Genomic DNA, 57,671 nt, shown 5'->3' with positions numbered 1-57,671 from the left:
GCGGATTACTCCGGCACTTTGGTCAATTCATCAGTGATGAGCGTTTGTTGCCCAAATACACATACGCTTCTCCCGGTGCTTTATATGCTGTGCAGCTATACATTGAAATTCATGGTCTGTTTGGCTGGCCTTCAGGAATTTATTATTACCACCCGGTACAACATTGTCTGGTGCAAATAGAAGCGTGTCAGCCGAATTCACAGCCAACTCTGAAATTACATTTTATTGGAAAACATGACGCGATTGAGCCCGTTTATAAGAACAATATTTTAGAAGTTCTGGAGATGGAAACGGGCCATATGCTGGGTCTTTTTGATGAACAATTGCCGGAATTCGGACTGGCAATCGGGGCGCATCAGCTCACGGAACAACTGCCGGCCTGGTATGACGGTGCAACGGATGATTACAACCTGGGCACATTTGAGATTTGCCCGAATGATGTGGCACCAGCAATTGATTTGCCTGAGCTGTTTGTACAGGCCCACGGCAGTCACGTCGCTGGCCTGGAAGAAGGGCTGTATCGATTCACTGCGCAAGATTTTGAGTATATGAGCGATCAACAGATTCTGAAACGTGATGTGATTGCGATCAACCAGCAAGTGTATGACAGAGCAAGCTTTGGCATCTCGATGGTGGAAAATTGCCGGGAATCGGCAATGCGCTATATCAGCCTGGGCAGAACACTCCACAAGCTTCAGAGTAATCCACTGTCTTTGGGAATGATGTCATCGGGTTACAGCTCTAAATCCGGAAATGACTTACCTTCGGCCAAGCGAATGCGTCATATCTTAAATGCGCATGGGTTGGAGATGGCAGCATTTTATTTCTGTATCGGTGGCGGGATCAGCCAAGCGCAATATTTGAGCATTGGGATGAAAGAAGACAGTGTTCATATGCGTGGGCCGACAGAGATGATTAAAGACGATCTGATGACTCAGCTCCCGCAATATATGATTCCGAATAAAGTTGTCATGATTGATAAACTGCCACAGACCGCGAATGGCAAGGTGGATTATCAAGCCCTGAAAGCACTGGATGTGGTCGCAAATAGCCACTCGGAGAAAGAATTCATTCCGTTATCTACGGAAACGGAACACCAGTTAGGGGAGATTTGGTGCCGAATCATGAAGTGGGATTCCGTGTCTGCACAGGATGATTTTTTCGAGTGCGGCGGAAACTCCTTGACGGCTGTCGCGATGATTAACCGGATTAACCAGGCATTCGGGATCAAAGTACCGCTTCAGGTTCTGTTTCAGTCCCCAACGATTCAACAGCTTTCCGCATGGATTGACAGTCAGGGTGAGCAAGTCCAACAGGCTTCCCGGCTGATTGAGCTGAATGGTCAGCAACAGAACCCGATTTTCTGTTGGCCGGGTTTGGGTGGATACCCAATGAACCTGAAACTCATGGCGAATCAGGTTGCTCCCCATCGTCAGTTCTTTGGTGTGCAGGCATTGGGGCTTCATGAAGGTGAGGTGCCGTTGCCGAATGTTCAGGAAATGGCAAAAGCGGATATCGAATTAATTCGGTCGGTTCAACCCAAAGGGCCTTATACACTCTGGGGATATTCATTCGGTGCTCGTGTGGCTTTTGAAACCGCTTACCAGTTGGAACAAATGGGCGAAACCGTTGAAGCACTGCATTTGATTGCGCCGGGTTCACCCCAGACACATTACGATTTAGAGCAAACGAATCAAGGCAATGCGTCATTTTCGAATCCAGTGTTTGTGACCATCCTGTTCTCGGTGTTCGCACATTCGATTGATGGTGCCTTGCTGCAAAGCTGTCTGAACCAGTGTCATGACGAGGAAAGCTTTATTGAGTTCATGTGCCAAAGGTTCCCGATGTTACAACCGGATCTGATTCAGCGTATCACGCGTATCGTGCTGGTTTCTTACGACTTCAGTTACACCTTTGAAGAGTTGGTTGGTCGCAGGATTCATGCCCCGGTCACGATTTTTAAAGCGCAGCAGGATAACTACTCTTTCATTGAAAATGTCTCCGACTTTTCGGTGGAACCTCCCAGAACGATTCATCTGGAGGCAGACCATTATCAGGTTTTGAAAGCGCAGGGTGTCGCAGAGTTACAAACGCATCTTATTTAATGGAAAACGTTTTGGCGTGGGGGCCACGCCAAAAAATACTTAAGGAATTAGTCACATGTTTCAACAAAATATCCCTTTAGAATTTCATCCTGAAGTGAAACAAGCGCTGGAAGAAGGTAAGGCTGTCGTTGCCCTGGAATCTAACGTGATTACTCATGGGCTGGATTATCCTGATAACGTGAACACAGCACTGGCCGTTGAAGAAGCGGTGCGTAAGAGTGGCGCAGTACCGGCGACGATTGGCATTGATCATGGCACAGTCCTGGTCGGGATGAACAGAGAACAAATTGAACGTTTTGCTTCTGCATCCGATGTCCCCAAGGTGTCCAGCCGTGATTTGCCGATGATTTTGGCAAGCGGAAAAATGGGCGCAACGACCGTCGCCTCCTCTTTGGTGATTGCAGAACTGGCGGGCATCTCGTTTTTCAGTTCTGCGGGGATTGGGGGTGTTCACCGTGGCGCACAAGAAACAATGGATGTTTCTTCAGACTTAATTCAGTTTACACGCTCAAAAGTTGCGGTGGTTTGTGCGGGGGCGAAGAATATCCTCGATATTGGCCTGACGCTTGAATTCCTAGAAACACAATGTGTTCCTTTGATCTCCTATCAATCGGATGATTTCCCTGCTTTCTACTGTCGTTCCAGTGGCCATAAAAGCCCGATGAGAATGGATGATGCCAGCACAATTGCGAAAGCAATTGAGATGAACTGGGCATTACCGGGCGGAAAAGGGTTTGTGATTACAACACCGACAAAAGAGGAAGACGCGATTGATAGCAAAGAAATTGAGCTGGTGGTTCAGGCGGCGGTCCGTCACGCCGAAGAAGAAAAAGTGACAGGCAATGCCATCACCAAACACATTATGAAAGCGATAGAACAAGCGACGCAGGGACGCTCGGCGACTGCGAACATGGCTGTTCTGATTCATACAGCAGAAGTCGCAGGTCAGCTTGCGGTGGCCCATCATCGCTATAAATCATCGTTATAAATCATTGCGATAAACACCAGCCACAGCGCTTGTCGTCAGATGCGGATGAACACCTCAAGGTGTGATCCGCTCTGTTGATTGAAAGTGCTCCGTTCTGAAGCCCATGTATGTGATTGAGGAATCTGGTATATTCCGCAACCTATTACGATAAAATTGAGAAGATTGTCTGGCGGGTGTCGAGATAGCGCTAATTTCATAACCTGTTGGTTTACATCTGTAAAGTGCGGGTGAACACAATGACAGCACGTCAAACTGATTTTTGCGAAACAGCGTTTTCATCTCTCTTTGTTGACGAATAAAAAATATTCATTTTATGTTGAGCAAAGAAAAATGATTAGCACTGAAGCTTTCATTCAAGTATCTTCCTTAAAAGAAAACAAATGAAGAGGAATTCTTTTGAAATACGATCATGTAGATAAATTGTTGGCACAATGGAGGGAGTGTCGCCCAGATCTAGACTGTTCGCCAATGGGGGTGATTGGCCGGATCAGTCGCACAAGCAGAATTGTGGATAAGCAACTGCTGAAGGCGTTTAAGAAACACGATCTCAGTGCCATTGAATTCGATATACTGGCGACCTTGCGCCGCACCCAGTCGGCACTTACACCGACCGAGTTGTATCAAACCTTGATGCTATCGTCTGGCGCGATGAGTACGCGAATTGATGCCTTGGTGAAGCGTGGCCTGATTGAAAGGATCGCCAGCGCACAGGATAGACGCAGTTGCAGCGTGGAGCTTACCGCTGCCGGTGTCGCACTTGTCGATCAAGCTTTAGAAGATCACGTTGAAAACGAAAGAAATATTCTTGAGCCATTAACGGCTGATGAGCAGAATGAGCTGGCAGTGTTGCTACGAAAATGGCTGCTTCATCATGAAGTCTCTAATTAAGTCTGGCGATTTTCAGATTTAAGGCGGTCACCGCGACCAGCCTGACTTCACATGCGATTGCCTATTCTTCGATGTCAGTCATGACTGAGAATAGGCATGGCTTGTGCCAGCGTGAAAATGTCGAAGCCTGAGAGTGCACGGAAGGCTCGGCGCGACAAACGCTTGATACGAACAAGCGCGATACAAAAAAGCTCGGCACGAAAACGCTCGTCACGAAAAGTAGATAGATGAATAGTAGATAGATGAATCATCGCTTCTTGAAATCTCCCCGAGTCTCCCTCAATCCCCCCAGCGCTCCCCATGCAAAAAAACAGAATTCTTATTTTGATGTAAATGACGTTTGCATTTTTTAAGCCCCTGTTTTGAAAAGAATAAATAACTTTATCCACAAAAACAGTGGGTAACTTTGGGGATGGCGGATGACATGTTGATGAAAAAATAATCTGCTCAAGGTTTTGCGGCGGCCTGCTTGCTATGTATGTATCTGTTGCTGGTTGATTCTTGGTGTGTCCTACACTTGTTGTCAGAAGATGATGAGGAAGCATGCATGAATAATACGAAGAAGACTCAGATAAAGATGAAGCTGTCTGCTGCGATGAAAGTGGTTGTCCTGCTGTCGGGAGTGCTGGTGTCGGTGCAGGTTGTGGCGAATGAAGGCAAGGCGATTCACTATCAGGTGAATGGTGCGGATTATGAGGGATATTACATTGCTCCGAAGAAAGATGCGCCACTGGTGCTGATGGTCCATGACTGGGATGGTCTGACTGATTATGAGAAAAAACGGGCGCAGATGCTGGCTGAAAAAGGGTATGCGGTTTTCGCTGTTGATATGTTTGGCGCTGGAATTCGCCCAGCGAAAGTCGAAGACAGGCGCAAGCTGACCGGAGCGCTGTATCAGGATCGCAACAAGATGCGCAGCTTAATGCAGGGCGCGCTCGCAGCAGCGAAACAGGCGGGTGGAAACACGTCGGATGCGGTGGCAATGGGGTACTGCTTCGGCGGTACGGTTGTTCTGGAATTTGCCCGATCGGGTGCAGATTTGAAGGGATTTGTGACCTTTCATGGTGGATTGGCAACCCCGGAAGGGCAAAATTACAGCCAGACAAAAGGCAACATTCTGGTCTTTCATGGTGCGGCAGATACCTCAGTGACGATGGATGATTTTGTGACGCTGAACCAGACTCTGGAAGCCGCTGAGATACCCAATGAAATGGTGGTTTATAGCGGTGCGCCACATGCTTTCACCGTGTTTGGCTCTGAGCGGTATCGCGAAGATGCTGATCGGAAATCCTGGCAGCGTTTTCTGGCATATTTGAGTGAAGCGCTATAATTCAACATGCTGATAATCATTAAAAATTGACTGGAGAAGCCGATGCTTCGTCATTTTGATGCCAAGGAGAATGTATGCTCTGTGTAACGACACCGGATGTAGCGCATCGTCCGATTAAAGAGGTGCTGGGCACCGTAAGTGGCAGTGTTGTACAGTCCAAGCATGTGGGACGCGATATTATGGCCGGCTTCAAATCGATCTTTGGCGGCGAGATTCGCGGGTACACCCAAATGCTGGTCGAAGCGCGCGAAGAAGCGATGCACCGCGCTATCGCGGAAGCCGAGCATATGGGGGCGGACGCCATCGTCAATATGCGCTTTACAACCAGTACCATTATGCAGGGCGCCTCTGAAATTCTGGTGTATGGAACGGCGGTGAAGCTGAGCTGAACCCTGTTATTTCTCCTTCCTATTCAGTTCCGATTCTGGCTAGTTTTATGTCGCCAGCGGGGTACACTAAGCACATGGATGACGTTCGGCGTGATATTGAATCACGCCATCACACAGGCTGAGTGTATGCATTTATCACCTTCACAGTGCCAACAGGCCAGACTGGCCAAAGATCCCCGCTATGACGGACTCTTCTTTACCGCTGTGAAAACCACAGGGATTTATTGCCGGCCTATCTGCCCTGCACCGGCGCCAAAAGAAGCAAATGTGGAATACTTCCCGACGGCTGTGGAAGCGGCCCAGGCGGGGTATCGTCCCTGTTTACGTTGCCGGCCAGACAGTGCGCCGGGCTCTCCAGCATGGCTGGGTACCGGCGCAACGGTAAAAAGAGCACTGACCCTGTTGGACGAAGGTGCGCTGATGACTCAGTCACTGGCGTCACTGGCGGACCGTCTGGGCGTAACGGATCGTTATTTGCGGCAACTGGTCACGGAAGCCACCGGTTTATCACCGAAGGCTTACAGTCTGTATCAACAGTGTCTGATGGCGAAAAAGCTGCTGCATGAAACACAATTACCCGTCACTCAGATTGCCTACGCGAGTGGTTTTCACAGCGTGCGGCGGTTTAACGATTGTTTTCAAAAACGGTTCTCCTTGTCGCCGTCTCAATTGCGCAAGCAGGGCAAAGCTGAGCAGTCGCTGGGTCAGGGGATTCAGCTTCAGTTAGCGTATCGTCCGCCGTATGACTGGAAGCAGGTTCATGGTTTCTATGCCGCCCGATTGATTCCCGGTCTGGAATGGCAAACGGACAACAGCTATGGGCGAACATTTTCGCATCGATCCGGAGCGCCGGATCAGCATTATCAGGGATATTTCACGGCGACACACCGCCCTGAAAAATGTTGTTTTGAGGTGATGATTCAGATTGATCGCTTGTGTGGCCTGATTCCTGTCATCCAGAATATCCGGCGTTGCCTGGATCTGGATGCGGATAGCGATCGAATTGCATATGCCATTCGGCATGCCATGCCAGCGACGGATGCGCATCACGTCCTGACCGGGATTCGCTTACCCGGCATCTGGAGTCCGTTTGAAGCCGGAATCCGTGCGATTCTGGGTCAGCAGGTCTCTGTGAAGGCTGCCCGGAACCTCGTGGAGAAACTGGTGCAACTGAATCCAGACAGTGGAGATGTGCGTCAGTTCTTCCCTTCGCCTCAGCAAGTCTTGGACACCGATTTACAACAGCTCGGCATGCCGCAGAAACGTCGGGAAACGCTACAACATTTTGCCCGTTTCGCGCAGTCGCATCCGGCTGGATTAGACGCACCGGAAAAAGACGTGCTGGCACTGCCGGGCATCGGCCCCTGGACACTTCATTACATGCGCATGCGTGGTTTGAGTGATCCGGATATTTTTCTGTCCGGGGATTTAGGCGTGAAGAAAGCGCTGGCGCAATGGGATCACCCCGTTCATGAATCAGCCGCTTCACCGTGGCGTAGTTACCTCACTTTGTATTTATGGAGTATGTTATGACTTCTCGTTCTTCCACTGAGACACCGCGGTTTCGCCAGTTAGTGGACACCCCAATTGGTTGGCTGGCGGTGGTGGCAGATGCAACAGCCATTGTCACAATTGAGTTTGATGCACAAACGAAACCTGATGATGTCAGTAACACTGTGACGCAAGCTGGTGTGCAACAGTTGCAGGAATACTTTCAGGGCCTGCGGACAACATTTGATTTGCCGCTAAAGATGCCGGGAACGCAATTTCAGCAGCAAGTCTGGCGAACACTCATTGCTGTTCCATTTGGTGTGACTTGCTCCTATTCAGATATTGCGACTCGCATTGATCGGCCGAAAGCGGTCCGGGCAGTTGGAGCCGCTAACGGCAAGAATCCGATTCCTATTGTGGTGCCTTGCCACCGGATTATTGGCAGTTCAGGAACCTTAACCGGTTATGCTGGCGGCCTGGATAAAAAGCAGTGGTTACTGGCGCACGAAGGCTTGACGGTGAAACGCTAAATACGATTTACATTGTAAATAGAGCAGGCAAACTGCTCTATGCCATCCAATAAACTGATTCCCTGCTTCAAAAAATTAGAAATTTTTCTCATTTCTTGGAAAGGAATAGCGAGTAATCCTTGTAACATACTGATTTATAAGCTCAGCTCAAATGGCGCGAATTTTGCTGTATTGCCAGATTTGAATAAAACCAAGAACGTGAGTAATCAGTATGGCCGATGACAATTTCCCTTATCCTCCTGAACATTCTATGTACTGGGAAGATAATCAGTTCACTTATGAACAAGCAAAAGCCTTATATGAACAAGGCGAAGTTCCTTTTTCACATTCCCACGATCTGAACGCGAACGGTGGTGAAGCGCTGACTCAGCCGCCCAAAAATTCCATGATGTGGGAAGATGAAAAAGTTGAACATACGGTCTTTGAGCAAAGAGCGCCTCTGAAGAAACGCAAGAAACGTCAGAAAAAGCCAGTGTTCCGTTGCCACCTGTTCCCTGTGCGCTATGCATTGGATGAAAACGACGACGCAGGCCAGCCAAAACATGGTTTACCGGAAGGCTGGCGCGGCAAAGGCTTTTTCTTTGGTCAGTCGATTGAACCTTATGCCTACACCCTCCGTCAGTTGCGCGATGGCTGGCTGTATGTCTATAACGAAACTGATAAAAAGCTGGATGAGTATGAGCTTTCCGGCGTGACGCTCACGCCGTATGCGCTGGAAGATTACGATTTTCCTTTATTATCCCCAAAGGATGGCCCGACTGAACGGGGTAAACCTGGGGCCAGCCAGCCATTTCTGACCTGCAACAGCGATGCATCCCTTCGCATTGTCTGGAGCAAACAGCGTTGGTCCTGGCCAATGTTTTACCAATTCGCGACTGATCCGAGTTTACGTTTTAACGCACGGCATTTGCAGATCTCTCGGTTAGTAACCCACTCCAGTCCGCACATTGCTGATATCGAGATGCTCGATCAGGTTGCAGATATTGATTATAAAGGGGGCGGGGAAATTGAGCGCTTTTCTGGGTTAGTGCATACTAAGATGCCAGCAGTAGATGATAAAGAAAAAGAAGTTCTAGAAGTTAAGCCGATAGCCTCCGCAGCAGAGATCATCAATGCAATTCCAGAAAATGAAACTGGTTATTTTGTTGCTATTAATGATCCGCTTAGTGATTTAAATGAAATGGGTGTACGCTTCAGTGTTGCGACAGCAATTTGGCACGATTTCCTTGAAGATCAAGGAATCAAAAACCAGATGATGGAGTCTGCTTTACAGATGACAGCAACAGGAATCCCTGAGGGATTGAATATTAGGTATCCTGTGCTGATTGACGATATGCCTAAAGATGAACAACTAGAGATATATCAGGAAATCTGTAAATTATATGAATTGAGGAAAAATTATGAAGATACACTACGTGTTGGGACAGAGAAAAGTGAGAATTTAGCGAGACAACTAGCGATAGACTTGTGGAAATCTGAGGAGTGTTTTAGAGAAAAGCACGGCAGTATTTCTTATTCTAAATATTATGCTGATTGGGAGAAATTAAGTAAAAATCGTAGAATGATCCATGTCGATAAACTGATTAAAGACAAATGTAAATATCTTCAAGAAGAAGACATACTGATAAATCTAGTTGAAACCCATCGTAATACTGCTATTGCAATGGCTAAAGCGTTTGGGAAATATCCTATTAAAGGATATGCTGATATTTACTCACAAGAAGGGCAGCGATATCTTCTTGGAGTTCACCGTGAGCTATATATACCTTTGGTTCATAGTAGACTTACTGAATCACAAGTCGAGTGGCTCGCAAATGAGTTTAAAAAACCAACAACAATTTTTCCTTTATTTGTTTCCGCTTTTAGTAGTGATATTTATGATATTTATGCACTCTATGATGAAAGTTGCGGGGACCTTGAGCTAGCAGCGAATACTGACCTATTGAAAGAAGGAAGTGGTGCTACACCTGTAAAAGATTTTGTAATCAGTTATGCAGCCGTTCTTGCATTTATTACGGATCCTGGAACACAGGAACATCCAAAATTTAAAAATTTTGCTAAACCTCTAGCAAAAGCATATGAAAGTTTTGCAGAAGTTATTAGTGAACCTTTAAAATTAGGTGCAACAAAGTCTGTTAGTGCTATAGCTCATTCTCTAGGGGCTACTCTGGGCGTTATCGGTGGAACGAAAGGTGCGAGGTACTTAATTCGTGCTGGCGTTTTTGGTGAAACTTTAGCAACTTCATCTGAAACACATGTCAAAGAAGAATATACAAAACAAGAAAAGGCATGGACAAAAAAACGTCAAGAATTAGAGAGTAATATTAATAAAAATAAAAGATTTTATGAAAACCAGATTTTAAATGAGAATGAATCTTGGAGTAAAATTGTTAAGCGAGGTATGGGATTAAATTACGATGCTGAAACTGAAGCAATGTATGATGCTAAGCAAAAAGCAAATAAATATAGTAGTGAATTGGATGAGCACATAAAAAATAAGCCAAGTAAGATGCGTGTTTTTGCTTCCCATATTTCTGAAGAAGCTACAAATTATGTTAAGAAAAATCTATTGGACGCTACAAAAAATTCTGGAAAATTAATAGCAAGTAGTGGTGTTGATTTATTAGTAATATTTGTAACATTAAAGGATTATGTTGAGTATTCAGATGGATTAAAAACAAACAATGTGGATACTCTTGAGGAATCTTTAGGCTCCTTGCAAAGATTATCTTATAGCGTTAATTCTCTAGCTGCACTTTTTCAAGCTAAGGCTTGGACAAATTTTGATGTGAATAATTTATCTCGACAATTTACTTATAATCAACTGAAAAGTGCAGGGCGTATTATTGGCAATCGAGCTCAAGCTGGATTAAGATTTGCAAGATTAACAATTATTGCGGCAACAGCTGGTGTAATTGCAACAAGTGTTGAATCCATCTTAACTATTGAAGCTTTTTTGAAGTCTGAAAATGAAGTGAAGACATTGAATGGAATAAAAGTGGGGTTGCTTTCTGTTCAGACTCTAATTGGATTGATACAGATTTTTGGTTTATCACAAGGTGCTGTCGCTTCTGTTTTTAACCCTTGGATTTTATGCATTTTTGCATTTACAAATACTGCAATCATGATTGTAAATGCCTTGATCGATTTTTTTGATAGAAATGAGTATCAGAAATGGTTGGCGACCTCGGAATGGGGGATAGATGCAAATATTAAATGGACAAAAACGCTTGATTTAACCGAACTTCAAAATCTATATATTGAGGCGATTTTGAAGTTGAAAAAAATGCATTTAAAGCCTATTGTTTATGCACAACCAGATTATGATGTAGTCTATAATTATTCAAATACATATCCTGTTGCAGCGCCTACGCAAATCATGAAAGGTGTAACTATAAATATGGTTCTACCAATAGAGAAATCAAGGAAAATATTGAAATTGATGATATCAGAGCCAGATAAAGATGAGACAAGAACTATCATGACCAATAATCTTGGTTTATGGTTAAGTGAAAATGGGAAAAAGTTTTTAGAAATTGAACCACAGGATTTGGATAAACCTGTCTTTCAATTTTATATTCCTTTAAGTAATAAGCATCGAGATGTTAGCTTTTCTATTCAGTACTCAGATCCAAATAAATCGAATGATAAAGAAGATTTTATTTATCATTACAGTTTCATGGTTCGAGACAAAAATTTAACCCCTTCACTCCTTAGTGAAGATGAAATAATTGAAAAATATAAAAACAATTTTAGCTTTCTACCCCAAGCTAATGTTTTAATTGAAGGGTGAAAGTATGCAATATAACTCATTAAACGATGAATCTGTTAAGTTTAAAAAGCTATCAAAGATGGATGTCAATAGCCTTTATTGTAAGATAAAAAATGATCCAGAAAGAATTGAATGGGATCAATTGGTGTATCATTTTCCAAATAAGAGTAAAAGATGGCTCACTTTAACAAAGTTTGTCGCCTTTTTTACTTTGTTATCATCTGGTTTTACGATGATATATTACGGGGGGGATTTATCAAAAACATTCAGTGAAACAATGACTTGGGTGCTGATGTTTATCGGGGCAATTGTAAGCCTCTTTATAGGAAGTATGTCAATATATCACCATAATCGTCAGCATTGTATATTGAGCCAATATGGTTTGATCACAAAAGAACATGTGTATTCGCCCGATTTGGCAAATAAGGTGGGTAAGAAAATTTTAGCTGCTTTGGCTATTTTGACAGTATTAACAATATTTATTGTTGGTCCAACTGCTTTAATTGGTGCTGGCGGGTTAGGTGTAACATGGCTCGTGTTGAGCCTTGTTGACTTTGAAAAGTTTGGTTTGACACAACGTATTTCATCCATTGAAGATATACTCTTTGTTCGGGTTCATGATGATAGTGATGAGCCAAGAGATAATTTTAGGTTGTATCATAGCTTTTATAGTTTTCATGAGCATGATCATGGTGAGATTGAGACAGATGAGCAAATTTGTTTTTATACGGATATCTTCTGTCAAGCTGGTACTAGAGATGAAGTCATAGATAAAATTGAGACATTTCATGGACATGAAATTTCAAAAGATACTAAAAATTTATTTGATTCTAAAAACTATGATGAACCACAAGAAATTAGTGAATTAATGAGAAAATTAAATGGGGTTATTTAAATCAGAAAGAGAATGAGAACTGCGAATTCAGGAAGCGAGATGCTTTTTTGAATTTGACTGAAGTGGATCTCCCTGAGATTTCCTGAAATGATTCAGGGAATCTCACTGTCACTGTAGACTTCATTGAAAAATGGACTTTCTCACCGCTGAGCGTGGTGGACTCTTGATTGTGGCGTTCCCTTAATTAAGAATTCTGACCTGAATTCATGTTAAAGTGAACGATTGAAAATGATTATTTCAGTCGTAAACTAGCCACAAGATAAACGTGTTTGTCACGGTCATTCATTGCGACAATGAACTAAATTTTCCACTTTTCCGGTCGCCTTTATTCAAAATTAACCTTAGGTCTCTCATTTGAAATGTTAGAATTGCTTTTTATTTGTTCGTTTACTTTTTTTATTCTCTTGACTTATGCGCTTATTCAAGGATTGATCAGTGAATTTTTGAAGAAGAGATTGATTATTCGGACGCTATTGCGTCAACAGCCTCAAAAAACATTGACGACTGAACAATTAAAGTTACTCCGAAAGATCTATAAAAAGCGATTCAAAGATAATCGTGTTTTTAAGGTCACTGGCAAGTTACATCGTTCCTTGAATGAGGCGCGCCTTCGAAGGCTGGTTGTTCGGTCTGCATATTGGCCGGATATTGACCAAGAAGAAACTGGTGAATGTCAATATGTCAGTACAAATCGATTGCAGGTTGAGGGGGTTGTACATCAGAAGGTTTTCTATGCCATTCGCATCAATGACTTTGATATTCTGGCGGAATCAGAACCATTTTATGCATTACCTCAGGTCAAGAAGGTAAATCCTGTCTCCTTTGATCTCTCTTGTGTGTTGATTCCGATTGTGCTGATCAATATGTTCTTTATGGCAGTGATGGATTATTATGATTCATTGATGTTCTTTATTGTCATGACGTTATTACTCGGCAGTTTTCCGATTTATTTTATTTGTCGGGAAATATATGAAAGCCAATGGCTCTACGAATTCAAAGGACACTTTCATTCTGTTGAATATTCTGAAGAAGTATCAATCAACAGGCCAGGGAATTTGAATGGATTTCCAGTAGAAATAGCGCATGATGTTTTTAAAGAGGGGAAGGAATATACAGTACATGGTCATATTTGCCATACACCTGACTTTCATCTGGATGTTGTGCTGGTCGATGGTAAGAACCCCTCTTTTTCTTTAGAGCACAAAAAGAAGTCACTGCTTTGGTGTTTGTTATTGTGGATGATGATCACTTCTGTATTAATTTCCATGACGACTAATTTTTATCACTCAGTCACTTATAAAGAGTATCACAGTTTTGCCACACATCATTTGCATTACGACATTGCACGCGATGTTGATACCCGTGCATTGTCGAAGTTAGATTCTGGTGATGCAATCAAGCTTCAGGGGCTTTATTTTTCACCCGGAGAAGAGCATGGGATGATCATTGTGCGGGATGGCTATGATCCGAAACGCGTGAATGCTATCACACAATCGATTATTGATTCAGTGAGGCCCATTCTCTTCGACAGTCATCACCGGGTGAAATTATCGAAGGAAGCACGGCGAAACTGGCACAAAGCAGAGGTGCAATTCATGAATCCTCAAGCGAGTCTTTACCGATCTTTAGAATCGGCTAAAGCTGAGATCGCCGCTCAGACGCCTCTTCGTGTTGATATTGGGGATGGAAGGTTCAAGACACAAGTGTTGACACTGAGTCAGCTCCGGGATGCTGTGTTTCATTTATCTCGATATCCGGATGGCAAGCGAATCACTTACGGCGAGCAATATCAGCACATTCGAAAGTCGGTGATCCATTATTTATATGGCTGGAAAGCATCTATGTATCTGTCTGTGAGCTTCTTTGATCCCAGTGAAAAGAAGTTGGTCGGATATGTGTATCAGCCTGTTACCTCTATCGAGCCAATCGACAATATCGCTCTGAGCTGGAAATACTATCTCTTCTGGCTTGCTGTAAGTAGTGTGATGTTGATTTATTCAGCTTACGCCTATGCCACGGCAGAGCAACGATACGCCCATCTTTATCAGCAAGAGATGTGGGAATAACCTCTGAATAGAACACATGAATCATCATATTAGCGTGAGGGCTTAGCACTTGTGGGATTTACTGTTTTTAATTATCGCGACACCAGCGTTAATTTGTTTTTTCTGTATGATGATCTATGGAATGGTCAGCTATGTGGTGAAACAGTATCGGTTACTTCATTCATTCAAAGAAAATCATGAAGGAAAGTTTCTGTCTGATGAACAAATGAAACTGGTGCGCAAAATATATAAGAAACCTTTCATGGATAACCGTGTCCATGAAATTCGAGGGAAGTTAAAATCAAAAGAAGAGAGGAAATATATCAATCAATTGAAAATCAACTCAGTTTACTGGCCTGAAAGTGAGTTGAAAGGGAAAAATGAATATGGGAAAGTTGGGAAATGGACAGCCCGTGTTGAAGGTGTGATCTGTTTTAATTCGTTCTATGTGACTCGCATTGATCATGTTGATATTTTATCGAAACTAAAGCCATTGTATACCCTGCCAAGGGTCTTCAAAGTGAATCCAGATTTTTATGACCTATCACATGTTTTGATACCAATGGTGTTATTTATTATGATGTTTATGGCATTAATTGGTTATGATGGGGATGGCGGATATGACATTGTTGCCTATCTGACTTTACTGTTTTCGGCTTTACCATTTTTTATAATTTGTCGTGCAATTTATAAAAATCATTTACTGTATGAGGTCAGCGGAATATTTGACTGGGACAGAGAAGGGGATGAGATTGATATGGGTCAAACCGGAAGAATAGGTGATGTTCCTTTGGTTTTTTATCGCGATTACATTGAAGATGAGCGTGAATGCATTATTCATGGAAAGATTAAACTTGAGCCTCATTTTCATATCGAACCCAATTTAATTAATCATAAAAGCCCTTTTTTCTCATTGTCAGAGAAAAAGAGGTCTCTGGGAAGATGTTTGGTTGGATGGCTGATTATCACAGCGATTTTTGCCAATATGACAGTCAACTTCTATCAGTCGGGCTTCTATCATGAATTTTTGCATTTCACGCAAATGCATATCAAACCGAAAGTGATTCAAGATACTGATGATGCACAATTGTCTTTATTAAAATCAGGTGATGCAATCAAACTTGATCATTTTCATTTATCGCCAGGTCAAGAACGCGGTTATATTGACGCCTATGATCAACTCGATGAACCATTTCTTGAACAATTAACACAATCGATTGCGAGTAAAGTTGGGGCGCTTGTTGTCGATATGGATCATCGTTCTGACTTTTCTGCGTTAACACGAGCGGGTGAGCAGTTCGTCAATCAGCAAGGGGAGATTTATGATCAGCTTATTGCGGCGAAACAAAAAGTGAAGTCTCAGGTCCCGCTGAAGATTGAGATTGGAGAAAGGAAGTTTTCTACGAAAACATTCTCACTGAAAGATTTACAGACCCAGATTTTTGATGCCACTGCCTACAAGAGTGGACAAACACTCAGCGCAAAAGCAATTCATCAACAGGTGAGACAGGCACTGATTGGTTACTTGTATGGATTTGTGACCCCAATGCATGCGTCTGTCAGCTTTTTCCGCCCGATTGAAAAAGAGTTGGTGGTGTATATTTATCAGCCGATACCTGTGACGAAAGACGTGGTAGCCGAAGTGGAAACGATGAATTATACGATGAATTTTTATCGTTTCTGGCTGACGTTCAGTCTGGTGATGCTGATCTATACCCTTGTCGCGTATCTTACGGCGAGAAGACGATATGATCATTTAACCTGGTGATTTCAAGTCGGAAAAAGCACTGCATGAAAAGCATCTTGCCCGGGAGTCAGGCAAGATGTTTTACGTTTAGGACGGCGTGAGTCCGGTTGTATTACGCTTTTGCCGCTTCTGCATCTGGCAGTGACAAAATCAAAATAGCTGCAAATGCCAGAAAGCCCGTCATCATGATGAACACATCGTTATAGGCCATGATGTAAGCGTCGGTTTGCATGCTTTGCGCAAGACTGACTTTGGCTTTCAGCATCGCTGTTGTGTTATCTGTGCCTTGCTGCAAAAACTGGCCGGCTTGCTGTGCCAGCTGGTGCCAGGCATCGTTGCTGACACTGGGCAGACTGGCTTTGATGTGCGCCAGATGTTCCCGGGCTTTGTTATCCAGCATGGTGGCGATCAGGGCGATGCTGAATGCGCCGCCTAAGTTGCGCAGCACATTGGTGATGGTGGAGGCATCGGGTGTCTGTGCTTTTTCGATGGTCTGCATGGCAACCAGTGACAGGGGCACAATAATGAACGGACTGCCAAAGGCTCTGAGCAGCATGGACAGCATCATTTGCTGTCCGCCGAAATCCTGACTCATGTGCGTGTTGACATAGCAGCTCAGGCCGAACATCACAAAACCAAATGCCACCAGATATTTAGGTTTGATGAGCCGGGTCAGTCTGGGGATCAGCGGGAACAGCAACAACTGCGGAAAACCCATCCACATCAAGACTTTACCGATTTCCAGAGCATTGTATTGCTGAATTTGTGCCAGATACAAAGGCAGGACATAGATCGAACCCAGTAACGCCATCCCCAGGATCAGATAGGCCAGTCCCGACATGGCAAAATGCGGATTACGAAGGAGCCGAAGGTTCACCAGTGGTCTGGGATGACGCAATTCGGTGATCACAAAAGCGACGAGGCTTAAGCCGGCAATGACGGCCAATGCAAGAATCAACTGTGAGCTGAACCAGTCTTCACGATTCCCTTCTTCCAGCAGCACTTCCAGACTTCCCAGGCCGATGGCCATGGTCAAGATGCCTGTCCAGTCAGCCTTTTTCAGGCTGTCGAGATTCATCGGTTCATCATCCAGCCCGTAACGAAGCATAGCGAGCATCAGCAAAGCCGGCGGCAGGTTGATGTAAAAGATGTAATGCCAGGACAGATGCTCTGTCAGCCAGCCGCCCAGTGTCGGGCCGATAGACGGTGCAAATGTTGCGGTGATCCCAAACATTGCCATGCCAATTGCCCGTTTATGGATGGGGAGCAACTGAACGACCAGCGAAAAAGCCATGGGGATGAGTGCGCCACCACTGAACCCCTGAATGGCCCGGAATGTGATCATCGATCCCATATTCCAGGAAATGGAACACAGTAGGGAGGCAATCGTGAAAATAACTGTGGTGCCAATCAAGTATCGTCTGGTTCCCAGCGATCTGGACAGCCAGCCACTTAAAGGAATGGCAATCATTTCTGCCACCAGATAGGAGGTGGAGATCCACGAGCTTTCATCCAGTGTGGCCGACAGCGCGCCCTGAATATCTTTCAGGGATGAGTTGGTGATCTGAATATCCAGAATGGCCATGAAAGCACCCAGCATGCCACCCAGCAGCGCTATCCAATGGCGGCGCGGCACGGCATCGGCGTTTTGCTGAACCGGCGCAGAGACCGGTGGTGTCAGTGCCTGCTCACTCATGGGCAACCTCGGCTTTGGCCAGTGTTTCAGGGGACTGTGTTGAAGCCGTACGGGTGTCAATGGTTGTGATGACAGAGAGTCCGGGCAAGAGTTGGCCTTTCAGTTGCTCTGGATGCGGAATCACAATTTTCACCGGCACACGCTGCACGATTTTGGTGAAGTTCCCTGTGGCATTTTCGGGAGGAAGCAGGGCAAATTTTGCGCCAGTGGCCGGAGAAAAGCTATCGACAATCCCGTCCAGTGTCTGTCCCGGATAAGCGTCCAGTTCGATTTCGACATGCTGCCCTTGATGAATCTTGGCGAGCTGCGTCTCCTTGAAGTTGGCTTCAATCCACACATCATGCGTCGGCACCAGACTCAGCAGCGGCATGCCCGGCTGGACATACAGACCAAGACGGAGGCTGCGTTTCCCGATGATGCCATCAACCGGCGCATAAATATGGGTATAGCTGAGGTTCAGTTCAGCTTGTTTGACCTGCGCCATTGCTTCGCTGACTGAGGCTTCTGCCTGATTTTTCTGGCTGCCAAGTACTTGAAGCTGATCCCGGGCAGCTTGCAGACTGGCGTTGGCGGCTTCCAGTTCTGCCTGGCTCACTTTCAGATGCGAGCTGGCATCGTCCACTTCATCTTGCGAGGAATAGCTCTTTGCCAGCAGCGATCGGGTTCTTTTGGCTTGCTGCTGGGCGCGCTCGACGTCAGCCTGAGCAGAATCAACCTGACTGGCAGCCTGACGGATCACCGTTTTTTGTAGCTGGGATTGAGCATTGAGATTCGTGACAGCGGCCTGAGTGACAGCCAGATTCGCTTTGGCTTTTTCCAGCGCAGCCTGGTAATCCCGATCGTCAATGGTGGCCAGCAACTGACCCGCTTTGACCTGCGCATTGTCACTGACATAGGTTTCCTGAATGTATCCGGCAATCTTTGGGCTGATATTGGTGATTTCGCCTTGCAGATAGGCATTGTCTGTCGATTGGAAATAACGCCCATACCCATACCAGTATCCAGCGACGGAAGCGGCCATCACCCCGAGCACGAGCGTTGCAACAAAAGGAAGGCGAGAAGATTTTGGGGAGGATTGTTCAGCCATGAGTACTCTGATTGTTGTGATTTATGTTTGGGCAAGAATTGTAAAAAAATATGTATTGGTTGATTAGATAGGAAAAATCGAAAACACTGTTGCAAGTTTTGAACAAATTGGGGGGTGAGATGGATTTAAATGCATGGGCGATGTTTGCTCAGGTGGTGGAATGCGGCAGTTTTACGCAGGCCGCTGCAACGATGGATATCACTAAATCAACCCTCAGCCGGAAAATTGCAGCGTTGGAAAAAGATCTCGGGGTTCGGTTGCTGACCCGAAGTACACGGAATCTGGTTTTGACCCATGAAGGAGAAACGTTTTATCGCTCCTGCCGTCAGGTGGTGGAAATTACCAATCAGGCTGAACTGGAAGTCTCGGCAAATCAGGAATTGATTCGTGGCCGACTGAATGTTGTGATGCCAGTCGAGCTGGGTCAGAAAGTATTTGGGAAAAGCATGAACGAGTTTCTCAAACGCTATCCGCATGTCAGTCTGCATCTTGAACTGAGCAACCGGGAAGTCGATCTGATAGCCGAAGGAATAGACTTGTATGTGCAGGTCGGTGATATGAATGATTCAGGGATGGTCGCCAGACCATTTCATTCCTCCCGCCGAATTCTGGTTGCCAGTCCGGAATATCTGGCTGCGCACGGGGAAATCATGACCCCCGCGGATCTGGCAGCACCGCATCATCAGATCAAAATTTTCAATGCGGTGAAGCTGAACGCTTGGGAACTGGAGAAAGATCATCAGAATGTGCAGATTGATCTGCCTTACCGTTTTCGGGTGAATACCATTACCTCGGCGGTTTCAGCCTGCGTGGACGGACTGGGGATTGCCATGTTGCCGGAGTTTATCTGCCGGGAACATCTGGATAAAAAAGAGTTGATCCGGATTCTACCGGACTGGCAATCGCCGGTCGTACCCATCAGCTTTGTCTATCCGCAGAGAGAACTCATTCCGAAGCGATTGCGTTTGTTTATTGATTTCCTGCTCGCGCGTTTTGAAGCCGTTACCAACGCTGACGGTAGCCCAAAGTAATGGCGACATCCGGACTGTTGTCCATGTTGAATACATTTTCGGTCAGGATCAGTTCCAGCACACTGGATGAAAAGTGGTAACGGTAACCGGTCAGAATCTCATTGGAGGCTTGTGACAGGGCAGAAGTCGCTTCTGATGCGCCTTCGTAAAAATGGTATTCCAGCAAAAAACGGTGGGGTCCGTTGAACTGGTATTGCCATCCGGCGGCAGCGGCATAGGTCAGCTCGTTGTAGGGGATCAGGGCTGCCGGATTTTTGCGGTACACTCCGCCAAACATGGCATGAAAGCGGTGGCGTGCCTGATGATAGCTATAGTTGAGCTGAAGTGCCTGTTCAAAATTGTGCGTGTGGAACGGACCGGAACCGACATAATTGTAATAAAGTGAGACACCAATCGACAGGGATTCATTTGGATAATCAACCACTTGCCATCCGCTGTACAGGGTAAACGTGCGGGACAGCGTTTCGCCTTTAAAGTCTGAATATGCCACATCATATTCCGGGATGGAGATCTCGAAACTGTGCCTCGGTACGTTATCTCTGCCGTTTGGGTCGATGCCGAACAGTTTGTGAAAGCCCATTGTCAGATTATCTAAATGAGTGTCGAGAGCAATCCGCCAGCTGGCATCCAGCTCCAGTTGCCATCCTTCTGTGATCTGCCACATCAGTCCGGTACTGAATGTGGATTGATAATAGTCGGCCCGGTATTCATCTGTTTCTGCCCAGATGCTGGATGCCGTCGTATTCGCGTAAAACTCCAGACTGTCTGCAGGCAGTGCAAAACCGCTTCTGAGTTGCGGGCTCAGGCTGGTGGACTGCAACGGAGACTGCGCATAGGTCTTGAGGGGGCCGAAATCTTGTTGCGTCGCAGTGGGCGCAGCCCAGACAAAATGACACAGGCTGCCACCGATGAGCAGAGTTTTTGCCAGATTCAGAGCACAGCAATCGACCATATATTTCCAGGCACAGATTGAAACGGGGTGTGCTTCATTCCTTCGTGCACGTTATTTTCAGCTAAGCTATTGAGAGCTATTGTTTCTTTGAGGCTGAACTTCAGCCTTCATTAGGCGTATTGAGCATAGGGGGAGTATAGCCAGCAGCAGATCCGGGCGGTGCCTCAGCTTTGCAACCTGACCGGCCTTGGCAGGTTTCACGTCGTGAGGCAGCCATGATGCGGGCAGATCATGTAGCGATGACGACTTAGGTCTGGCTCCGGGTCATTTTCCTTCAGCGCTGGCTGTCCCATACATGACGACGACAACACGTGTTCTACTGGAGTAACCATGAAAATCGGTATTCTTTCCCGCAATGCGAAACTCTATTCAACCCGAAGACTGATTGAGGCCTGTCAGGAGAGAGACCATCAGGTTGAAGTGATCGATGCCTTGCGGTGTTACATGAACATCAATTCGGATAAACCTTCCATTCACGCGAAAGGTCAGGATCTTTCTGGCTTCGATGCCATTATTCCAAGAATTGGCGCATCCGTGACCTTTTATGGCTGTGCGGTGCTGCGGCAGTTTGAAATGATGGGGGTATTCCCAGTCAATGAGTCTGTCGCGATTACCCGCTCACGCGATAAGTTGCGTTCACTTCAGTTACTGTCCCGCAAAGGGGTGGGGATGCCGATTACCGGTTTCGCCAGTAAGCCAGACGATATTGATGACCTGCTGGAAATGATCGGTGGGGCCCCAGTGGTGATTAAACTGCTGGAGGGGACACAAGGCATTGGTGTGGTGCTGGCAGAAACCCGCAAAGCGGCAGAAAGCGTCATTGAGGCTTTTCTGGGCCTGCGCGCCAACATTATGGTGCAGGAATACATCAAAGAAGCCGGTGGTGCGGATATCCGGTGCTTTGTGATTGGCGATAAAGTGATCGCAGCCATGAAGCGTCAGGGCGCAGAAGGGGAGTTTCGCTCAAATCTGCACCGGGGTGGCTCAGCGTCACTGGTACGGATCACGCCAGAGGAACGACGAACAGCAGTACTGGCCGCGAAAGTGATGGGCCTTCGGGTTGCCGGAGTCGATTTGCTGCGGTCTCAGCGGGGCCCGCTGGTGATGGAAGTGAACTCCTCCCCAGGTTTGGAAGGGATTGAACAGGCGACTGGTAAGGATATCGCCGGTATGATAATCCAATACATAGAATCAACTGCAAAACCGCAAAGGACGCGCACGAGTGGCAAAGGCTAAATCAAATAAAGTCATCGAATTTATGGGCACAGAAGTGCCTCCCGGGCAATCTGCCACCATTGATCTTGAAGCGGCGCAACTTTATACCCATTCACCGTTGAACATTCCTGTTCACGTGGTGAATGGCCGGTATCAGGGGCCAGTGTTGCTGGTCAGTGCTGCAATTCACGGCGATGAGCTGAATGGTGTGGAAGCTGTCCGGCAACTGCTGAATAAAGTTGCCCCCATGAAACTGCACGGCACTTTGGTTGCAGTGCCAGTGGTGAATGTGTTCGGATTTATTCATAAATCACGTTATTTACCAGACAGAAGAGACCTGAATCGCTGTTTTCCCGGTTCAGAACGAGGGTCGACCGCAGCCAGAATGGCTTATCAATTCAGTGAACACGTAGTCAAAAAGTGTACGCATATTATTGATTTGCATACAGGAGCGATTCATCGGGCGAATTTGCCGCAGGTCAGAGCGAATCTGGAGGATGAGGCCAGCGCTGCGATGGCGCATGCCTTCGGAACCCCAGTAATTCTGGATGCAGCCATCCGCGACGGTTCTTTACGTGCTGTTGCGGATTCAGAAAATATCCCCGTGATCACTTATGAAGGCGGAGAAGCGTTGCGCTTTGAACCGCTGGTGATTGCCGCTGCGGTGAAAGGTGTGGTCGGCGTGATGCGAATGCTGGGGATGATTCGCCGGGTCAGTCGCAAGAAAGAAAAGGCCTCTCCGTTTATCGCCCGCTCCAGCAGCTGGGTGCGGGCCGAGCAAAACGGGATTGTTCGCTGTGTTGTCGCGCTTGGTGAACGCGTCATCAAAGGGCAGGCGTTGGCCTATATCAGTGCGCCGTTGGGCCAGGGTGAAGATACCATGGTGGCACCCAGGGATGGCATTGTCATTGGTCAGCAAATGTTGCCTTTGGTGAATGAAGGGGATGCAGTGTTTCATCTGGCCTATTTCAGTAAAGGTGCCAGTTCAGAAGTTGAGCAACACATTGAGAATTTTCTTGATGAAGTCAGTGATGAAGTGGATATCACTTAAGCAATTCTGTCATTCAGGTCTTCAATTTTTCGCGCAGAGGAGGCGCGTCTCATGGGTCTTTCTGAATATGATGGTGCATGGTTTATTGATGGCTGGCAATTAGGAGAAACGCCGAAGAAGCTGACGCTGGCTGATTGTGAGCAACTGGAAAAAAATTGCTGGTATCACTGTCAGCGGGATGCTGCCGGCTTGCCAGAATGGTTATCCGCGGTAGGGGTGCCTTCATCAATTGCTTCGGTATTGCTTGCCGATGATACACGGCCACGGTTTGAACAACTGGAAGACGATATTTTTCTGTTGATCCTTCGGGGAATCAACCTGAACGAAGGAACGAATCCGGATGATATGCTGAGCATTCGGTTTCTCTATTTCAGAGGCAGTCTGATTTCGACGCGGAAGTATCCGTCAAGGGCGATCGCGGAAGCCCGCCATCAGTACGAAGCTGGGAAGGGGCCGGCGAATCTGTTTGCCTTACTCATTACCATCATTGATAAACTGAACCGCAATATTGAAATCTTTCTCGATCCGATTGAGGAAAAAATTGAGTATGACGCAGAGCACCAGGATGAAGCCGATAGTCAGTCACTGGCTGATTTGAATAAGCGTTTGCTGAAAATCCGGCGTTTTTTGACGCCCCAGCGTTACGCACTGGATGATTTGATTCAGTCGGAAATGTACGAATTAGAAGCCTGGCGTATACCTTTGTTGAACTGTCGGGATTTGGTGATTCGAATCAATGAATCCATTAACTTTTACATTGAACAAATTCAGGTGGTCAATCTTCATCTGAGCCAGATTCAGTCAGAAAAAGTGAACCGAAATACGTATCTGATATCGCTGATCTCGATTATTTTTCTGCCAATCAGCTTTCTTACCGGCTTGCTGGGGGTTAATATCGGCGGCATGCCCGGGGTGGACTCTGCGGCGGCATTCTGGGCCTTTTGTATCGCACTGGGCGCCATTACCTTGTTTGAAATTATTCTGTTGAGAAGGATGAAATTTCTTTAATGCTGGAAGCGGTTATCGAGAGCAGGCTCACTTATAACCTGTTTATCATTCTGACTTTTCTGGTGGTTTACGCCATTGCTAAGCGTGTGCTGAATCTCTGGCTGGTCAGGTTGGGCAAGACAAAAATGGTGAGTGAAGTCAGAGTGAAATTTATTTCACGGGTCCTGTCTTCGGCCGTGTTTTTTGTTCTGTTCAGTATTGCCGTGATCAGTCTGGGACTGGGCTACAGTGACATCTCACTGTTTTTCTCATCCGCTTTTGCGGTGCTGGGCGTGGCGTTGTTTGCCCAGTGGTCCATGCTGAGCAATGTGACGGCCAGCGTACTGATCTTTTTTGTGTTTCCGTATCGTATCGGTGACATGGTGAAGGTGGTCGATAAAGATGAAGATATCAGTGGGGTGATTCAGGATATCACCATGTTTCATGTGCTGATTCAGCGTGCTGATGGGAGTCTGGTGACTTATCCCAATAACATCATTTTGCTAAAACCTGTGATTAAACTGACCCGGTTGACAGATACGGTTACACCGGACATTGAGGGTGCATCGCAGCCGGAGGCTGCTCAGGTCAACCCGCAGTCATCACGATAAAAAGAAAAAATATGACGAAAGAAGAAAACAATTCAGATGTAAATGCTGATGTAAAAGAGCTGCTGCCTCAACAGGAACTCAGTCAATGGGTTGAGGATCTGAACCGTGCGCAGGATGAAGAGCAGGAACGGATCTTCCATGAAGCGTCAGAGGCGCTGGAAACCTCGGAACTCGGTCTGCTGCTCGAATCCCTGCCGATGGGGGAGCGTCTGGCAATTTGGCAAACCGTCGCACCAGAACAACGGGTGGAAGTGCTGGTTGCCATGCGGGGGGATGCCCGGAGTACCCTGATCGATAATCTCAGCATGCCGGATCTGCGGGCAATGCTGCATGGTCTGGATGCTGAAGATCTGATCGAGCTGTCGCAGAGTCTGTCAGATAAGCTGGTGGATTTTGCGCTGGCAAAGATGAGCCAGGATCAGAAAACCTGGTATGAGCAAAGTCAGCAGTATGATGAAGAACACATCGGCCGTTATGTTGATCACAATCTGGTGATGTTAACGCCGAATACCCGGGTTGCGGAAGCTTTACGGGCAGTTCGCCGAGCAGAACACCCCATGCTGGACCGGGTGTACATTGTTGATAAGAAAGGCTTGTACAAAGGTGAGGTTTCCCTGCATGTGCTGCTGGCGGCAGACGGGCAGGCCAGAGTGGATACCTTACAGGATGATATTGCGGCCCCGCTGAATGCAGAGATGGATGTGGATGATGCCGCCGAGCGTCTGGAGCACTCCGATCAGGCTGCGATGGCTGTGGTGGATGAAAACGGGCGATTTGTCGGACGGGCGACCTTGCGACTGGCGATGGAAATTACTCGTGAATCTTATGAAGCAAAGCTGATGGCCCGTGCCGGTCTGGATGAGGATACAGACTTGTTCTCGCCCGTTTGGCTCAGCGCCAAACGCCGCGCGCTGTGGCTGGGCATCAACCTGTTGACGGCTTTTCTGGCGTCCTGGACCATAGGGCTGTTTGAAGCCACATTGAGTCAGGTGGTCGCGCTGGCGGTTCTGATGCCCATTGTGGCATCAATGGGAGGGATTGCCGGTAGTCAGACCCTGACGCTGATTATCCGTGGGTTGGCGATGGGGCAGATTACCTTTGGTAACGTTTGGTCGCTGGCCAAGAAAGAGCTGCTGGTGGCCTGTTTGAATGGCGTGCTCTGGGCGATTGTGATCGCAATTATTGCTGCGTTTTGGTTCAGTAGTGTGCCGATTGGCGGTGTGATTGCTACGGCGATCACCATTAATATTGTGGTGGCCGCGATTTCTGGCGTCGTGATTCCGGTTATTCTCGATAAATATGAAATTGATCCGGCACTCTCGGGTTCAGTCATTCTGACCACAGTGACCGATGTGGTGGGTTTCTTTACATTCCTGGGATTGGGCAGCTTGTTTCTGCTCGGCTAATGTGTGTCTTCCCCCTCTGGAATCCCGGAGGGGAGATGGCTGCCTGAACAGCCGGCAGTCAATTCAGCTTATCTGCCAGCAAAGTGGATGGAGAACGGGCGATGGACTGGAAATTCAATACTGAAGATCTGGGGCAAATTGTCATTGGTGCCTTTGCCTTGGGCGTCCCCATCTCCTTTTCTGAAGAAGCCTGGCAATTAAGCGAAACATTACCGCTTCTGAATCTGACTGTACTGGTTTTAATCACCTTGGTCTTTATTGGTCTCTATGCCTATCAATCCATGTTTGGTCAGAATATTCACCGACGTGTTCCGGTGTTTCTGGTCCGGGTATTTGGTGCTTATTTGATCACTTATCTGGTGGTTTGCTTAATTCTATTTTCTTTGAATCAATTTCCGATTCTGGATAACTGGGTTATCGCAGTGAAACGTGCGTTTGTCATTGCCATGCCGGCTTCAATGGGGGCAATTATCGTGGATAGTTTTGATAAGGAATAGCGCGGTCACTGATAACAAATCGTTATATATTTGTAACCGATACTTTGTTCGGTGCTGAAAAAGAGAAAACGATTTTTAATTAGTCAATAGAACGATATTTTTTACTGAATGAAAGCTGAATTTGTAAAGAATTTGACACTTCTTTTATTCTCATTCAAAAGCCTGTCTGTAGAATTCACGCCTGCTTTTGATGAGGGTAAAAAATGAAAAAAATAGCTTTTGTTGTCGTTTCTCTGGTGTCTTTACTGACCGGCTGTGCCGGGCAAATGGCAGCCACGCAAGCCACGATGGAATTGAACATGGACGCAGTGGATAACCGCTACGCTCGGGGCGGCCTGACGATTCTGATGTCTCCCGTATATGCATTGACAACGGTTGCAGACTACTTGGTTCTGAATCCAATTGAGTTTTGGACGGGTCAAAACGTGGTGACACAGCAGCCGTCAATTTACGATGCGAAAGGGAAAGACTACATCAAAATTAATGATCAACTCGATCCAGAGTTTAAGAAAGCCCCCATTCAACCACTGAACTGAAGCATTCTTTGCTTTCCGGCCTGCATGGGGCCGGAAGGTAGGCTCGCTCTCCAACATGTTTTATCATGGCGCTCTGAGATATTTTTGGAAGCAAACTATGACAGAGCCAGAACATCTTCTTACCACACCCAAAGTCGCCGTCCTTGCGGTTACTTATCAAGCCGATCGGCTGATTTTAGTGCAACGTAAAAATGAACCTCAAAAAGGCGGTTGGGGATTTCCCGGCGGTTCAGTCTGGCCTGGGGAAAGCCTGCGTGATGCTGCGGTGCGTGAACTCAGGGAAGAAACCGGTGTTCAGGCGCAGCCAGAACACTTGCTGGAAGTGGTTGAGGTGAATGAATTCGACGCCGACAACCGGCATCATCACTTTATTCTGGTACCTGTACTTTGTCGCTATCTGACCGGAGAATTACAACCGGGCGATGATGCCAGTGACTGCCGCTGGATGTCGGTTTCAGAAATTGTCAGCCAACGAAATGACCTGATAGAAAAGGTTGCTGATGTGGCATTGCAGGCGCAGCAACGGGTGTTGAACGAGTAAATCATTATTGATTGTGAACGGCGGTTCTCCCGCCGTTTTTTATGCGTTTTCAGGGAGGAAATTTGAAAGCATTCTCTGTAGTCTCCCCTTGGGGAGAAAAGATAGCCAGTGGCCAGAAGACGTTAGAAATTCGTTCCTGGCAACCCGAAACCTTACCAATGAAGAATATTGCGCTGGTGCAGAACGAGATTCGTCTAACTCAGAAGGGGCAGACGGATCCAAACGGTGCTGTGGTGGCGATTGTTGATATTGTCGGCTGTAAACCCTGGATTCAATCAGAAAGCCGGCAAGCCGGGTGTGATGAATCTGAGTTTGTTGCGGGGTATGTTGCCTGGGAACTGGGCAATGTCAGAAAGCTAAACCAACCCGTCAAAGCAATGGCAAAACGAAAGTTTTATTCGCTTTCAGCGTCGGAAGTCAAAGCCGTGGCTGCTTGTGAGATGGAAGCTTCCGCCACGCCCAAAGTGAACAATTTGAACCGATAACCCCATAATCAGCAATGGAGCAGCAATGTTTGCAGTGATTTTTAAAGCAAAAACAGGTGAGCAGGACAGCCACTACTCAGAGATGGTGAAAGTGATGCGGGATCTGGCATTTACAAAGTACGACTGCCAGGATTTTATCGCAGTGACTGAAGGCGATCAGGAAATCGCAATCTCTTACTGGAATTCAGAAGCGGATATCCAAAACTGGCACAAAGACAGCCAGCACGCGCTGGCGCAACAATTGGGCCGTGAAAAATGGTATGCCTCTTATACGGTTGAGGTCGTGGAAGTGAAACGCCGGTACAGCTTCCAGGAGTAAGGGACAGCACTTGAGTCCAGTGGTGCAGTTGGCGGGACTGACTGCATTCTGTCTTGTTTTCGCACTTTGAATCGTAAACTCGAATGGCAAACTGAAATAGAAAAGATGCATCCATTCGTCTTTCGGTACATGCCGAAAACGGATGTATATCAGGAAAACAAGATAATCTCTGTATCGCGCTGTATTCAGCGAAACTTTTTTCTTCACTCAAGCGCTCGTTTATCTCTTCGAACACTTCCCTATGAGCTGATTTGATGCCTTAAAATAGCGATTTGAGCGGACCTTAAATTGCTGTTTTTAAAGGGGTTGTTTTTCTTTGTGGTGCGGTTCTTCAATGTTAGTCTCTGGCCCGGGCTTTCAGGAGACAACGCATGACCAAAGAAAATAAAATATTTGAACAGACTGATTTTTCTCATCAGGATCTGAGCCATCGATTATTCCAGCGCTGTAAATTTTATCGCTGTGATTTTAGTCGAGCGAATTTGAGAGAGACGCAATTTGAAGATTGTCTCTTTATTGAACAGGGGGCGATAGAGGGTTGTCATTTCGATTATTGTGACCTGCGGGAAGCAAGTTTTAAAAACTGTCAGTTATCTCTGGCAAATTTCAAAGGGGCGAATTGCATTGGCATTGAATTGAGAGACTGTGACTTGAAAGGGGCGAATTTCATTCAGGCAAGTTTTGTCAATCAAATCAGTCATCAGATGTATTTTTGCGCAGCTTATATCACCGGGTGTAATTTGTCCTATACCAATTTTGAGCGGCAATGCATTGAGAAATGTGATTTATTTGAAAATAAATGGACGGGTGCAAACCTGCGAGGCGCATCGTTCAAAGGATCAGACCTGAGCCGAAGCGTATTCTCAGAAGACAGCTGGGGGCAATTTTCCATTCAGGGGGCCGATCTCAGTCATTCAGAACTGGACGGGCTTGACCCAAGAATGGTTGATTTAAGTGGCGTGAAAATTTGCGACTGGCAACAAGAGCAACTGCTGCAACCGCTGGGTGTGATTGTATTACCGGACTGACTGGGTGGTGTTGGTCGGCGTATCATCAAGATTGAGTCAGATAACCGAGATGATTGAATCGGAGACTGATTTTTAAATGATTCATGCGGTTAAACACCAGCAAGTTTTGAGTCATGAATGGTCATCATTGCTTATTCACGATCTTTTTCAAGGTGCTTCCACTGTGAGAGCACCTTGTTATTGATAATTAACTGGAATTCATACCCCAGTCCGTTTTCTCGCGTCACGGCAAACCCGAGTCGCTGGTGAAAGTTGACTGACAACGTATTGTTTCTCAGTACATTACTGACGAGTTTTTGAATGGAATGTTTGCTGATAAAACGAGCCAGTTGCGAAAACAGAGATGTAAAGACGACTTTATTTCGGTGCTGTGGATGAACGACGAACATCGGGATAAACCAGGTTGATTCTTCTAACTTTCTGAGTGTGAAATAACCCTGAAGCATCCCCTGTTTTCGACATTCAAACAGGAGTCCGTCTTGATCCGCTTTGTGGAGGGATTGTAGATATAATGCTTCGTCAATCGGCTTGCCAGCGTCTTTCGATAGCTGTTCAAGAGTTAGTAAATCTAACTTCAGATATTCGTTCATACGATCCTGTATTTGTTATCAATGGCATGGACGATTGTTTCATATCTGCCAGTCTTGGTCATCCTGATTCCGAGTTTTGGTGATATGACGCCATTTCAAATGAATGACTGGCGCCATCGCTCATATGAACTAGCTAAAATAATAATCTACAATGGATTCATGCAATTTAATGTCCAGTGTGTCTTCCAAAGCAGAAAAATCAACCTTTTTATGCATGGTGAGGCAATCTGGAAACATAAAGTTTTCCAGTTCAGAAATATACGATTCATGAGGGTCGAATGCGATAATATCTTCCAGTTCACTTCTGGTGATGACACCCAGCTCTACTCCGTTATCGTCTTGGCTGAATACACGGAGTAACAGATGTTTCATAGACGCTTCTGATATTTGATCACCATGTGACCGATTTGTTTTTATATATTCGACGGCGGAAATATCCGCCGTCAGGGGGGCACTGTCTTAATCCAGAATAATATGCGGGATAAACATCGATGTATCTTTGGTGATATAACCCACATCTTCTCGAATGGTCAGGCCAGCCGGTTCATCATTAATCAGCCAGCTGCCAATCAGCATGTGATTATTTCCGAAGCGTGGCAACTGGGTGTATTGCTGGACGATATAGCCTTCCTCGCCATAAGGGCCCGGTTCATGCTGGAGCAATTCACCGCCACGGTGCACACTGATATTGGAACCTTCCCGGCTGAAAATCGGCTTTTTCACGAAATTGGTCAGGCCAGCAGCCTTCGGGTCATCGGAAAAATAAGCGGGAAGCAGGTTCGGGTGATTGGGGAACATTTCCCACAACAGCGGCAGAATGGCTTTATTTGAGCTGATGCTTTTCCACATGGGTTCCAGCCAGTTCACGTTCGCTGTTTTCAGATAGGCTGCATATTCTTCCCGGAACATAAACTCCCAGGGATACAGCTTGAACATCCAGCGAATGGGGTTGTCGTCCAGATCGGTAAATTCCCCGTCTTCATTCACGCCAATATCTTCAATGTAAACAAACGAAATTTTCAGGCCGGCTTCTTTGGCGCAATCTTCAAGATACTGAACGGTATCTCTGTCTTCGATGCTGTCGCGGCAACACGAGAAATGCAGTGTTTGTCCGGGTTGATAGTTGCCTAACGTTGCCATTCGCTGAATCATGAGTTCCTGAATCAGGTTAAACTGATCGGCACGTCTTGGCAGTTTGCCGGCATTGACCTGATCTTCCAGCCACAGCCATTGCCAGAAGCTGGCTTCATACAGGGACGTCGGCGTATCACTGTTAAATTCAAGCAATTTTGCGGGTTGCTTGCCATCATAGGAAAAATCCAGTCGCCCGTATAAGCTGGGTGCTTTCTGTTTCCAGGAACTGACGATGAGATCCCACATATCTTCTGGGATCTGAAATTTTCTTAGCAGAACTTCGTCTTTCAGGACCCGCTCGACAGCCTCCAGACTCATTTCATGCAGTTCGGCGGTTGGCGCTTCCAGTTCTTCTTCAATCTGTTTCAGGCTGAACTGGTAGTAACGGTCTTCCATCCAGTACGGCTCACCATCCAGTGTATGAAAACGAAATCCAAATTCGTCGGCGAGGTTTTTCCAATTGGGACGGGGAGTAATGGGTACCTGAATCATGCTACTGCTCGAATATGAAATACAGAGCGATATTATTGTGCGGCTCTTCGCAGAAAGCAAAGCCTGATCGTGTCTGAAAAGACTGACTTAGATCCTGATCGCATTCCATTGAATGCTTTATATATTACATATACAATCCGTATATCAATCATATATTATCGAGCCAAATCATGGGAATCGTGAAAATCTCGGATGAACTGCATGAGGAAATCCGGAAAGCCAGTCAGATGATGTCACGCTCAATTAATGCGCAGGCTGAATTCTGGATCAAGATGGGTCTGCTGGCGGAAATGAATCCTAACCTGACCTATAACGAGCTGATTCGTAAGTTGCTTCTGAGCGATGCAGAATCCGTTCGGGAATTAATACATGAACAAAATTAATCTGAAAACGGCTGAAGAAATTGAACTGATGCGGGAATCTGGCCGGTTGCTGGCGTCGGTTTTTGCAATGCTGGATGATTTTATTGCTGCGGGCGTGTCGACCATGGCAATTAACGACAAGGTCGACACTTTTATTACAGGTGAACTGTCTGCACGACCTGCCAGTAAAGGCCAGTATGATTATCCTTACGTGCTGAACACCTCAATTAACGAAGTGGTGTGTCATGGTATGCCGGATGAAAACCGCTTGCTGAAAGCGGGGGATATTATCAATGTGGATATCACACTGGAGAAAAATGGATTTATCGCGGACTCCAGCAAGATGTACTGTATCGGTGATGTAGAACCTCGCGCCATGCGTTTGGTGAAATGTACCTATGAGGCCATGTGGCAGGGAATCAAACAGGTGAAGCCCGGTGCGACGCTCGGTGATATCGGCTATGCGATTCAAAAGCATGCAGAAAGTCATGGTTATTCCGTTGTTCGTGAATATTGTGGTCACGGGATTGGCCGTGAAATGCATGAAGACCCGCAGGTGCTTCACGTGGGTCATCAAGGACGGGGGCTGCGTTTACAACCGGGGATGACATTTACCATTGAGCCGATGGTCAATGAAGGCACGTTCAAAACCAAAACCAAAAAAGATGGCTGGACTGTGGTCACGAAAGACAAAAAATTGTCTGCACAATGGGAGCATACGATTCTGGTGACGGACACCGGCTATGAAGTGCTGACCCTCAGAGCGGAAGAACAAAGCCTCTGAGCAATTGCTACGACATCAATGACCAGGCAGCCCATTCTCTATCCGGCTGCCTTTTTTATACCGTCGAAAAACTGATCGTCTTGAAATTTATCCGTAAAGTCAGCATTGTGCTCAGAATTGAACACAGCATCAGGGAGTACGATGGTCATGTCTTTTTCATTCACCACCGAACCAGCAGATGACGATCTGCTGGCGATTCGTGAGGGATTGCGCGCGCATAATCTGCCGCATCTTGGTCAGATTGAGCATCAGCCAGTGGCATGTTTCTATCAGGACGAACAAGGTAAAAAACTGGGTGGGATCAGCGGTGCGGTTTGGGGGAACTGGTTGCAGATTGATTTTCTCTGGGTGGACTCAAGCTTGCAACATCAGGGGATTGGCGGCAAATTACTGACGCAGGTTGAGGCGTATGCCAGAGCACAGGGCTGCCACTCTGTTCTACTGGATACTTTCAGCTTTCAGGCGCGCCCGTTTTACGAGAAACAGGGCTATCACTGCGTGATGACGCTGGAGGATTTTCCGCGTCATTCGAATAAACATTTCATGATCAAATCGCTTGTGGATGAATGACATGGTATCGATTCACACAAAACGTCTGACCATCCGTCCGCTCACTGAATCGGATACAGATTTTATTTTTGAGTTGTACAACACCGCGGGCTTTCAACGGTTTGTCGGCGATAAACAGCTGTATTCGAAAGAAGATGCATACAAATATCTGACACAAAGCCTGATGGTGATGTATCAAACGGCTGGAATGGGGCTGTTTCGAATTGCGTTGCAAGATGATGATACGCCGATTGGCATTTGTGGCCTGATCAAGCGAGACAGCCTTGAAGATATCGATTTGGGTTACGGCTATTTACCGGCTTTTGAAGGGCAAGGGTACGCTTTCGAAGCGGCAGAGGCGATGATGACTTTCGCGCGTGAGAAAATGGCGTTGCGCCGGCTGGTGGCCATCACGGATTCAGCGAATGCGCGTTGCATCAGCCTGCTGACCCGGCTGGGATTCAGTTTTGAGGGAAATCAGGAACCCTTGCCGAATGGCGGATATCTGACTTTATATGGTGTCGCACTGTGAGAGAAGGAGGGCGCGGTGTCTGAACAGATGACAGAAAAAGAAAAGATGATGGCCGGGCTGGAATACAATGCCCGGGATGAAGCACTGGTGAATGATCGCAAACAAGCCAAAATCATGTGTCACCGTTTCAATCTGGCTGATCCGAGCGATATGGCGGCCCGGATGGCGATTCTGGCCGAGCGGGTTCAATTCCGTGGGGATGCCCATATGGAGCCGTCTTTCTATTGTGATTATGGCTACAACATTGAACTCGGGCCGAATTTCTACTCAAACCATAACCTGACGATTCTGGATGTATGTCAGGTCACCATTGGGGAGAATGCATTCATCGGCCCGAATGTGATGATTTCGGCTGCAACGCATCCGATTGATCCGATGGAGCGATTAAAAACTGAAGACGGCGCACCGGTCTGGATTGGTGATAACGTCTGGCTGGGCGGGAATGTGTCGGTTCTGCCGGGCATTCGTATTGGTCATAATTGTGTGATTGGTGCGGGTAGCGTGGTAACCAAAGACATTCCGGATAACAGTGTCGCGGTTGGCAATCCCTGCCGGGTGATCAAAACGATTACGCCTTCAGCACCGGTCTGAATTATTACAGTTAATCCCACATCACTGGAGCCTGAATAAAAATAGTCCGTCGTGACTGAAAGCTTTATTCGGACCGTGATGTGCGGATTCCATCAAGGCCAGAGTATAAAGATTGCTCGCGAATAGGCCGGATATATTGATGCAAACAACTTTTATCATCTGGTTATTCTTGCAATTTAGGGGCAAGCAATACACTTTTTAATAATTCATTATGCTCTTAAGGTGAGTCAGTTTTTTCTTAACTCATGGCTCTCAATTTGCTTTAGTGTCATTGGAGATGCTCTAGTTAAATGCCTTGTCGCTCTTCTTTAGAGTTCGTGAACTCACTTATTCATGGTGAGTTTATTGGTTAGTTCCTTGGCAGCTTCAAGTTTAAACTTTGAGGTAAATGTTCTTCTACTACGTTTTGTCATTGGTCACCTGTTAACTTCCGAGGTGATGATATCATCACTAATCAGGTAGCTAATTTAAATATCTCTTAAGCTTGTAAAGGTGGCTTTGATTAGCCTCTTGGAAAAACAAGTCATATTTTATAGACATCTTGGGGTACCTTATACCATCTATATGCACAGAACGGGAAGGGGGCATTCCTGCGACATCTTCGAAAGAAACGTAAGTGTTGAACAGAACAATACAGTGGAAAGTCGATAATCATTCAATCAGAAAATATGCGCATTTTTAAAGTGAATCGAGGGATTAATTGAATCAGTATCAGTCATAAAAGGTGTTTTTAGCCAAGAGATTTGGTACAAATGAGCTACTGTGTAATCTTAATGACTTGGCCGAAAGCGTTATTTAAATGAATTCGATCGAAAAACATCAGATGTGGGAGCTTGAAGTAGAAGGATTCGAGCACTTGATTTTAGCAAGTGACTTGGTTGAAGTGATAGGGCAAGGTCATCAGGTCGTAGCTCAGTCTATCTTGAAAAGTAATATTGCGAATCTTGCCGCAGAAAATAAGGTGTACGCCCGATGCGCACAGTGCCGATGTCCCTTACAGTATGTGGCTGCTTCTGCGACAACTTCAGCTTACTTCAGGCACGATATGCTGAAAGCAGAGGATGAATACGGCGCACAAATCTGCATGTTCCATTCCAACACCACATCTTTTTTCAGCACAGGTTCGGTTTATCATGGTGAAGGTAAATGGCATATATACCACAAGTTATGGTTGGCCGAGCAGTTGCGAAACTCTTGTGATGTTGTGGCATCGTCCGTAAAGGTGGAACGGTATATTTTCTCAAAAGATCCTGAGGTTAACGCAAGGCGTCGACCTGATATCTATTTTGAAGATATCAATGATAACAGGTTTGTTATTGAATTGACTCGGTGGTGGATGAGTCCGGAAGTAGTGGCACAGCGTGAGGCATTTTTCCGCAGAGAGGGGATCAACTTAATTTGGCTCTTTTCTCCAACATGTTACGAGAACAACAATACCACGTTGAACCTTGTGCTTTTTGGTTCTCCAGCTACGAGAAAAATTGAATTAGATCATGTGTTTACAGAAGTGGAGTGCAACGCATTCATCTTAACCGATGAAGCCAAGCTGAAGACTGAGCAATACAGACAATTATGGTTTGAGGTCCTTTATCCTAAGGGGACATATGATTCGCAGGGACAAACGATAGAGTTTACGCTTTGTCGCTCCCTGCGAGCTGCCAGCCAGTTGAATCTTTCACCAAAGGTTCGGCTCCCATTTGCAATACAAACGTCATTAAGTTTTATTGAGTCGCTTGCTCAACAAGAAGCAAGACAGCGACTTGAATTGGCAAAACAGGTTTGGGCAATCAGATTGGCAGCGAAAGGGGAGTATTTTATTCGCACTGCTGAAGCCGCTGTGTATTATCGAGAACACCTGAATGGGTTGAGTCGTATTCCTGTAGACTACCGGTTTAATTTAAGATTAAAGCAACTACTGGCTCAGGCTGAGGCCCGATATGATACTGCCTATCAGGACTTATTGCTCAGCCAGTCTAGAAAAAAAGCTGCGTACATACTGAACATCCGCCGTAACCGGGTCAATGAAGTGCTGTACCAGGTTAAGGAACCCAGACCATATCTGAGTTTGGACAATCTTCAAATGGAACTGAGTGAATTAAAGGCCTATAACAATAAGGATAATTATTCATCTTTGTTGAATCAGCGTATTTCACGAGGTGAGCGGCGGCTGCAGGTACTTGTTGAGATTCAGAAAAAAAACGAAGATCAGCGACGACAGGCCGAATTGAAAAGGCATCAGGCTGGATTTGCGGTGATGGACACATTTTTAAAAGAGTTGGAGCAGGGTTTTTCTCAGATCCCATCTGATACAGCAGCATTAAAGGTTAAGGCCAATCGAATCAAACTCTGGGCGTCTGAAAATGGATATGCCAAACAAGCTGAAATGATTGATAATGCATTGGTAATGGCAATTCAGAGTGCTTTAAAAGTATTTTGTGAGCAACATTTTCCGATGGTATCGAATCCTTGGAAACCACACCATCTATATAAAAGTGAACTGGATAGGGCATTTACGTTCATTGGATGTAATCCCTATTCCCTAAGCCAGAAATCTCAATATAAGCAGCACCAAGAAAATGCATCTGCAATTCGTGGTATGTTGAATGTATTTAAGGAAAGTTTGCAAATTCAGTTAAAGTCATACCATGATGAAATCTCAATCGTAGAACCTGCATTGTTGTCTATGTTCTTCAATAAAAAAAGAACTGTTGTTGTTAAGTTGATTGCATGCATTCAGTACATGATTAAGCATGGAATTAAGTTTAGTTCAGATGATCTTGAACGTATTAATCTGATCAAGGTAGTACTAAAACATTTTGAAGAAGGCAAAGATTCCAATATCATATATCGACGTATTCATAGCAGGCGATAAGCTACTGTCTGTATGACAGGTCCCTCCTGAACGAAAAAACGGTCCAAATCAAGGACCGTTTGTATCAGTAAGATCCTTTATCACCTTAAGACATCGGTGTTAGTTGAAACAACGACTTTTCTTATTGTGTCTCAGGCGGTTGTCAGGGCCGCATTGGTGTGAGTTTCAATGGATTGTTGGCTCAGAATCATATCCGCAGCTTTCTCGGCAATCGCAATGGTCGGGGCATTGGTATTCCCACTGATGAGCGTGGGCATCATGGATGCGTCCACCACACGAAGGTTTTTCATGCCGTGAACCCGAAGCTGGTCATCGACGACGGCCATAGGGTCGTGCCCCATTTTGCAGGTCCCGACCGGGTGGTACACCAGGCCGATATGCTGTTTGATTTTCTCAAAAATGGCTTCGTCAGATTCTGCCTCAATCCCAGGGGCCAGCTCATCTGCACGGTACGCATCAAAGGCTGGTGCCGCTAAAATTTTACGGAGCTGACGGACCCCATTGACGAGCACCTGTTTATCCTCTTCATGGGCAAAGAAATTGAAGTCGATTTCCGGTTCAGTCATTGGGTCGGCAGATTTCAGCATGACCCTTCCTGTGCTCTTGGGCCGTAATACACACACATGGCAGGAATAACCGTGCTGAGACATGAGGGACAGGTTTCGGCCACTGTCATCAAACAGCAGCGGCAGCATGTGCAACTGAATGTCCGGTCGATCCAGTTCATCGCGGGATTTGAGAAAACCGCCGGCTTCAGTTATCGGGCAGGCCAGTTTCCCTTCTTTTTTCAGCAGATATTTCAGAGCATCCGGTACCATGCGTAACACGCCGCCTACAGATGCAGTCACGCCATCTTTTTTCTTACTTCTCACCAGTACACAGGCATCGACGTGTTCCTGCAGGTTGTGGCCGACGCCTGGTAAGTGATGCTGACAGTCGATACCGTGTTCAGTCAGATGGTCCCGATCGCCGATGCCCGACAACATCAGCAACTGAGGTGAATTGATTGCGCCGCCGCTCAGGAGAATTTCCCGTTTGGCATGAACCGTGTGTACCAGGCCATTTTTAATGAAGGTAACAGCGACCGCCTGTTTTTTGTCGATCACGATGTTTTTCACACGGGCTTCCGTGAGCACGGTGAGGTTGGTTCGCGCCATGGCCGGACGTAAATAGCTGCGGGCGGCCCCACAACGCTGACCGTCTTTGATGGTGTACTGATAAAAACCAATCCCTTCCTGAACCGGGCCATTGAAGTCGGCATTATATGGGAAACCAGCCTGCTGACCGGCTTTCACAAACACATGATTGAGTGGGAACTGCGCCGGAAGGTCACTCACATAAAGCGGCCCCCGATCACCATGGAATGCGTCGCTACCCCGCACGTTGCACTCTGCTTTTTTAAAATAATGCAGCATGTCATTGAATCCCCAGCCCTGATTGCCGAGTGACGCCCAGTGATCATAGTCTTCCCGCTGACCACGCACATACAGCATTGCATTGACAGAGGAACTCCCACCTAACACTTTTCCTCTGGGGACAAAAACCGGCTGGCCCTGTCGAAGGGTGGGATCGGATTTAGCGTTGTAGGCCCAATTGTACTTTTTCGAAAACATAAAACAGGCAAAAGCGCCGGGTGTACTGACCATGGGGGTCTTTTCTGAAGGGCCGGCTTCAAGTACCAGGACCGAATCAGTGCCGTTTGCAGACAAGCGATTGGCCAGGACACAGCCTGCTGAACCTGCGCCAATCACAATATAATCGTAATGAGAATCCATCGTGCCTCCTTGCAAGTATCTCTCTAGAATTTATCAACATTTTAACAAACAGAGATATGCCAGAGACGCCAAATGATTATCTTCAGAGACGTTCTGATTTTTGTTTCATGGTCATGACAAAGAAGCAGTTCAAAATCATGATTTTATGCGTAATCGCTTGCGTATGCACCGGATCACATTTCTGGACAGTGATTCAAAATCATCAGTGCAACATCATGCATTGAGCATTAGGATCGCTAAGTCTCTTTGTAGATCACGATGTGAAAAAGGATGTCACTGTGTTGAAAATTATTTCCAGATTCGTAGCCGCTACTTTGTGGTTATTGATCGCTGTTGCTCCTGCTTTACTTGGCCTGTTACTCGCCGGGCCTGTGTGTTTGTTACTTGGTGATTTAAATTTACCGGTGATTGCCAGCTTTACTGTGATAGGTCTGGTGGTTGGTGCGGTCTGGGCTGAACGGATCAGAACCGGCATCGGATTATCTGAATTCTGGGGCAGAATTCTTACGAATCCCGAATTTGACCGTTTTTGATTTGATGATGGGAAATGGATGGTGAAAAGTGTCCTGCTTTTCCTGACATTGCTTGGCATTGCGTTGCCATATGGTGCTTTTTACCTTGGCTGCTGGTGCATGGCCCGGATCTTCCCCTGTTCTTCAATCAAGCACTTGCGAATCCAATCAGTATTTTCGCTTGGCTGGATGTGATGATTTCTGCGGTAACGCTCCTGATTTTTATTGTGGTGGACGGTCGACAGCACCAGATCCGTTATCGCGGGCTGGCCGTGATAGGCACGCTGACAATCGGTGTCTCTTGTGGTTTGCCGCTCTATCTATACCTGAGAGCCAGGCAACACCTGTAGTACTTCTTTTTATAGTGACATTGTCACCTTCTCTGGCCCATCTGGTTTGAAACCCTGGTTTGAAACTATAGTTTTACGTTATTCCCCTCAGCTTTGGATTATTTCACTGCCCGCTTTAATTTTTTTAAATTGTTGATCGTGCTCACATTGCATTGCCAGTGAAGCCGAAATTTCCTCGTTTCTGGAGATAACAGGAGAGGCGCAATATAGGATAGAGGAAAAGAACCGCAGAATTGATTCTTAGTCATAACAACTGAAGCGAGGAGTGAAACGATGTATGAAATGATCGTTGGACTGGATGTCTCAGATAATGAAGGGTATGCAAACTATCGTCATGCCATGACTCCTATATTGTCAGCTTATGGCGGGAGTTTTGGTTATGATTTTCAAGTGTCTGAAGTCTTGTTGTCTCAGGTCTCTGAACCCATCAACCGTGTGTTTACGATTCGTTTTCCTAACGAACTTCAAAAGAATAAATTCTTTCAGGACCCGGATTATGTGAAAGTCAAAGAACAATTCTTTTCGCAGTCAGTCCGGCATACCACAATGATCGCCCGCTACGACTCTGATGCATCCTGATGAGTAAGCTTTGAGCATTTTTTCTGTCGGTGAGGTCTCAGTGATTTCACCGTTTTATTTCATTCAGTCGGAAAAGGGAAATTATGGGCTCAGGTAAAGTCGCACTGATCACAGGGGCCAGCCGGGGTATTGGCGCTGAGGCTGCCAAATTGTTTGCAAGGGAAGGGTACGCAGTTTGTATTAATTACATCGCCAATGCTGACGCTGCCGAAAACGTCAGACAAGCCATTCTCGAGGAAGGTGGCACATGTATTACGGTACAGGCAGATGTTTCCCAATCCAGTGAAGTACGTCGGTTATTTGAAACGGTTGATCGGGAGCTGGGGTGTCTGACGGTTCTGGTGAATAATGTTGGCATCTTACAGACGCAATCGCGGGTGGAGGATATCTCTGAAGAACGTTTCTTGAATGTATTACAGACCAACGTGATGAGTTGTTTCCTGTGCTCAAAAGAAGCGATTCAACGGATGTCGACGCGGCATGGTGGTTCAGGCGGCAGTATTGTGAATGTGTCCTCAGGTGCGTCGAAAAGCGGTTCACCGAATGAATACGTAGATTATGCTGCATCGAAAGGGGCAATGGATTCGTTTACCCGAGGATTAGCCTTGGAAGTCGCGCAGGAAGGGATTCGGGTGAATGCAGTCAGGCCAGGACTGATTTATACCGATATTCATGAGACCGGCGGCGAAGCTGAACGGGTTGAACGTCTGAAATCCATTATTCCTTTGCGGCGTGGCGGTCAGGCGATTGAAGTTGCTGAAGCCATTTATTGGCTAGCTTCCGACAAGTCATCGTTTGTCACCGGTAGTTTTATTGACCCGTCTGGTGGGTTGTAACTCCGGTTTTCATCTCGACGAAAGCACGCCTCAGCGTGCTTTCGATGTTTCGTGACCGGTTGGTATGAATCACCTTGTGTTACGCCACTTTCGCCTCAAAATGCTTCCCGAGTAAAGCATGATAGAAGTCCTGATCAGACAGAACACCCACCAGTCTGTTTTTATCGTTACCTTTTTGTTCCGTCAGCAGGACGGGCTGGCCGGTCCGATAGCGGATTTCAAGCGCATCCCGCATCGAGATATCCGGGCTGGCTGTCACAATGTGTTCTTGTGTCAGGCTCTCCAGATCATCCCCCTGACGCCAGCTTTGCAGCGCTAAATCCTGCTCCTGACGGCTTGCTGCCAGAACTTCACCTGCTTCATTGGTATTCAGACGAGTGCCTTCGTGGCGGTTCAGGATCAGCATGTCTTCCAGGCTTTCCAGTTCATTGGCCGGTGTCATGAGTGAACGACCACGCAGGACATTCAGCGGATTGGTGTGCGCTACGAAATCCTTCACATACTGGGTATTCGGTTTCAGGACAATCTCTTCCGGCTTGCCGTGCTGAATCAGTTTGCCGGATTCCATGATGGCGATGTTATTCCCAATCTTCAGGGCTTCGTCCAGATCGTGGCTGACAAACACTATCGTCTTATTCAGTTTGCGTTGCAGTTCCAGCAGTTCGTCCTGAAGCTGGCTTCGGATGAGCGGGTCGAGTGCTGAAAATGGTTCATCCATCAACAGGATGTCGCTGTCCATGGTAAAAGCACGGGCCAGACCGACACGCTGCTGCATGCCGCCGGAAAGCTCGTGCGGGAATTTGTCTTTCCATTCAGCCAGACCCACCATCTCCAGCTTTTCCATCGCCCGGCGACGTCGCTCAGATTTGCTGATGCCCTGCATTTCCAGACCAAAAGCGGCATTATCCAGTACGGTCAGCCAGGGCATGAGTGCAAACTTCTGGAAGACCATGGAAATGCGCTCGGTTCGCATATGGCGCAGGGTGTTGGCATCACAGCTGGCTAAATCGACCATGGTGTCGCCGTCCTGCACTTCCAGTTTCCCGCGGGAAACGGTATTCAGGCCGTTAATCGCACGCAGCAGGCTGGATTTACCGGAGCCGGACAGGCCCATGAGCACACAGATTTCACCTTGTTCAATATTCAGGCTGACGTGATCGACCCCGACAACATCACCGGTTTCGTCGATGATTTCCTGACGACTTTTGCCTTGATCCAGCAGAGCTAGTGACTGATCGGTATTTTTACCGAAGATAACGTCTAAGTTTTCAATACGAATGGCAGTCATGATTAGCCCTCCTGGTTTTTGCTGGCCGGCGTTTTACATAAGCGATCAAGGATGATGGCAACCAGAACAATCGCCAGACCCGCCTCAAAGCCCTGAGAAATATTCACGGTGTTCAGGGCGCGGATCACTGGTTTACCCAGACCATCGGCGCCGACCAGTGCTGCAATGACCACCATGGACAACGACAGCATGATGCACTGTGTAATCCCTGCCATGATGTTTGGCATTGCCGCCGGCAGTTCCACTTTGAACAGCAGCTTGGAGCGGGTTGCACCGAAGGCCTGACCTGCTTCCAGCAGTTCTTCCGGGACGCGGCTGATCCCCAGATAGGTCAGTCGAATCGGAGCAGCAATGGCAAAAATAATGGTAGAAATAAGTCCCGGCACAACACCCAGACCAAACAGCACCAGTGTTGGAATCAGGTACACAAAGGTCGGAATGGTCTGCATTAAGTCCAGAATTGGGCGCATCAGGGTATACAGCCACGGACGATGGGCGGCCATGATGCCAATTGGTACGCCAACGAGCACAGAAATCGATGTTGCGGTGAGCACCAGAACAAAGGTTTCCAGCATTTCCTGCCAGTAACCCAGATTCAGAATCAGCAGCAAGGCTGCGACAACAAAGGCCACCAGAGAAAAACTACGGTGCAGTGCCCAGGCCAGGGCTGCGGTCATCAGAATTGGTACCGCGGGTGGCATCCATTTGAAAACATCGACCAGCATCATGATCAGAGATTCCAGGCTGTAGGAGATGGCGTCGAAGAATCCGGCCGCATTAAAGGTCAGCCAGTCGACAAGGTTCGCCATCCATTCACCCAGTGGGATCTTATGATCGGTAATAAAATTCACAATAACTCCTTAAAAGGGGTACAACAAAAGCAGTTGTGCTTACAGGCACTGGATTCAGTGCCCGCAAGCATCAAATTAAATTTTCAGGTAATTCTTGACGGCTTCGGTGCCATTGCTGCCGTCCAGTGACTTGACGTTCTTCAGCCACGTCTCCAGAACTTCCGGGTTTTCCTGCAGCCAGGCTTTCGCGGCAGTGGCTGGTTTTTTCTGTTCATTGAGAATGTCACCCATCAGCTCATTTTCCATCTCCAGGCTGAACTGCAGGTTTTGCAGCAGCTGGCCGACGTTCGGACAGGTTTGCATGTAGTCTTTCCGAACGTTGGTGAAGACACTGGCACCGCCATAGTTCGGGCCGAAGAAGTCATCACCGCCATCCAGATACTTCAGCTCGAAGCTGCTGTTCATCGGGTGCGGGGCCCAACCCAGGAAAACCACCCACTGTTTACGGTTCACGGCACGTTTCACCTGAGACACCATGCCCGCTTCACTCGATTCCACCAGTCGGAAATCTTCCAGTTCAAAAGCATTCTGGTCGATCATGTCCTGAATCAGACGGTTGCCGTCGTTACCCGGTTCAATGCCGTAGATGCGGCCACGGAATTTGTCTTCGAATTTCGCCAGATCGGCAAAACTGTGGACACCGGCGTCGTAGACGTATTTCGGGACGGCCAGTGTGTATTTGGCACCTTCCAGGTTCGCGCGAATGGTTTCAACAGTGCCGTTGTCGCGGTATTTTGCGATATCGCCTTCCATGGTTGGCATCCAGTTGCCCAGAAAGACGTCGATGTCGCCGTTGGCCATAGAAGAGTAAGTCACTGGCACAGACAGCAACTGAGTTTTGGTTTTGTAGCCCAGACCTTTCAGGACTTCGCTGGTCACGGCTGTGGTGGCGGTGATGTCGGTCCAGCCAACATCCGAGAAACGTACCGTGTCGCACTGAGCGGCCATGACCGGCTGAGCGCCAGCGGCCAGAACAGTTGCAATGGCAGTGTATTTGATGGTCTTCTTCAATGTCGTCATGACTTGTCCTTTATCCATTTCGTTTGTTGTTTAGCCTCGTGTTCGAGTGAGGCGTGCTTCGTCAAGGGCTCTCTGTCTCTGAAATCAGGGGTGAGAAGGCCCGGTGGTGGTGAAGTTCACCACCACGAAAAAGGTGTTGTCCGGATGACTGACGTCTTAGTCTGCGTCAGCGGTTTCTGGCGTGGTGCTGCGTTGTTGTTCCTGCCAGTTGTCCGCAATCCAGACCGGCACATGGGCCGCAGGCAGGGCTGGCTTGCCCAGAATTTTATCGGCAGCCTTTTCGGCAACCATGATGGTTGGCGCATTCAGGTTGCCGTTCGGAATTGTTGGAAACACGGATGAGTCCACCACGCGCAGGCTGTCGATGCCGCGGACTTGGCAGTCATTGTTCAGAACGGCCATCGCATCATCGTCGCTGCCCATTTTGCAGGTACAGGATGGGTGATACGCACTTTCGACATTCTCGCGAACCCAGGCATCAATGGCTTCATCATTCTGAATTGCTTCACCCGGCTGGATTTCCTGTCCGCGATAGGCAGACATCGCCGGTTGGGTCAGGATCTCGCGGGTCAGACGAATGGTATCGCGCCAGTCCTGCTTGTCCTGCTCAGTGCTGATGTAGTTAAACTCAATGCCAGGCTTTGCTTTCGGGTCGGCGGAAGTCACCCAAACCCGGCCGCGGCTCTCTGGCTTGTTCGGACCAACATGGACCTGAAAACCATGGCCATCAAAAGCTGCCTGACCGTCGTAGCGCATGGCAGCCGGCAGGAAATGGTACTGAACATTCGGCCACTTCAGGCCCGCACGGGAGCGAATAAACGCACAGGACTCAAAGTGGTTCGTCGCACCCAGACCGTCTTTGAACAGAATCCAGCGGGTCCCAATCATCCCTTTGCTGATCAGACCCAGCTTGCTGTTCAGGGTCACCGGTTCTTTACATTCATACTGGAAATAGACTTCCAGGTGATCCTGCAGGTTTTCACCCACGCCTGGCAGATCGTGCTGAACCGGGATGCCCGCATCTTCCAGCACCGCTTTCGGGCCGATACCGGACAGTTGCAGCAACTGTGGCGAGCCGACAGAACCGGCAGAGAGAATCACTTCTTTGTGTGCCGAAGCTGTCTGGATTTTGCCGCCACGCTCGAATTCGATACCGGTTGCTCGTTTGCCTTCCAGCTGTACTTTTCGGCTCAGCACACCGGTCAGCAGCGTCAGGTTACTGCGTTTCATGGCGCGACGGAGGTAGGCGTTTGAGGTCGAAGCACGAACACCTGCGTCGACGGTCATGTGCATCGGGCCGAAACCTTCCTGTTGATAACCGTTGTAGTCGTCAGTCGCCGGGTAACCTGCCTGCTGACCCGCATCAATAAAGGCCTGATACAGCGGGTTGAGTGTCATGTCATTGCCGTTACAGGTTGCGACCGGGCCATGGCTGCCCCGGTAGGCATCTTCGCCGCCTTTCCAGTGTTCAGCCCGACGGAAGTACGGCAGGCAATCACGGTAGCTCCAGCCTTCAGCGCCCTGTGCTTCCCATTCGTCGAAATCGCAGGCGTGACCGCGCACATAAACCATGCCATTGATGGAAGAGCTGCCGCCCAGCACTTTGCCGCGCGGACAGTGCAGCTGGCGGCCATCCAGACCAAATTCAGGCTGCGTCTCAAACTGCCAGGCATATTTTTCGCTGTTCATCGGGTACGACAGCGCCGTTGGCATCTGAATGAAAATACTCTTGTCGCTGCCACCGGCTTCCAGCAGCAGCACTTGATGCTCGCCGCTTTCCGTCAGGCGGTCTGCCAGCACACAGCCTGCTGAACCGGCACCGACAATGATGTAATCAAATTCTTGCTTCATGGCGTTCCCTTTACGTCTGTTCTCTTTGGCTTGGCGTGCTTTTTCCAGATAAGTGGTTACGGGTAAGGGCATTCAAGATCACCCAGTTCAATCAGCACGCTCTTGGTCTGGGTGTAATGATTCAGGGTTTCCAGACCGTTTTCGCGGCCGATGCCAGAGTGCTTATAACCACCGACCGGCATTTCAGCCGGAGAGCCACCCCAGGTATTGATCCAGCAGATACCGGCTTCAATCTGCGCAATCAGGCGATGGGCCCGGGACAGATTCTGCGTGAAGATACCGGCCGCCAGTCCGTAGTCGGTGTCGTTGGCGCGACGGATCACTTCGTCTTCATCACGGAAGCGCAGCACAGACATCACCGGGCCAAAGATTTCTTCTTTGACCTGTGGCATGTCATCGGTGCAGTCGGCAAAAATAGTCGGTGCGACGAAGTTGCCTTTATCCAGACCGTTTTCTGTCACGCGATGACCACCAGCCAGCAGACGGGCACCGGATTGTTTGCCGGCTTCAATGAAACCCAGCACTTTTTCCAGATGATCTGAAGAGATCAATGCGCCAATCTGAGTGTTGATATCGCTCGGGTCGCCGACTTTCAGTCTGGCGGTGCGGGCAGCCAGACGGGTCAGAAATTCGTCGTAGATGGCATCGTGAACGAAGACACGGGTACCGTGAGTACAGACTTCGCCCTGAGTGTAGAAATTTGCCATCATGGCCGCAGAGACGGCGTTATCCAGCTGCGCATCATCAAAGACGATCAGCGGAGACTTCCCGCCAAGCTCCATGGTGACGTCTTTCAGTGAACCTGCCGCATCAGCCATGACTTTTTTTCCGGTTCCGCATTCGCCGGTAAAGGAAACTTTGGCAATTTCAGGATGGCGGGACAGCATCTGACCGACGCGGTAATCGCCCTGAACCACGTTAAAGACGCCGTCCGGGACACCGGCTTCGGTGTAAATTTCGGCCAGCTTCAGTGCGGTCAGCGGGGTTTCTTCGGAGGGTTTGAAGATCATGGCGTTTCCGGCTGCCAGAGCAGGGGCAGATTTCCACATCGCGATCTGAATTGGATAGTTCCAGGCGCCAATGCCGGCACAGATTCCCAGCGGCTCACGGCGGGTATAAAAAAACTGGCCGTGGCCGAGATCCTGCTGCTGACCAGAAACACTGGCCGCCAGACCGGCGTAATACTCAATCACATCGGCACCGGTGACAATGTCAACGTCCAGGGCTTCCTGAAGCGGCTTGCCGGTGTCCTGAACTTCCAGTGCTGCCAGCGCGTCGTTGCGTTCACGCAGCAAAGCAACGGCTTTCATCAGAATACGACCGCGTTCAGCACCGCTCATGGCAGACCAGATCGCAAACCCTTCTTTTGCCGAGGCAATGGCACGAGCCATATCGGCTTCAGATGCCTGACCAACCTGAGCGATTACTTCGCCGGTGGCTGGGTTACGGGTTTCGAAGTGCTCACCTGAGGTGGCTTGTATGGCCTGGCCGTGAATGTACAGAGATGTCATCGTCATACTGCTTTGTGCTCCTGTGTCGTGGCTGATGTTGTCTCACCAGCCCCCAGAGTGAATCGGGTCTGTTCGTTTGGAAAATGCTGGTGTTACCCATGCGTGGTCAGTTGCTTTTCCAGATAATCGGTAATGATGGCTTGGGCCTGTGCAGGGCTGATCCCGCCCGGTGTGAGTGCACCGCGAAGCCAGATCCCATCGATCAGTGCTGCTGTCCCCTGAGCCACAAACATGGCTTTCTCGGTTGGCAGGACTTGCTTCAGTTCGTGCCGTAAATGGGACAGCAGGCGTTTTTCGTTCACACGCTGCAGGCGGTGCAGCTGTGGGTCGTGCATGGCCTGAGCCCAGAAGGCTAACCAAGTTTTAACCACTTTGTTATCCACCTGATAGCCATCGAAGTTCCCGGCCACAATGGCTTTAATCCGGCCCGCGACATCTTTCTTATCGACAGTCGCCAGATGTTCCATCACGGTGTGAGAGAGCTGACGCAGCACCGAGCGCATGGTCTCTTCCAGCAGGCCATGTTTCCCGCCGAAGTAGTGGTTGATAATACCTGGTGAAACACCGGCCTTTCTGCTGATCAGTGCCACGCTCGCACCTGCCAGACCCACTTCATCAATGGCTGCCATCGTGGCTTCCACGAGTTGTGGTTTTCGGATTTCCGGCATTCCGACTTTGGGCATGATCAGTCACCAATTCTTTTTTGATTGAACGTTTAATTAAAAACAAAATGTCACATTGATTGATCAAAGTCAAAAATTGTTTAGGGGTGTAATGTTTGGTTGTGTAATGAGTTTGACGGGATTTGTGCTCTAACGTTTTGTTTTTTCATTGGTATTCACTGGTTTCATGATTTCAAAATGTGAATGCGAGAAAAATTCCTTTTGCGGTCAAATCTTTCGCGTATTTGATAACTCTCTCAAAAGTGAAAAAGTCTATAAAAATCACAAACTTTGTTTCTATTTTTGGTAAACGTGACGATTTTTCACCTGAATTTGACAAAAATTGCTTGCCGATTTTTGACAATGCATGCGTTTTTTTGCTGACAGAGAACGATCACCGACATGCAGAATCTATCTTCACCATGGAAAACACGCTGTGCGTTTCTGGTTACTTTGACGCTGGCTGGATGCGGCGGGGGCAGTCCTTCATCACCGGAAGTTACTGTTCAGGACAGGGAACCTGCGATTGTGGGGAATGAATCCAGTAGTGTACTGCCGGATGAATCGAACACCTCAGGCCCGCTTCAACCGCCCGCAGACACAGCGCCGGATAAGACGATTGAAGTTGACGGAACCACCTATACCGATCTGGCAAAAGCAGAAGCGGCTATTCAGGCCGGCAGTACGGTCGTGATTGGTAATGGTACTTATACACGCGGTCTGAAGATCCAACCGGATAATGTGACAGTCACGGGCAGCGGAAAAACCCACTTTCGCGGGGCGCAGCTGATGGGAAAGGCAACTTTTATTGTTGATGGCGATGGGGTCCGGATTGAAAATATCGAGTGCAGTCAGGTTGCTGTTCCGGACCAGAATGGTGCCTGCGTGCGTCAGCAGGGGCGCGATCTGGTGTTATCTCAGGTTTACTTTCACGACAGTGAACAAGGCATTTTGTCGGCGCCTGGCACGGGCAGCCTGACGATTGAGCACAGTCGCTTTGAACGTCTGGGTAAGGCGGGGCGAGCCCATGCGGTTTACAGTAATAACGATAGCCTGAGCATTCGGTATAGCCGTTTTTACAGTTCAAAAGATCAGGGACATGAGATCAAGAGCCGGGCGCAGCATACCCTGATTGAATACAGTGAAATCGCATCGCTAAACGGCAATGACAGCCGTCTGGTTGATACCCCGAACGGGGGGGAACTGGTGATCCGGAACAGTGTGCTTGAGCAGGGGCCGAACTCTGTCAACCGTCAGCTGATTGGCTTTGGTCTGGAAGCGACCTATGATGCGACGAAAAAGAATCGCGTGACATTGGACAACAATGTGATTGTGTTGGATCGACAGGCAGGGAATCAGTTGCTGGCTTTGCCGTCGGCCGGGGGCTACAAGCTCAAGGTCCATAAAAATGAAGTGGTGGGTCCGGCACCAGTGGATAAAGCGGACTACGCGACTGGCAATACTTTCTTCGAGAGCCGATCGGCTTATGGTATGGGTGCATTTCCTGCATTGCCGGAGATGGGCTTCTAGCACAGGATACCTTCAGCCCAAAAAAGTGCTGTGAAATATGGTAAAAAACTCTTAATCCCGGTGAATGACCGGGATTTTGGGTCTTAAAAATCAGAAAACTTCCCGCCCGCACGACTGCTACTGTTTTCACTATGCGGCATACACCGCAGATTTCCTCGACGAATAAGAAAAAATGCAGTGGTTAGGCAGGGGTGTCACCATGAAACATACATATGTCTTTTTATGGGCAGTCGTATTGATAGCGCTTGCGGGATGTCATGATGATGACAATGCATCATCGGATACGAATACGCCACCGGTCGCCGTACCCGGCGATGGGACCGGTGATAATCCGGGCGGAACACCGGGAGACGGGCCGGGAGATGGCCAAAATCCAGGAGATGACCCGACACCGGATCCCGATCCGGAACCTGAACCTAGAGTCGATATCGACGGTCAGCCGTTGCCGGATACAGAAACTAATCCGGATTATGAGTCTTATGTGGCCGGCCAACCGATCTATTACACCAGTATTTCCAGTACCGAGTTTCATAATATTCGATTCCGAAGTGTCGCGACGGAAGATAATACGCCACGGGATAACGAACTGAGCAACCCTGTGGCGAAGCTGGGGCGAATTCTGTTTTATGACGTTCGTCTGTCGGCAAATAATACGGTTGCCTGTGCTTCGTGCCACCAGCAATCACATGGTTTTACGGATCCGGCTCAGCTGAGCACTGGTTTTGAAGGGGGCCACACGGGACGAAATTCTATGGGACTGAGTAATGCCCGTTACTACGATCCCGGTCGTTTTTTCTGGGATGAGCGGGCTGCGACGATGGAAGACCAGACCCTGATGCCGATTCAGGATCCGGTAGAAATGGGGATGAATCTGTTTGATCTGGAAACCAAGCTGGGGCAGACCAGTTTTTATGGTCAGTTATTTACCGATGCCTTTGGGGATGAAGCGATCACCAGTGACCGGATCTCGAAAGCCATCTCTCAGTTTATGCGTGCCATGGTGAGTTATGGTTCCAAATTTGACCTGGCCGTACAGGCTGAGCTGAATCATGTTCCGGAACCGGTGCTGAGCGAGCAGGAACTCAGAGGATTGGACTTGTTCGATAATTTGAACTGCACCAGTTGCCATACCACGACGGCTTTTGTGCTCGACCGGAATCATAATAATGGCTCTGTCAGTAATAACGACCCGGATCAGGGTGTGGGGGGGAATCTGGCCGGATTCTTTAAAACCGGTTCACTCCGCAATATCGCGGTGGGTGCGCCTTACTTCCATGACGGACACTTGCCGGATTTGATGTCGGTGATTGAGTTTTATAACAGTGGTATCAATAACCATAATAATCTCAGCCCGGATTTGCGGGATCGTTTCGGCCGACCTGTAAGAATGAATCTGACACAGGCTGATAAAGAAGCGCTGGTGGCTTTCCTGGAGACCCTGACCGATGAAGGCTTCCTGACCAATCCGATCTTCAGCGACCCGTTCCCGCCACCGTTGCCGGAAGAAACATCACCTGAAGAGACATCGCCTGAGGAGACACCGGATGCGGGAGGAACAACGCCCTGATCAGATGTTGTCGCTGCCCGTCTTGGAAGAGACGGGCAAATGATTTCAAAAGTGTGGTTTTCGGCTGGTGATGATGTGCTGATACGGCTTCCCGAGGTGTAATCAGATGAAAAATGGCTAGCTTATCCTGCGAAGCAATACTCATAACCGCATAAATAGTCAAAATGACAGTGTCAACTGTGATTTTGACTGTCCGTTCCGGGGATATGACAGATGCCTCATATGGACAGAATGCCTACAATGACCGGGCTTTCTGATTCACGGAGACTGCCATGTCATTCAAAAACAATCATCCTCCTGTTCGCTATGTGAATGCGGCTTTTCCGCCGTTGGACGAACGTCTCTGCAACTCGAAGGCAGAACCCGTACCGGATGTCGAGCCGGCACCGGGCTTTGGCTATACTGTTGCGTTTGCCTGCCGAATGGAAACGTTCCGACAATACGTCAGCCCCTATTTATCTCTGCAACTCAAAAAAACAGAAGAAGAAGCGGCGATCCGTCAATGGGATGAAAAACCACAGGGTCATCACACGTATGTTGCCTGTGACGTCAGAGCCGCGGAGGAAAAGTCGCTGGCTGTCCGCTGGTACAGCAATCCTTCATCGATGCTTGTGATTGATGCGGTCGAACCTCATGACGCATGTTCAGCGGTTGTGAAAGAAGCCTTTGTCCCGGTGCGTCCTGCCATTCGGATGGGGGAGCAGTTGGGGCTGCCGACAGAAGGGTATCTTTATCATTTTCTGGAAGGCCGGCTGGTGAGCGAATTCCGTTGCATGGGAGACACTTATCCCCGTTTTCAGGTGACGCAAAGCCGTCCGGAGGCCATGTATCCGGAACCGGCGGTTGATCGCCCGTTGGAATACATTCTGGCACTGTGGCAAAGAAACGGTCAGGTTATTCAGGATCAGTACCTGCTCTATAGCCGGGAAGCCTTGTCTGATGAGGCAATTCAGAGTATGGACACCGCATTTTTGCAAGCGCATGGCGTCAGGCTGGACATGCACCAGATGATCCCGCTGACAGAAAATAGCGGGCAGCGTCAAAAGCACACCGTGGCTGAGGGAGAGACGTTATCTGAGATTGCCGAGCAGCACCAAATCACACTGGAGACCCTGCTGGCACTGAATCCATACTGGCGGGGTCGGGAAACGAAGCTCACCATCGGCAGCTCGCTTTATCTTGAACCGGTCGGGATTTATAACCACGGGCAGGATGTGAGTTACCCGGTTTCGGCGGCGCTGCTGGGAGAAGGTGTTTTCGCGATTGAGCCGTCAAAGACGAGGGCAGATTTCCCGGTGGTGCAAGTGGCCGAGTCGGATGGCGGCCGGTTTACCGCGCTTTCCCCGGTGCGCTATGCTCTGGATGCGTGCAATGCGCAAGGACAGGGGTTACACCCCATTCCGGATACGGAAACCTTCTCCGGCGGTATTTTTCAGGCAGATGATACCCCTTATACCTTGCGTCAGCTGCGTGATGGCTGGCTGTATGCGCTTTCTCCGGTCCCGGATTCTGAAACCTGGACGCTGGAAGAATACAAAATTGAACAGGGTGAGTTCCGCCGGGTCATCGGTCAAACGGCTGAAGCACGTCAGAAAGCTGAGCCCGGTCGGCCCAAAACCCATATTCTTTGTGTGTCGGATCGCCCGTACTATCTGGCGTATGCCGTGAAGCGGTGGACGGATCGCATCTGTGATTATTATCTTGGCAATGCCGAAGCCCGGGATTGCTGGCTGCGGCAAGTGAATTTGAACACTTCGGGCGCAGCAACTCACCGGACTGATGTTGCTCAGGTGGAATGTTATGTCGCAGATGTGAATGCGCAAGCGCAAGAGCGGTTTGCCGGCACCTGTGCGCCGCTGTCTGGCGACGTTGATCGACCGAACGATTTTATTCATATCCCCCCGAAGAAGACGCTAGCCAGTTACACCTATCAGGCGCCCTCAGCGTATGCGCAGCAAATCGTGGCGCTTGACGACCCGCTGGCCGATCTGAGCGATTTGTATCTCGCACTGCTGGAACCGGTGCTGACGACAACGCCGGATGAGCCAACGCACCGCAAAGTGGTGCTGGCAGAAGCCATTCGTTCGATGGTTCGGGTACCGATCCCGAAAGATAAAATGCCGGAAATCCTGCCTGAACAATGGGTTGAGTTTGAAAGCGCGCTGGATGTCTGTCTGGAATATGAGTACCAGAAAGTCCATCTGCCGCAATTAGGCTCAGATAACATGATGCCTCAGCGCCTGAAGGATCTTGAAGCTTACCGGCAGGCCAGCCTCAAGGCTCAGGCAACTCTGGAAGGGATGGGCTTTTTCGGGGTTGAGGATTATGTTCAGGATTATACCGACAGGCGCAAAGCCCATTCGCAAGTGAACTGGGACGATCTGGATGCCTTCTATAAAGATTACCTGGCCTCACAGTCGCACGCCTATGCTGCAATTCCCGGCGCGTTCGATCGCTTGCTGTCTGCGTTACCCAAACTCGGCACGGAGCCGATGCATCTGGGGCTGGATATTCTTTACAGTGATCACATGGGTTACCTGATGGAACTCTTCGGTGAACTGCTGCCCGCGCTTAACAGCAGCGCTCACGATGAGACGATGCAGCGGAAACTGGCAGACGCACTGATTCAGGAAAAACCGGATAACCTGATGGCGCTGGCTTCCTCATTTTTCTCGGCAGAGTTTTATGCCAAAACAGATGAGCTGGTGAAAGAAAGCGATGTGATTGATTTGCAGCGGGAGTCTGTGCCTGTGACGGGTGTGGTTGCCGGTCTGAACAGCGTGCTGGGGTACGGCCTGAAGAGTGAAAGCGGGTTATATCATCTGACGTTGGCGATGGCGGTGCCGTTGGACGGATTAATTGAGAGCGCGATTGGCGCGTTAAACAAGGTGACAGGTCAGGGATTCCAGCGGGGATGTCTGACTTATCAGGGGATCGCGATGAGAAAAGCCGGCTTCCGGGCCGGATTCAATGTTGCAGCCATGGCCTGGAGTCTGGAGCAGGTTTCTCAGGGGAAAATTGGCATGAACCCGGCCTTTGAAGGCACCAGTCGCGCCTATCGTCAACGGTTTACGGGAGCGGTGCTGGAATGGCAGTCGCTGGAGAATCAATTGAAGCGGATGCCAGCCGATTCCTCAAACCGGGCCAGCCTTGAACTGAAACAACAGAAAATGGAAGCCCGGGTCGGCCAGATGGTGACGGAAGCTCCCGGGGTGTTCGAAAGCTTTAATGGTCAAGACCTGCGGTCGTATCACGGCTTTGTCGACCGGGCCAGTCAGGGCTTCAGTCGTATCGGCCGGCTGGACTTTGTGGTCGCGTTTCTCAATGCCATCAACGTGGTTGCACAGCAGATTGCCGTCGCAGAGATACTGGCATCGACACCGAATGTGGATGCCAGCACCCAGCTTCATGTGGTGGGCTTCAGTACCGCCTGGCTGATGCATGCCACCAGTGAGATCTTCCGCGGGCTGGCGTTTGAGCGGGTGAAGCAGCATTCTGTTTTGCTTAATCAAAGGTTAAACCAAATTGTTTCATCAGGGAAAGGTATTGATGTCAAAGCAATAGCCCAGAACTATGTGAAGCGCTCCGTGATGACCGGCATGCTGGGTGTGATTGCTGCGGGTTGGGAAGCCTACCGGACTTTTCTGGATGCCGGGAAAGCTGACTTCAATTTGGAAAAAGGTTTGCTCTATACAAAAAGCTTGATCTTAGGTGTACAAGGCTTCACCTGGGGAATTTTAGCCATTCGGGGATTGATATCTTCAGCTAATAGACTGGCTATCGGAGCCGTACTTCAGGGCTGGATGGTGGCCGCCTGGCTCTGGCTGGGGATCGCTTATCTGGTGGTCTCCGTCCTCCTGAATATGCTGCAAAAATCACCGCTGGAAAACTGGTTGCGTAAAAGTATCTGGGGGAAAGAACCGCAAGGAGACTGGACGGCAACCGCGGAATATCAGGCCCTGCTGCAAATTCTGAATCAGCCGCAGATTCAGGGCACTGTTAAAAGTTTCAAGCAACTGCCGGGCACCGTTGCGTCGCCTTATGCGCCGTTACCCTATACCTTTCAGCAACAGCTGAAAATTACGTTTCCGCAGCAACGCCCCGGTCAGTGTGTCTCCGTTGGCGTCACCGTGTCGGGGCTGCGTGAGCGGGAAGTGTATGAGGGGTACCACAAAGTCATGAAAGTTGATGCGTTCAGTTATCCGCTCACCGCGCTGGATATCGCCCGGGGATACTGGGAATATGACGAACACAAGGTGCCGGCGCTGGTGCTGGATATTCCGATTTGGGTTGAACGAATCGACACGATCCGTGTGTTTGCAACGGTGAATAACCGGAACCCTTTTGCAGAGACAGCGCAAACGGCACAACATTATCAGTATCAGTTGCACCCGCAACTCAAAACAGAGACGGATGTGATGAAAGATGGCAAAGCAAGCGATATGATCGGCCATCAACTGTTTTCAGTGAAAATTGAGGAATTATGAACACGACCATTTCTTTACCGGAGTACACCGAAGCTTATCAGGCCCAGCAGCGTCAGCAAGTACTGGATGCGGAAGTTGTGCATGAATGGGAGTGTAAATTGAGAACTCATTTTAAATCGTATAGTTCTTTTATTGTGGCGGGGATGGTCAGTACATTTTGGGGAGGGGCTTATTTTTTGACTCCAGATATCAATATTCTGTATCTATGGGTAATTAGCATGGTGATTATGATACCTGTTAATTATTTTCTATTTGACGCAGACTATGACTACAAAGGACAAATCACGCCCAAAGGGATCATCATTCAGAAAACCGAACGGGTGCCGGAAATTTTCTATAAAGCGACCCGAGGCATGGCCTATTTCGGCATTGGGGTGTGTCTGATTGCCGGGCTGATGATGGGCCCCCTTGCTTTTGTGGGGGCGGGTGCGTTTGCGTTGCTGTCGTTTAAAATGACGGGGTTTCATAAGCAACCGCAGCAATTGGTTTATCCTTTTTTTGAAAGCGCTAAGTATCGACAGACGTATTCTGACGCAGAGACAATTTACCAAGACGATATTTATTCGCTCATGTGTGATATTCCTGAGATAGAAGACGCCAGTTTATATAATATGTATTGGTTTGGATTTCAGTGTCATTCACCAGATTTTCCGGAAATAGAAAATATATTGAAACGATATGTTCAGTTTTCAGATTGAACTTGTTTGATTGATTTGGATGAGAAATATCGACAGATAATTATGAGTACGACCGTATCTTTACCGGAATACACTGAAGCCTATCAGGCACAGCAGCGGCAGCAAGTACTGGATGCGGAAGTGATCTACGAGTGGGAATGCGTACTTCGCTCTCAGGATAAGCATCTCATGCCGTGGTTTATGGCAGGATTCTTCACTTTGCTTTATGGATTGTTCTACTACTTAAGCCCTTATGTCATTTTTTTTTATATGTGGGCTTGTTCTGTCGCAATTTTCTCTCCGGTGAGTTATTTCCTGTTTGATGTAGACTATGACTACAAAGGCCAAATTACGCCGAAAGGGATCATTGTTCAGAAAACAGAACGGGTGCCGGAAATTTTCTACAAAGCCACCCGGGGCATGGCCTATTTCGGTATTGGGGTGTGTCTGATTGCCGGGCTGATGATGGGGCCGCTTGCTTTTGTGGGTGCAGGCGCGTTTGCGTTGCTGTCGTTTAAGATGACTGGTTTTCATAAACAGTCGGAAGTCGAAGTTTTTCCATTTTCGGAAAATCATCATTACCGACTGGTGATATCCAAAGTGAATGATTTGTATCAATGGGACATCTATATGTTTCTGTGTGATGT

At 48.0% G+C, this 57,671-nt stretch carries 51 protein-coding genes and 1 pseudogene (1 of these 52 running past the window's edge); 38 read left to right on the top strand and 14 right to left on the bottom strand.

What is annotated here, in order from left to right; translation table 11 throughout:
* The 3 genes from EA58_RS01350 to EA58_RS01340 all read left to right on the top strand — a co-directional run.
* A protein-coding gene (locus EA58_RS01350) for an amino acid adenylation domain-containing protein (RefSeq protein WP_200872141.1) crosses the window boundary here: on the top strand, window positions 1-2,105 show its 3' portion. Its footprint begins 1,753 nt before the window's first position; only the last 2,105 of its 3,858 coding nucleotides appear in the window; its start codon lies beyond the left edge, outside the window; its stop codon occupies window positions 2,103-2,105.
* 55 nt (window positions 2,106-2,160) lie between these two features.
* The gene (locus tag EA58_RS01345) at window positions 2,161-3,093 is read left to right on the top strand and encodes a pseudouridine-5'-phosphate glycosidase (RefSeq protein WP_036748047.1); all 933 of its coding nucleotides are present in this window, start codon (window positions 2,161-2,163) and stop codon (window positions 3,091-3,093) included.
* Window positions 3,094-3,489: 396 nt separating this feature from the next.
* A complete protein-coding gene (locus EA58_RS01340; RefSeq protein ID WP_036748044.1) occupies window positions 3,490-3,981 on the top strand; it encodes a MarR family winged helix-turn-helix transcriptional regulator in 492 nt (163 codons plus the stop codon).
* A 74-nt stretch (window positions 3,982-4,055) separates the two neighbouring features.
* Here EA58_RS01340 and EA58_RS01335 read toward each other — a convergent pair whose 3' ends face one another.
* Window positions 4,056-4,526: a hypothetical protein gene (locus EA58_RS01335; protein WP_036748041.1), complete on the bottom strand. Its 471-nt coding sequence runs from the start codon at window positions 4,524-4,526 to the stop codon at window positions 4,056-4,058.
* A 50-nt stretch (window positions 4,527-4,576) separates the two neighbouring features.
* On the opposite strand from EA58_RS01335, the gene EA58_RS01330 reads away from it, so the two are divergent.
* The 8 genes from EA58_RS01330 to EA58_RS01295 all read left to right on the top strand — a co-directional run bounded on the left by EA58_RS01330 (window position 4,577) and on the right by EA58_RS01295 (window position 16,201).
* The gene (locus EA58_RS01330; RefSeq protein WP_036748201.1) at window positions 4,577-5,311 is read left to right on the top strand and encodes a dienelactone hydrolase family protein; all 735 of its coding nucleotides are present in this window, start codon (window positions 4,577-4,579) and stop codon (window positions 5,309-5,311) included.
* 74 nt (window positions 5,312-5,385) lie between these two features.
* Window positions 5,386-5,700 carry a YbjQ family protein gene (locus tag EA58_RS01325; RefSeq protein ID WP_036748038.1) on the top strand — a complete coding sequence of 105 codons (315 nt, stop codon included), beginning with the start codon at window positions 5,386-5,388 and terminating at the stop codon, window positions 5,698-5,700.
* Between the two features lie 126 nt (window positions 5,701-5,826).
* A complete protein-coding gene (locus EA58_RS01320; RefSeq protein ID WP_036748035.1) occupies window positions 5,827-7,233 on the top strand; it encodes a DNA-3-methyladenine glycosylase 2 family protein in 1,407 nt (468 codons plus the stop codon).
* Window positions 7,230-7,721, top strand: coding sequence for a methylated-DNA--[protein]-cysteine S-methyltransferase (locus tag EA58_RS01315; RefSeq protein WP_036748033.1), 492 nt, complete (start codon window positions 7,230-7,232; stop codon window positions 7,719-7,721). Before EA58_RS01320 ends, EA58_RS01315 begins: the two co-directional genes overlap by 4 nt.
* 211 nt (window positions 7,722-7,932) lie before the next feature.
* Complete coding sequence (locus EA58_RS01310; protein WP_152547903.1) at window positions 7,933-11,514, top strand: toxin VasX; 3,582 nt, start codon at window positions 7,933-7,935, stop codon at window positions 11,512-11,514.
* 4 nt (window positions 11,515-11,518) lie between these two features.
* Window positions 11,519-12,388 (top strand): hypothetical protein, encoded by an 870-nt coding sequence (locus tag EA58_RS01305; protein WP_036748028.1) that lies wholly within the window; start codon window positions 11,519-11,521, stop codon window positions 12,386-12,388.
* 359 nt (window positions 12,389-12,747) lie between these two features.
* Window positions 12,748-14,454: a hypothetical protein gene (locus EA58_RS01300; RefSeq protein ID WP_036748025.1), complete on the top strand. Its 1,707-nt coding sequence runs from the start codon at window positions 12,748-12,750 to the stop codon at window positions 14,452-14,454.
* A gap of 49 nt (window positions 14,455-14,503) precedes the next feature.
* Window positions 14,504-16,201: a hypothetical protein gene (locus EA58_RS01295; protein ID WP_152547902.1), complete on the top strand. Its 1,698-nt coding sequence runs from the start codon at window positions 14,504-14,506 to the stop codon at window positions 16,199-16,201.
* A gap of 91 nt (window positions 16,202-16,292) precedes the next feature.
* Here the strand turns inward: EA58_RS01295 and EA58_RS01290 are convergent, their stop codons facing one another.
* Window positions 16,293-17,876: a DHA2 family efflux MFS transporter permease subunit gene (locus tag EA58_RS01290; protein ID WP_036748020.1), complete on the bottom strand. Its 1,584-nt coding sequence runs from the start codon at window positions 17,874-17,876 to the stop codon at window positions 16,293-16,295.
* Window positions 17,869-18,963, bottom strand: coding sequence for an HlyD family secretion protein (locus EA58_RS01285; RefSeq protein WP_051641829.1), 1,095 nt, complete (start codon window positions 18,961-18,963; stop codon window positions 17,869-17,871). Before EA58_RS01285 ends, EA58_RS01290 begins: the two co-directional genes overlap by 8 nt.
* A gap of 119 nt (window positions 18,964-19,082) precedes the next feature.
* Between EA58_RS01285 and EA58_RS01280 the strand changes: the two genes are divergently transcribed.
* Complete coding sequence (locus EA58_RS01280; protein WP_036748197.1) at window positions 19,083-19,994, top strand: LysR family transcriptional regulator; 912 nt, start codon at window positions 19,083-19,085, stop codon at window positions 19,992-19,994.
* Here EA58_RS01280 and EA58_RS01275 read toward each other — a convergent pair.
* A complete protein-coding gene (locus EA58_RS01275) occupies window positions 19,966-20,946 on the bottom strand; it encodes a DUF3187 family protein (RefSeq protein WP_081819519.1) in 981 nt (326 codons plus the stop codon). The two genes, EA58_RS01280 and EA58_RS01275, sit on opposite strands and share 29 nt — an antisense overlap.
* A 330-nt stretch (window positions 20,947-21,276) precedes the next feature.
* On the opposite strand from EA58_RS01275, the gene rimK reads away from it, so the two are divergent.
* The 11 genes from rimK to EA58_RS01220 all read left to right on the top strand — a co-directional run bounded on the left by rimK (window position 21,277) and on the right by EA58_RS01220 (window position 29,622).
* Window positions 21,277-22,182 carry a 30S ribosomal protein S6--L-glutamate ligase gene (gene rimK / locus EA58_RS01270; protein ID WP_036748018.1) on the top strand — a complete coding sequence of 302 codons (906 nt, stop codon included), beginning with the start codon at window positions 21,277-21,279 and terminating at the stop codon, window positions 22,180-22,182.
* Window positions 22,169-23,212, top strand: a complete 1,044-nt coding sequence (locus EA58_RS01265) for a succinylglutamate desuccinylase/aspartoacylase family protein (protein ID WP_036748015.1) — start codon at window positions 22,169-22,171, stop codon at window positions 23,210-23,212. Before rimK ends, EA58_RS01265 begins: the two co-directional genes overlap by 14 nt.
* A 51-nt stretch (window positions 23,213-23,263) precedes the next feature.
* Entirely contained in the window at window positions 23,264-24,220 is a 957-nt protein-coding gene (locus EA58_RS01260) for a CorA family divalent cation transporter (protein ID WP_036748012.1), read from the top strand.
* Complete coding sequence (locus EA58_RS01255; RefSeq protein ID WP_051641828.1) at window positions 24,220-24,810, top strand: mechanosensitive ion channel family protein; 591 nt, start codon at window positions 24,220-24,222, stop codon at window positions 24,808-24,810. The genes EA58_RS01260 and EA58_RS01255 overlap by 1 nt, the downstream gene beginning before the upstream one ends.
* Before the next feature lie 11 nt (window positions 24,811-24,821).
* The gene (locus EA58_RS01250; protein ID WP_081819518.1) at window positions 24,822-26,216 is read left to right on the top strand and encodes a magnesium transporter; all 1,395 of its coding nucleotides are present in this window, start codon (window positions 24,822-24,824) and stop codon (window positions 26,214-26,216) included.
* A 101-nt stretch (window positions 26,217-26,317) separates the two neighbouring features.
* Window positions 26,318-26,713: a DUF2391 family protein gene (locus EA58_RS01245; protein ID WP_036748009.1), complete on the top strand. Its 396-nt coding sequence runs from the start codon at window positions 26,318-26,320 to the stop codon at window positions 26,711-26,713.
* A gap of 203 nt (window positions 26,714-26,916) precedes the next feature.
* On the top strand, window positions 26,917-27,249 hold the full coding sequence (locus tag EA58_RS01240) for a DUF3332 family protein (RefSeq protein WP_036748189.1): 333 nt from the start codon (window positions 26,917-26,919) through the stop codon (window positions 27,247-27,249).
* Between the two features lie 97 nt (window positions 27,250-27,346).
* Window positions 27,347-27,790 carry an NUDIX hydrolase gene (locus EA58_RS01235; RefSeq protein ID WP_036748007.1) on the top strand — a complete coding sequence of 148 codons (444 nt, stop codon included), beginning with the start codon at window positions 27,347-27,349 and terminating at the stop codon, window positions 27,788-27,790.
* 62 nt (window positions 27,791-27,852) lie between these two features.
* Window positions 27,853-28,275 (top strand): ASCH domain-containing protein, encoded by a 423-nt coding sequence (locus EA58_RS01230; protein ID WP_161781011.1) that lies wholly within the window; start codon window positions 27,853-27,855, stop codon window positions 28,273-28,275.
* A gap of 25 nt (window positions 28,276-28,300) precedes the next feature.
* Window positions 28,301-28,594, top strand: a complete 294-nt coding sequence (locus tag EA58_RS01225) for an antibiotic biosynthesis monooxygenase family protein (protein WP_036748005.1) — start codon at window positions 28,301-28,303, stop codon at window positions 28,592-28,594.
* Between the two features lie 371 nt (window positions 28,595-28,965).
* Window positions 28,966-29,622 carry a Qnr family pentapeptide repeat protein gene (locus tag EA58_RS01220; protein WP_036748004.1) on the top strand — a complete coding sequence of 219 codons (657 nt, stop codon included), beginning with the start codon at window positions 28,966-28,968 and terminating at the stop codon, window positions 29,620-29,622.
* Window positions 29,623-29,753: 131 nt separating this feature from the next.
* Here EA58_RS01220 and EA58_RS01215 read toward each other — a convergent pair whose 3' ends face one another.
* The 3 genes from EA58_RS01215 to EA58_RS01205 form a co-directional block, all read right to left on the bottom strand.
* A complete protein-coding gene (locus EA58_RS01215) occupies window positions 29,754-30,212 on the bottom strand; it encodes a GNAT family N-acetyltransferase (RefSeq protein WP_036748003.1) in 459 nt (152 codons plus the stop codon).
* A 129-nt stretch (window positions 30,213-30,341) separates the two neighbouring features.
* On the bottom strand, window positions 30,342-30,584 hold the full coding sequence (locus tag EA58_RS01210; RefSeq protein WP_036748001.1) for a hypothetical protein: 243 nt from the start codon (window positions 30,582-30,584) through the stop codon (window positions 30,342-30,344).
* An 87-nt stretch (window positions 30,585-30,671) separates the two neighbouring features.
* Window positions 30,672-31,838: a glutathionylspermidine synthase family protein gene (locus EA58_RS01205; RefSeq protein WP_036747999.1), complete on the bottom strand. Its 1,167-nt coding sequence runs from the start codon at window positions 31,836-31,838 to the stop codon at window positions 30,672-30,674.
* Between the two features lie 170 nt (window positions 31,839-32,008).
* Here EA58_RS01205 and EA58_RS01200 point away from each other — a divergent pair, with 170 nt between their 5' ends.
* From EA58_RS01200 to EA58_RS01175, 6 genes are all read left to right on the top strand, one after another.
* A complete protein-coding gene (locus EA58_RS01200) occupies window positions 32,009-32,221 on the top strand; it encodes a ParD-like family protein (protein ID WP_036747996.1) in 213 nt (70 codons plus the stop codon).
* Window positions 32,208-32,984, top strand: coding sequence for a type I methionyl aminopeptidase (gene map, locus EA58_RS01195; protein WP_036747994.1), 777 nt, complete (start codon window positions 32,208-32,210; stop codon window positions 32,982-32,984). The genes EA58_RS01200 and map overlap by 14 nt, the downstream gene beginning before the upstream one ends.
* Before the next feature lie 147 nt (window positions 32,985-33,131).
* Entirely contained in the window at window positions 33,132-33,554 is a 423-nt protein-coding gene (locus EA58_RS01190; protein ID WP_036748185.1) for a GNAT family N-acetyltransferase, read from the top strand.
* Between the two features lies 1 nt (window position 33,555).
* Window positions 33,556-34,065, top strand: coding sequence for a GNAT family N-acetyltransferase (locus EA58_RS01185; RefSeq protein WP_036747993.1), 510 nt, complete (start codon window positions 33,556-33,558; stop codon window positions 34,063-34,065).
* 27 nt (window positions 34,066-34,092) lie between these two features.
* Entirely contained in the window at window positions 34,093-34,656 is a 564-nt protein-coding gene (locus EA58_RS01180; RefSeq protein WP_036748183.1) for a sugar O-acetyltransferase, read from the top strand.
* Window positions 34,657-35,455: 799 nt separating this feature from the next.
* Window positions 35,456-37,528, top strand: a complete 2,073-nt coding sequence (locus EA58_RS01175) for a competence protein CoiA family protein (RefSeq protein WP_152547901.1) — start codon at window positions 35,456-35,458, stop codon at window positions 37,526-37,528.
* A 131-nt stretch (window positions 37,529-37,659) separates the two neighbouring features.
* Here the strand turns inward: EA58_RS01175 and EA58_RS01170 are convergent, their stop codons facing one another.
* Window positions 37,660-39,303, bottom strand: coding sequence for a GMC family oxidoreductase (locus EA58_RS01170; RefSeq protein WP_036747988.1), 1,644 nt, complete (start codon window positions 39,301-39,303; stop codon window positions 37,660-37,662).
* Between the two features lie 278 nt (window positions 39,304-39,581).
* On the opposite strand from EA58_RS01170, the gene EA58_RS01165 reads away from it, so the two are divergent.
* The 4 genes from EA58_RS01165 (at window position 39,582) to EA58_RS01150 (ending at window position 41,580) form a co-directional block, all read left to right on the top strand.
* On the top strand, window positions 39,582-39,836 hold the full coding sequence (locus EA58_RS01165; protein ID WP_036747986.1) for a hypothetical protein: 255 nt from the start codon (window positions 39,582-39,584) through the stop codon (window positions 39,834-39,836).
* A gap of 14 nt (window positions 39,837-39,850) precedes the next feature.
* Complete coding sequence (locus EA58_RS01160; RefSeq protein ID WP_327078512.1) at window positions 39,851-40,165, top strand: DUF2834 domain-containing protein; 315 nt, start codon at window positions 39,851-39,853, stop codon at window positions 40,163-40,165.
* A gap of 273 nt (window positions 40,166-40,438) precedes the next feature.
* Window positions 40,439-40,744, top strand: coding sequence for a DUF1330 domain-containing protein (locus EA58_RS01155; RefSeq protein WP_036747982.1), 306 nt, complete (start codon window positions 40,439-40,441; stop codon window positions 40,742-40,744).
* A gap of 83 nt (window positions 40,745-40,827) precedes the next feature.
* On the top strand, window positions 40,828-41,580 hold the full coding sequence (locus EA58_RS01150) for a glucose 1-dehydrogenase (RefSeq protein WP_036747979.1): 753 nt from the start codon (window positions 40,828-40,830) through the stop codon (window positions 41,578-41,580).
* Between the two features lie 79 nt (window positions 41,581-41,659).
* Here EA58_RS01150 and choV read toward each other — a convergent pair whose 3' ends face one another.
* The 6 genes from choV to betI form a co-directional block, all read right to left on the bottom strand.
* Complete coding sequence (gene choV / locus EA58_RS01145) at window positions 41,660-42,868, bottom strand: choline ABC transporter ATP-binding protein (RefSeq protein ID WP_036747976.1); 1,209 nt, start codon at window positions 42,866-42,868, stop codon at window positions 41,660-41,662.
* A 2-nt stretch (window positions 42,869-42,870) separates the two neighbouring features.
* On the bottom strand, window positions 42,871-43,719 hold the full coding sequence (gene choW / locus EA58_RS01140; RefSeq protein ID WP_036747973.1) for a choline ABC transporter permease subunit: 849 nt from the start codon (window positions 43,717-43,719) through the stop codon (window positions 42,871-42,873).
* 75 nt (window positions 43,720-43,794) lie between these two features.
* Window positions 43,795-44,739 carry a choline ABC transporter substrate-binding protein gene (locus EA58_RS01135; protein ID WP_036748182.1) on the bottom strand — a complete coding sequence of 315 codons (945 nt, stop codon included), beginning with the start codon at window positions 44,737-44,739 and terminating at the stop codon, window positions 43,795-43,797.
* A gap of 156 nt (window positions 44,740-44,895) precedes the next feature.
* Entirely contained in the window at window positions 44,896-46,590 is a 1,695-nt protein-coding gene (gene betA, locus EA58_RS01130) for a choline dehydrogenase (protein ID WP_036748180.1), read from the bottom strand.
* A gap of 56 nt (window positions 46,591-46,646) precedes the next feature.
* On the bottom strand, window positions 46,647-48,107 hold the full coding sequence (betB, locus tag EA58_RS01125) for a betaine-aldehyde dehydrogenase (RefSeq protein ID WP_036747970.1): 1,461 nt from the start codon (window positions 48,105-48,107) through the stop codon (window positions 46,647-46,649).
* Window positions 48,108-48,193: 86 nt separating this feature from the next.
* Entirely contained in the window at window positions 48,194-48,784 is a 591-nt protein-coding gene (betI, locus tag EA58_RS01120; protein WP_036747968.1) for a transcriptional regulator BetI, read from the bottom strand.
* A 381-nt stretch (window positions 48,785-49,165) separates the two neighbouring features.
* Here betI and EA58_RS20775 point away from each other — a divergent pair, with 381 nt between their 5' ends.
* The 5 genes and pseudogenes from EA58_RS20775 to EA58_RS20765 form a co-directional block, all read left to right on the top strand.
* Entirely contained in the window at window positions 49,166-50,293 is a 1,128-nt protein-coding gene (locus EA58_RS20775) for a right-handed parallel beta-helix repeat-containing protein (RefSeq protein WP_051641825.1), read from the top strand.
* 199 nt (window positions 50,294-50,492) lie between these two features.
* Window positions 50,493-51,860, top strand: a complete 1,368-nt coding sequence (locus EA58_RS01110; RefSeq protein ID WP_051641824.1) for a cytochrome-c peroxidase — start codon at window positions 50,493-50,495, stop codon at window positions 51,858-51,860.
* 272 nt (window positions 51,861-52,132) lie between these two features.
* Window positions 52,133-56,347 (top strand): LysM peptidoglycan-binding domain-containing protein, encoded by a 4,215-nt coding sequence (locus EA58_RS01105; protein WP_036747966.1) that lies wholly within the window; start codon window positions 52,133-52,135, stop codon window positions 56,345-56,347.
* Window positions 56,344-57,045 carry a hypothetical protein gene (locus tag EA58_RS20770; RefSeq protein WP_051641823.1) on the top strand — a complete coding sequence of 234 codons (702 nt, stop codon included), beginning with the start codon at window positions 56,344-56,346 and terminating at the stop codon, window positions 57,043-57,045. The genes EA58_RS01105 and EA58_RS20770 overlap by 4 nt, the downstream gene beginning before the upstream one ends.
* 42 nt (window positions 57,046-57,087) lie before the next feature.
* Window positions 57,088-57,671 (top strand): annotated as a pseudogene (locus tag EA58_RS20765) (hypothetical protein); the annotation flags it as partial.

Source organism: Photobacterium galatheae (assembly GCF_000695255.1).
GTDB lineage: Bacteria > Pseudomonadota > Gammaproteobacteria > Enterobacterales > Vibrionaceae > Photobacterium > Photobacterium galatheae.
The sequence above is the reverse complement of the archived record's forward strand: the minus strand, read 5'-3'. Positions and strand labels throughout refer to the sequence as shown.

Excerpts from the sequence above, each read along its gene's own strand:
- EA58_RS01185 (WP_036747993.1), top strand. The coding sequence starts at position 33,556 with ATGGTATCGATTCACACAAAACGTCTGACCATCCGTCCGCTCACTGAA.
- map (WP_036747994.1), top strand. The coding sequence starts at position 32,208 with ATGAACAAAATTAATCTGAAAACGGCTGAAGAAATTGAACTGATGCGG.
- EA58_RS01250 (WP_081819518.1), top strand. The coding sequence starts at position 24,822 with ATGACGAAAGAAGAAAACAATTCAGATGTAAATGCTGATGTAAAAGAG.
- EA58_RS01205 (WP_036747999.1), bottom strand. The coding sequence starts at position 31,838 with ATGATTCAGGTACCCATTACTCCCCGTCCCAATTGGAAAAACCTCGCC.
- EA58_RS01210 (WP_036748001.1), bottom strand. The coding sequence starts at position 30,584 with ATGAAACATCTGTTACTCCGTGTATTCAGCCAAGACGATAACGGAGTA.
- EA58_RS01345 (WP_036748047.1), top strand. The coding sequence starts at position 2,161 with ATGTTTCAACAAAATATCCCTTTAGAATTTCATCCTGAAGTGAAACAA.
- EA58_RS01290 (WP_036748020.1), bottom strand. The coding sequence starts at position 17,876 with ATGAGTGAGCAGGCACTGACACCACCGGTCTCTGCGCCGGTTCAGCAA.
- EA58_RS01200 (WP_036747996.1), top strand. The coding sequence starts at position 32,009 with ATGGGAATCGTGAAAATCTCGGATGAACTGCATGAGGAAATCCGGAAA.
- EA58_RS01235 (WP_036748007.1), top strand. The coding sequence starts at position 27,347 with ATGACAGAGCCAGAACATCTTCTTACCACACCCAAAGTCGCCGTCCTT.
- EA58_RS01220 (WP_036748004.1), top strand. The coding sequence starts at position 28,966 with ATGACCAAAGAAAATAAAATATTTGAACAGACTGATTTTTCTCATCAG.
- EA58_RS01320 (WP_036748035.1), top strand. The coding sequence starts at position 5,827 with ATGCATTTATCACCTTCACAGTGCCAACAGGCCAGACTGGCCAAAGAT.
- EA58_RS01105 (WP_036747966.1), top strand. The coding sequence starts at position 52,133 with ATGTCATTCAAAAACAATCATCCTCCTGTTCGCTATGTGAATGCGGCT.
- rimK (WP_036748018.1), top strand. The coding sequence starts at position 21,277 with ATGAAAATCGGTATTCTTTCCCGCAATGCGAAACTCTATTCAACCCGA.
- EA58_RS01160 (WP_327078512.1), top strand. The coding sequence starts at position 39,851 with ATGGATGGTGAAAAGTGTCCTGCTTTTCCTGACATTGCTTGGCATTGC.
- EA58_RS01135 (WP_036748182.1), bottom strand. The coding sequence starts at position 44,739 with ATGACGACATTGAAGAAGACCATCAAATACACTGCCATTGCAACTGTT.
- EA58_RS01260 (WP_036748012.1), top strand. The coding sequence starts at position 23,264 with ATGGGTCTTTCTGAATATGATGGTGCATGGTTTATTGATGGCTGGCAA.
- EA58_RS01170 (WP_036747988.1), bottom strand. The coding sequence starts at position 39,303 with ATGGATTCTCATTACGATTATATTGTGATTGGCGCAGGTTCAGCAGGC.
- EA58_RS01285 (WP_051641829.1), bottom strand. The coding sequence starts at position 18,963 with ATGGCTGAACAATCCTCCCCAAAATCTTCTCGCCTTCCTTTTGTTGCA.
- EA58_RS01190 (WP_036748185.1), top strand. The coding sequence starts at position 33,132 with ATGTCTTTTTCATTCACCACCGAACCAGCAGATGACGATCTGCTGGCG.
- EA58_RS01155 (WP_036747982.1), top strand. The coding sequence starts at position 40,439 with ATGTATGAAATGATCGTTGGACTGGATGTCTCAGATAATGAAGGGTAT.
- EA58_RS01255 (WP_051641828.1), top strand. The coding sequence starts at position 24,220 with ATGCTGGAAGCGGTTATCGAGAGCAGGCTCACTTATAACCTGTTTATC.
- betI (WP_036747968.1), bottom strand. The coding sequence starts at position 48,784 with ATGCCCAAAGTCGGAATGCCGGAAATCCGAAAACCACAACTCGTGGAA.
- EA58_RS01300 (WP_036748025.1), top strand. The coding sequence starts at position 12,748 with ATGTTAGAATTGCTTTTTATTTGTTCGTTTACTTTTTTTATTCTCTTG.
- EA58_RS01215 (WP_036748003.1), bottom strand. The coding sequence starts at position 30,212 with ATGAACGAATATCTGAAGTTAGATTTACTAACTCTTGAACAGCTATCG.
- EA58_RS01110 (WP_051641824.1), top strand. The coding sequence starts at position 50,493 with ATGAAACATACATATGTCTTTTTATGGGCAGTCGTATTGATAGCGCTT.
- EA58_RS01280 (WP_036748197.1), top strand. The coding sequence starts at position 19,083 with ATGGATTTAAATGCATGGGCGATGTTTGCTCAGGTGGTGGAATGCGGC.
- EA58_RS01335 (WP_036748041.1), bottom strand. The coding sequence starts at position 4,526 with ATGCTTCCTCATCATCTTCTGACAACAAGTGTAGGACACACCAAGAAT.
- EA58_RS20770 (WP_051641823.1), top strand. The coding sequence starts at position 56,344 with ATGAACACGACCATTTCTTTACCGGAGTACACCGAAGCTTATCAGGCC.
- EA58_RS01150 (WP_036747979.1), top strand. The coding sequence starts at position 40,828 with ATGGGCTCAGGTAAAGTCGCACTGATCACAGGGGCCAGCCGGGGTATT.
- EA58_RS01175 (WP_152547901.1), top strand. The coding sequence starts at position 35,456 with ATGAATTCGATCGAAAAACATCAGATGTGGGAGCTTGAAGTAGAAGGA.
- betB (WP_036747970.1), bottom strand. The coding sequence starts at position 48,107 with ATGACGATGACATCTCTGTACATTCACGGCCAGGCCATACAAGCCACC.
- EA58_RS01330 (WP_036748201.1), top strand. The coding sequence starts at position 4,577 with ATGAAAGTGGTTGTCCTGCTGTCGGGAGTGCTGGTGTCGGTGCAGGTT.
- EA58_RS01245 (WP_036748009.1), top strand. The coding sequence starts at position 26,318 with ATGGACTGGAAATTCAATACTGAAGATCTGGGGCAAATTGTCATTGGT.
- EA58_RS01225 (WP_036748005.1), top strand. The coding sequence starts at position 28,301 with ATGTTTGCAGTGATTTTTAAAGCAAAAACAGGTGAGCAGGACAGCCAC.
- EA58_RS01325 (WP_036748038.1), top strand. The coding sequence starts at position 5,386 with ATGCTCTGTGTAACGACACCGGATGTAGCGCATCGTCCGATTAAAGAG.
- EA58_RS01305 (WP_036748028.1), top strand. The coding sequence starts at position 11,519 with ATGCAATATAACTCATTAAACGATGAATCTGTTAAGTTTAAAAAGCTA.
- choV (WP_036747976.1), bottom strand. The coding sequence starts at position 42,868 with ATGACTGCCATTCGTATTGAAAACTTAGACGTTATCTTCGGTAAAAAT.
- betA (WP_036748180.1), bottom strand. The coding sequence starts at position 46,590 with ATGAAGCAAGAATTTGATTACATCATTGTCGGTGCCGGTTCAGCAGGC.
- EA58_RS01180 (WP_036748183.1), top strand. The coding sequence starts at position 34,093 with ATGACAGAAAAAGAAAAGATGATGGCCGGGCTGGAATACAATGCCCGG.
- EA58_RS01315 (WP_036748033.1), top strand. The coding sequence starts at position 7,230 with ATGACTTCTCGTTCTTCCACTGAGACACCGCGGTTTCGCCAGTTAGTG.
- EA58_RS20775 (WP_051641825.1), top strand. The coding sequence starts at position 49,166 with ATGCAGAATCTATCTTCACCATGGAAAACACGCTGTGCGTTTCTGGTT.
- EA58_RS01240 (WP_036748189.1), top strand. The coding sequence starts at position 26,917 with ATGAAAAAAATAGCTTTTGTTGTCGTTTCTCTGGTGTCTTTACTGACC.
- EA58_RS01275 (WP_081819519.1), bottom strand. The coding sequence starts at position 20,946 with ATGGTCGATTGCTGTGCTCTGAATCTGGCAAAAACTCTGCTCATCGGT.
- EA58_RS01310 (WP_152547903.1), top strand. The coding sequence starts at position 7,933 with ATGGCCGATGACAATTTCCCTTATCCTCCTGAACATTCTATGTACTGG.